The organism is Nonomuraea soli, assembly GCF_013761175.1.
GTDB classification, from domain to species: Bacteria; Actinomycetota; Actinomycetes; order Streptosporangiales; family Streptosporangiaceae; genus Nonomuraea; species Nonomuraea soli.
The window spans coordinates 497,780-555,450 of record NZ_JACDUR010000005.1; the positions used below are offsets into that span (position 1 = coordinate 497,780).

Below are 57,671 nucleotides of genomic sequence, written 5' to 3' on the forward strand. Positions count from 1 at the left end.
GGCGTCGTGGCCCTGCTCCATCAGGGCGCGGATCGACGGCTCCAGCTGGACCGTCTGGCGCAGGTTGGTGTACCAGTAGCCCGCGTCGAGCTCGGGGCCCTCGATCCAGGCCGCCGTCACGGTGGAGAAGAACGGGGTGTGGCTGATGCGGGGGGTGACCGGAGCCAGCAGGCCCGCCAGGTCGTCCTTGATCGCGGTCACGTGCGCCGAGTGCGAGGCGTAGTCCACCTCGATCCGCTTGGCCCGCTCGTTGGCGGCCAGCAGCTCCTCCAGGGCGTCGACGTCGCCGGAGACGACGGTCGAGGAGGGGCCGTTGATCGCGGCGATGGAGATGCGGCCCTGCCAGCGCTCCAGCTGCTCGGCCACCTGGGCGGCCGGCAGCGGCACCGACACCATGCCGCCCCGGCCCGCCAGCGCGATGATCGCCTGGCTGCGCAACGCCACGACCCGGGCGCCGTCGTCCAGGGACAGCGCCCCGGCCACGACGGCGGCGGCGATCTCGCCCTGCGAGTGCCCGATCACCGCGGCGGGTTTGACGCCGACCGACTGCCACACGGCGGCCAGGGAGATCATCATCGCCCACAGCACCGGCTGGACCACGTCCACCCGGTCGAAGCCCGGCTGGCCCTCCTCGCCGCGCAGTACGCCGGTCAGTGACCAGTCCACGAACGGCGCCAGAGCCGTCTCGCACTCGGTCATCCGCTGGGCGAACACCGGGGAGGAGTCCAGCAGTTCCACGCCCATGCCGAGCCACTGGGAGCCCTGGCCGGGGAAGACGAACACGGTCTTGCCGTCGCCCGCGGCCACGCCGGTGACGACCGCGCCGCTGACACCGCCCTCGGCCAGCGCCGCCGTAGCGGACAGCAGCTCGCCGCGGTCGGCGCCCACGACCACCGCACGATGATCGAACACCGAGCGGGTCACGACGAGGGAGTGCGCGACGTCCACGGGATCGGCCTCGGGCTCGGCGAGCACGAGACGCCCGGCCTGGTCGCGCAGGGCCTGCGCGGACCTGCCGGAGAGCAGCCACGGCACCGCGGGCAACCGCACAGGAGCATCGGCGCCGGACGCGGAGGCCTGGACACCGGAGGCGGCCGCCGGGACGCCGCGGCCCTGTGCCGGAGCGCCGGAGGCGTCCGCCGAAGCACTGGGAGCGCCCGTCACAGCCGCCGGAGTATCGGCGGCGTCCGCCGTGGCGCCGGGGGTCCCGCCAGGAGTCTCGGCCGGGGTCTCGGCCGGGGGCTCCTCCAGGACCACGTGCGCGTTGGTGCCGCTGATGCCGAACGACGAGACCGCGGCGCGGCGCTCGCGGCCGGTGTCCGGCCACGCGATCGGCTCGGTGAGCAGCTTGACCGCGCCCGCCGTCCAGTCGACGTGCGGGCTGGGCTCGTCCACGTGCAACGTCTGCGGCAGCACGCCGTGCCGCATCGCCATGACCATCTTGATCACACCCGCGACACCGGCGGCCGCCTGGGTGTGGCCGATGTTCGACTTGATCGACCCGAGCCAGAGCGGTAGCTCCCGGTCCTGGCCGTAGGTGGCGATAAGGGCCTGCGCCTCGATCGGGTCGCCGAGGGTGGTTCCGGTGCCGTGGGCTTCCACGGCGTCGACGTCGGCGGGCGTCAGGCCCGCGTTGGCCAGTGCCTGGCGGATCACCCGCTGCTGCGAGGGCCCGTTCGGCGCCGTCAGGCCGTTGCTCGCACCGTCCTGGTTGATGGCGCTTCCGCGCACGACGGCCAGGATTGGGTGCCCGTTGCGCCGCGCGTCCGACAGCCGTTCGACCAGGAGCATGCCCACGCCTTCCGACAGGCCGAAGCCGTCGGCCGCTCCGGCGAAGGCCTTGCAGCGGCCGTCGCGGGCGAGCGCGCCCTGCAGGCTGAAGCCGATGAAGCCGAGCGGGGTGCACATGACGGTGACGCCCCCGGCCAGGGCCAGGTCGCAATCGCCGTTGCGGAGCGCCTGCACCGCGAGGTGGAGGGCCACCAGCGACGAGGAGCAGGCCGTGTCGACGGTGACGGCGGGGCCCTCGAAGCCGAGCGCGTACGCGACACGGCCGGAGGCGATGCTGCTCAGCGTGCCGGTGACCAGGTGACCGATCGACTCCAGCGGCACCTGGTCGGAGTGGCGGCCGTACTCCTCGTAGGCCGCGCCCACGAAGACGCCGGTGCGGCTGCCGCGCAGCGAGCCGGGGTCGATCCGGCCGTGCTCGATGGCCTCCCAGGAGGCTTCGAGCAGCAGGCGCTGCTGCGGGTCCATGGCCAGGGCCTCGCGCGGGCTGATGCCGAAGAACTCGGGGTCGAACTCCCCCGCCCCGAGGACGAAGCCGCCGTCCTGGGTGTAGGAGGCGAACGGCGCCTCCGGGTCGGGGTCGTAGATGCCCTCGACGTCCCACCCGCGGTTGCCGGGCAGCCGGGAGATCGCGTCCCCGCCCTCGGCGACCAGGCGCCACAGGTCGTCGGGGCCGTTCACGTCGCCGGGGGTGCGGCAGCTCATGCCGACGATCACGATCGGGTCGTCGGTGAGTTCCCTGTGGGCAGGGCCGGCGCCGGCGCTCTCCTGCCGGACTCCGAGGATCTCGGTCCTGGCCAGCTCCGCGAGCGCCTTGACGTTCGGGTGGTCGAAGACCACGGTGGCCGGCAGGCGGATACCGAGGACCTGGTTGAGCCGTCCGCGCAGCTCGACGGCGGTGACGGAGTCGAAGCCCAGGTCGCGGAAGGCGCGCTCGACGCCGACCTCGGCCGGGTCGGCGTAGCCGAGCACGCCGGCCACCTCCTGGCGGACCTTGGCCACCAGGAGCCGCGCCTGCTCGCGCGGGTCGAGCAGCCGCAGCTCGGCGCCCAGCTCCGACACCTCCGGCGTGGCCTCGCCGTCCGACAGGGCCGCGACGGCCTCGGGGACGCCGTCCAGCAGGGGGCGCCGCCGGGCGGCGGTGAAGAGCGGGGCGAAGCGCGGCCAGTCGATGTCGGCGACCACCAGGGCGGTCTCGTCGTCGTCGAGCGCCTGCCAGAGTCCTTCGATCGCCATGAGCGGGTCCATGTAGGCGACGCCGCTCCTGCGGGCGTCGTCCTCGCCGAGCAGCGTCGTCATGCCGCCGCCCGCCGCGTCCCAGAAGCCCCAGGCGATCGCCGTACCGGGCAGGCCGCGGGCGCGGCGGTGGGCGGCGAGCGAGTCGAGGAAGGCGTTGCCTGCGGCGTAGGCGCCGTTGTGGGAGCCGCCCCAGACGCCGGCACCGGAGGAGAACAGCACGAAGGCGTCGAGCGGGCCGGGCAGCAGCTCGTCCAGGAGGCTCGCGCCGACGATCTTGGCGCTGGTGGCCTCGGCCAGCTCGTCGGCGCCGAGGGCGAGCAGCGGCTGGATGTGCGGGACGCCCGCGGTGTGGAAGACCGACCGGATCGGGTCGCCCGCCGCTTCCGCCTGGCTGATCACGCTCTGCAGGGCGGCGCGGTCGGCCACGTCGCACCTGGCCACGGTCACCCGCGCGCCCAGCTCCTCCAGCTCGGCCACGAGCTCGGCGGCGCCTGGCGCGTCCGTGCCCCGGCGGCTGGTGAGCAGCAGGTGCTCGGCGCCGCCCCTGGCCAGCCATCGGGCCACGTGCGCGCCCAGGCCCCCGGTGCCTCCGGTGATCAGGGCGGTGCCTTGCGCCCGCCACCGCTGGCCGGTGCCGGTGCTCTGGCGCGGCGCCCGTGTCAGGCGCCGGGCGAAGGTTCCCGAGGCGCGTACGGCCAGCTGGTCCTCGTGTCCCGCCGCGGCGAGCACGCTCACCAGGCGGCCCAGCACGCGGGTGTCGAGGGTTTCCGGCAGGTCGACGGTACCGCCGGGGCGCTGGGGGTGTTCCAGTCCGTGGACGCGCACCAGCCCGGCGACCGCGCCCTGGACGGGGTCGCGGACGAAGTCGACGCGGCTGACGCTCTGGCCGCCGTCCGTGCCGACCCACAGGGCCGCGTCGATGCCGTCGGCGGCTTGGATCAGCTGAAGGATCTGGGCCGGGTCGCAGTGCAGGGCGAGCACACCCGTAGCAGCCGTGGCGCCGTCCAGGGCCGGGCTGACGATCTTCGTGGTGGCTCCGTGCCGCTCCAGGGCCCGCGCGACCGCCGTCACCGGCTCGTCGGTGGCGCGCTCGTGCGGGACCGCGATCAGCCACGTGCCGCCGAGCGCCGAAGGACCGGCCTCCGGCAGGGCGACGGGCTCCCAGGTGACGCGGTAACGCCAGCTGTCCAGCACGTCCTGTTCGCGCCTGCGGCGCCGCCATGACGAGAGTGCGGGGAGCACGGCGGCCAGGGGCGAGCCGTCGTCGATGTTCAGTGTCGCGGCGAGCGCGTCCACGTCCTCCCGCTCGACCGCCGCCCAGAACTCGGGGTCGGCGGCCTCCGCGGCCTGCTGGGCGGCGAAGCTGCCCGGCATGAACCAGTAGCGCTTGCGCTGGAAGGCGTAGGTGGGCAGGTCGACACGGCGCGGGCAGGCGTCGGCGAAGTAGGCGTCCCAGCCGACGGTGACACCCCTGGCGTGCAGCCGGCCGAGGGCCTCGACGAAGCTTCGCGCCTCGTCCCTGTCCTTGCGTACGGCGGGCACGAAGGTGACGGCCTCGTCGCCGTCGAGGATCTGCCTGGCCAGTCCGGTCAGGACGGCGTCGGGGCCGATCTCCACGAAGACCGTGGCGCCGCCGGAGCGGGCGGAGGCGACGGCGTCACCGAAGCGGACCGCCTGCCGTACGTGGTCCACCCAGTAGCCGGCGTCGGTGAGCTGGCCGGGCTGCGCGCGCCGTCCGGTGACGTCGGAGATGATCGGCACGGACGGCTCGTGGTAGGTCAGCGACTGGGCGTAGCGCCGGAACTCCTGCATCATCGGCTCGATGAGCGGCGAGTGGAAGGCGTGCGAGACCCGTAGCCGGCGGGTGCGGGCGGTGACCAGCGCGGCGATCTCGTCGACGGCGGCGGCGTCACCGGAGACCACGACGGCGTCCGGGCCGTTGACGGCGGCGATGCCGATGTCGGAGCGGCCTTCCAGCAGCGGCAGGATGTCGGCCTCCGGCGCGGCGATGGCGAGCATGGCCCCGCCGGGCGGCAGCGCCTGCATGAGGCGGGCCCGGGTGGCGACGAGGCCGCACGCGTCGGCCAGGGACAGCACCCCGGCCACGTGCGCGGCGGCGATCTCGCCCACCGAGTGGCCCACCAGCACGTCAGGGGTGACGCCCAGCGAGGTCAGCAGCCGGTAGAGCGCCACTTCGAAGGCGAACAGCGCCGGCTGGGTCATGCCGGTCTCGTCCAGCACCTGCTCGGGGCCGGAGAACATGGCCTCGCGCACGGGGTGCGGCAGCAGGGGGTCCAGGACCTTGCAGACCTCCTCCAGGGCGTCGGCGAAGACCGGGAAGGACTCGGCGAGGGCGGCGCCCATGCCCAGGCGCTGGCTGCCCTGGCCCGCGAACAGGAAGGCCAGCTGGCCGCCCGTCCCGCTTCCTGTGAAGGTTCCCGGCGTGGGCGTGCCACCGGCGAGGGCTTCGAGCCCGGCGATCAGCTCGGCCCGGTCGGCTCCGACGATCACGGCCCGCTGGTCCAGGACGGACCTGCCGGTCGCCAGGGACCAGCCGACGTCGGCCACCGGCAGTTCCTCGTGCGCGAGCGCCCAGGCGTGCAGGCGGGCGGCCTGGGCCGCGAGCGCCGTCTCGTCCTTGGCCGAGACCACCCACGGCACCAGCGGCAGGGGAAGCCGCTCCGGCTCGTCCTCGTCGGGCTCGACCGGGGTCTCCTCGATGATCAGGTGGGCGTTGGTGCCGCTGAATCCGAAGGCCGAGACGGCGGCGCGCCGGGGTGCTTCGGCCCGCGGCCAGGGGCGGGAGCTCGTCAGGAGCTCGACCGCGCCCGCCGACCAGTCGACGTGCTCGGTCGGCTCGTCCACGTGCAGCGTCCGGGGCAGGACGCCGTGGCGCATGGCCATCACCATCTTGATCACGCCGCCGACCCCGGCGGCGGCCTGGGTGTGGCCGATGTTCGACTTCAGGGAGCCCAGCCACAGCGGGCGCTCGGCCTCCCGGTCCTGGCCGTAGGCGGCGAGGAGGGCCTGGGCTTCGATCGGGTCGCCCAGGGTGGTGCCGGTGCCGTGGCCTTCGACGGCGTCGACCTGGGAGGGCGACAGTCCCGCGTCGGCCAGCGCCTCCCTGATCACGCGGATCTGGGAGGGTCCGTTGGGCGCCGACAGCCCGTTGCTGGCGCCGTCCTGGTTGACCGCGCTGCCGCGGATGACGGCGAGCACGTTGTGGCCGTTGGCCCTGGCGTCCGAGAGGCGTTCGAGCAGCAGCACGCCGACGCCCTCCGACCATCCGGTGCCGTTGGCCGAGGTGGCGAAGGACTTGCAGCGTCCGTCGGAGGCCAGTCCGCGCTGCTGGGAGAACTCGATGAAGGTGTTCGGGGTGGCCATCACGGTGACTCCGCCGGCCAGCGCCATCGTGCACTCCCCCCGGCGCAGGGCGTGCACCGCCAGGTGCAACGCCACCAGCGACGAGGAGCAGGCCGTGTCGACCGAGACGGCCGGGCCCTCCAGGTCCAGGGCGTAGGCGACGCGGCCGGAGGTGACGCTGCCGAGCGCCTCGGCGCGGAAGTAGTCGTGGTACATGACCCCGGCGTAGACGCCGGTACGGCTGCCGCGCACGGACACCGGGTCGATCCCGGCCCGTTCGAAGGTCTCCCAGCAGGTCTCCAGGAAGAGCCGCTGCTGCGGGTCGGTGCCCATGGCCTCGCGCGGGGAGATGGCGAAGAAGCCGGCGTCGAACTCGGCGGCGTCGTAGAGGAATCCGCCGTGCCTGGCCGTGGTCGTGCCCGGGTTGTCGGGGTCGGGGTGGTAGAGGTCCTCCCGCCAGCCGCGGTCGGCGGGGAACTCGGAGATCCCGTCACCCCCGTCGGCGACGAGCTCCCACAGCTGCTCGGGCGAGGTTGCCCCGCCCGGGTAGCGGCAGCCCATGCCGACGATCGCGATGGGCTCGCGGTCGCGGCCCTCGATATCGCGCAACTGCCGACGGGTTTGCTGAAGGTCGGCGGTAACTCGCTTCAGGTAGTCCCTGAGCTTGTCTTCGTTTGCCATCTCGCGTTGTCCTTCTCAGCAGAAGCGCACAGGGGGTCAGGAGACTTCGAGCTCGTTGTCGATGAAGGCGAACATCTCGTCGTCGGTGGCCATCTCGAAGTGCTCTGCCGTACCTGGGCCGTTGAGCCCGGTCAGCAGGTCCTTGAGCCGTGCCACCAGGCGGTTTCGTGCGGTGCTCTCCTCGTCGAGGCCCGCCACCGTGCTCTCGATCTTGTCGATCTCGGCGAAGAGCCGCAGGATCTGCGCCTCCTCGTCGTGAGCGCCGTCGAAGTGGCTCATCAGGTACTCGATCAGTTCGATCGAGGTGGGGTAGTCGAAGACCAGCGTGGCCGGGAGCCGCAGTCCGGTGACGGCGGCCAGCCGGTTCCTGAACTCCACCGCGGTGAGGGAGTCGAAGCCCAGGCTCTGGAACTGGCGCTGCGGTTCGATGGCCGAGGCGTCGGAGAAGCCGAGCACCGTCGCGGCCTGGCCGCGGACCAGGTCGGACAGGGCCGCCTGGCGTTCGGCGGTGGTCATCTCGGCCAGCCGCTCGGCCAGCCCGTCGAGGGCGCCCGTGCGGGCCGTCGCCGTCCGCGACGCGGCCCTGGCCTGGACGAACCTGGCGGCGACCAGGGCCGGCAGCTCGTGGCGCAGTCCGGCGTCGAACAGTGCCAGGCCGTCGGCGACGGTGAGCGGCTTGAGGCCCATGCGCTCCATGCGGCGCAGGTCGGCCTCGTTCAGGTCGCCCGCCATGCCACCGGCCTCCCACAGGCCCCAGGCCAGCGAGGTGCCCGCCAGCCCCTGGGCCCTGCGCTGCTGGGCGAGGGCGTCCAGGAAGGCGTTGGCCGCGGCGTAGTTGGCCTGGCCGGCGCCGCCGAGGACGCCCGACAGGGAGGAGAAGACCACGAACGCGGACAGGTCGAGGTCCCGGGTGAGCTCGTGCAGGTGCCAGGCGGCCTCGGCCTTGGGCCTCAGCACCGCCTCCAGCCGCTCGGGCGTCAGCGCGGTGATCACACCGTCGTCCAGGACTCCCGCCGCGTGCACCACGCCCTGGAGCGGGAGGCCGGCCGGGATGCCCGCGATCAGCCCGGCCAGTGCTTCCCGGTCTCCGACGTCGCAGGCGGCGACGGTGACCGTGGTGCCGAGCTCGGTCAGCTCGGCGACGAGTTCGGCGACGCCTGGTGCCTGCTCGCCGCGCCTGCTGGCCAGCAGCAGGTGTCCGACGTGGTAGGTGCCGGCCAGGTGCTTGGCCACCAGGGCGCCGAGTCCGCTCGTGCCGCCGGTCACCAGCACCGTGACGTCGCGGCCGAAGTCCAGGAGCTCGTCGTCCGGCTTGGCCGCCCTGGTGAGGCGGGCCGTCCAGACCGTGCCGGAGCGGATCGCCACCTGGTTCTCGCCGGTGGCCAGGGCCCGGTCGACCGTCCTGGCGTCCAGCTCGCTGTCTTCGAGGTCGAGCAGGACGAACCGGTCGGGCTGCTCGGCCTGCGCCGCACGCACCAGACCCCACACCGCCGCCTGCGCCGGATCCGGCATCGCACCCGTCGCGTTCCTGGTGACCACCACCAGCCTCGACGAGCCGTACCGCTCATCGGCCAGCCACTCCTGCACCAGCCCCAGCGCCTCCCGCACACCACCAGGCACCTCGACCAGCACACACTCGGCCACCGACCCGTCCAGCGACTCCACCGCCACCCAGCTCGGGGCGAGCGCGGAGCCCGCGGGGATCTCGGACCATTCCAGCCGGTAGAGATTCTGCGCCGCGGTGCTGCCCAGGCTCGCCGTGCTCAGGGCGCGGAGTGTCAGCTCCCCGATGTCCGCCACCGGGGTTCCGCTGCCGTCCGCGACGGCCAGCGACAGGCCGACGTTTCCGGCGTTGGGGCTCTTGGTGGCCTTGACGCGGAGCGTGGTGGCTCCGGTCGCGTGGACACTCACGCCGTTCCAGGCGAAGGGCAGGTACGGCTTGCCGGGCTCGGGCTGCGGCAGCAGGTCGCCGAGCGCGCTGGCGTGCAGCGCCGCGTCCAGCAGCGCCGGGTGCACCCCGAACCGGCCCGCGTCCGCGTGCGCCTCCTCGGGAAGCACGATCTCGGCGAACACCTCACCCGGCCGTGTCCAGGCGCGGGCCAGCCCCTGGAAGGTCGGCCCGTACTCCAGGCCGATCACCGCCAGGTCGTCGTAGAGGGTGTCGACGGTCACCGGCTGCGCGTCAGCGGGCGGCCAGACTGCCACGTCGAAGCCCGGCTCGGTCACCTCCGAGGCCAGCTCGCCCTGCGCGTGCAACGTCCAGCCCTCGGCGTCCTGCGCGCGGGAGTGGATCGCCACCGCGCCGCCACCGGCGACCACCTGTACCTGGACGCTGCCGCCTTCCGGCAGCACGAGCGGTGCTTGCAGGGTCAGCTCCCGCACCTGCGGATTGCCCAGCTCCTCGCCCGCCCGCACCGCCAGCTCCACCAGGGCCGTCCCCGGGACGATCACCATCCCGTTGACCACGTGATCGGCCAGCCACGCGTGGGTGGCGGTCGACAACCGGCCGCTGAAGACCACCGACTCGCCACCCGCCACCTCGGTCACCGCGCTCAGCAGCGGGTGATCGATCGCGGCCAGACCCGCCGCGTCCATGTCACCGGCGCCGGTCTGACCCGCCACCCAGTAGCGCTCGCGCTGGAAGGCGTAGGTGGGCAGGTCCACGCGGATCGGCGCGGCCGGGGCGTAGAAGGTGTCCCAGTCGACCGCGATGCCGCGGACCTGCAGCAGGGCGAGGGCCTTGGCCAGCGCCTGCGGGCCGTCGCCGTCGCGGCGCGAAGCCGGGACGAAGACGCCGTCCTGAACACTCTGCTGGGCCAGGACGGTGAGCGTGGTGTCCGGGCCGATCTCCAGGAACACGTTCGCCTGGCTGGCCACGACCCCGTCCGCGAAGCGAACCGCGTCACGCACGTGCCGCACCCAGTAAGCGGGATCGGTCACCTCACCGCTGGACATGATCGGGATCGACGGCTCGTTGAAGGTCAGCCGCGAGACTACCTGCTCGAAGTCGGCCAGCATCGGGTCCATCAGCGGCGAATGGAAGGCGTGCGACACCTTCAGGCGCCGTGTCCTCACGTTCACCAGTCCCGCGATCTCCTCGATCGCGGTCTCGCTGCCGGAGACCACGACGGCCTGCGGGCCGTTGACCGCGGCGATGCCGATGTCCGGGCAACCGTCCAGCAGCGGCAGGATGTCGGCCTCCGAGGCGGCGACGGCCAGCATCGCGCCACCCTCGGGAAGCGCCTGCATCAACTGCGCACGGGCGGTGACCAGCGTGCACGCATCGGCCAGAGACAGCACCCCAGCCACGTGAGCGGCCGCGACCTCACCGACCGAGTGCCCGACGAGAACGTCCGGGGTCACGCCCAGCGAGGTGAGCAGTCGGTAGAGGGCCACCTCGAAGGCGAACAACGCCGGCTGCGTCATCCCCGTCTGGTTCAGCGCCTCGACCGGACCGGAGAACATCGTCTCCCGCAGCCCGGACGGGAGCAGCGCGCACACCTCTTCCAAGGCTTCGGCGAACACCGGGAACGCCTCGGCCAGTTCGCGGCCCATGCCTGCCCACTGGCTGCCCTGGCCGGCGAACAACATCGCCACCCTGGCGCGCCCGCGCACCAGCCCGGACTCCACGACCGACTCGTCCGGCTCGCCCTCGGCCAGCGCCGACAGGGCGCGCAGCAGGGAGGCGCGGTCGGAGCCGACCACGGCGGCCCGCTGTTCCAGGAGCGCCCTGCCGGTGGCCAGCGACCAGCCGACGTCGGCGGGCTCCAGTTCGGGGCGAGCCATCACCCATGACCTGAGCTGTCTCGCCTGGGCCCGCAGTGCCGCCACCGACTTGGCCGACAGCAGCCACGGCAGGGCGGGCAGTTCCGCGGCCTGCGCTCTCTCCGGCTCGGCGGGAGACTCCTCCAGGACGACATGCGCGTTGGTGCCGCTGATCCCGAAGGAGGAGACGGCGGCGCGCCGGGGGCGGTCGGCGGCCTCCCACGGGCGAGCCTCGGTGAGCAGTTCGACCGCGCCGGCCGACCAGTCGATGTGCTCGGAGCGGGTCTCGGCGTGCAGCGTCTGCGGCAGGATGCCGTTGCGCAGCGCCATCACCATCTTGATCACGCCGGCCGTACCGGCGGCCGCCTGCGCGTGGCCGATGTTCGACTTGATCGAGCCGAGCCACAGCGGCCGGTCCTCTGGCCGGTCCTGACCGTAGGTGGCGATGATCGCCTGGGCCTCGATCGGGTCGCCCAGCACGGTTCCGGTGCCGTGGGCCTCGACGGTGTCGACGTCGGCGGCCGAGAGCTTGGCGTTGGCCAGTGCCTGGCGGATCACCCGCTGCTGCGAGGGTCCGTTCGGCGCCGTCAGGCCGTTGCTCGCGCCGTCCTGGTTGACCGCGCTGCCGCGCACGACGGCGAGGATCTGGTGCCCGTTGCGCCGCGCGTCCGACAGCCGCTCGACCAGCAGCATGCCGACGCCCTCCGACAGTCCCACGCCGCCTTCCGCCTGGGCGAAGGCGCGGCAGCGGCCGTCGGGCGACAGGTTGCGCTGGCGGGCGAACTCGACGAACGTCCACGGCGTGGCCATGATCGTCACGCCGCCCGCGAGGGCCAGGTCGCAGTCGCCCGCCCGCAGCGCCTGCACCGCCAGGTGCAGCGCCACCAGCGACGACGAGCACGCGGTGTCCACGGTCATCGCGGGACCCTCGAACCCGAAGGTGTAGGAGACGCGGCCGGAGGCGACGCTGCCCGAGTTGCCGGTGCCGATCAGCCCTTCGAGCTCCTCGGGCACCGAGCCCAGCTGGGTGGCGTAGTCGTGGTACATCACTCCGGCGAAGACGCCCGTACGGCTGCCGCGCAGCGTGTGGGGGTCGATCCCGGCCCGCTCGATCGCCTGCCAGGAGCTCTCCAGCAGCAGCCGCTGCTGCGGGTCCATCGCCATGGCCTCACGCGGGCTGATGCCGAAGAAGCCGGGGTCGAAGTCGGCCGCTCCGTACAGGAAGCCGCCGTGCCTGGCGTAGGAGGTGCCACGGTTGGCGGGGTCGGGGTCGTAGAGCTTGGCCAGGTCCCAGCCTCGGTCGGTGGGGAACTCGCCGATCGCGTCGCCGGCCTGGGCCACGAGGCGCCACAGGTCCTCGGGCGACTCGACGCCGCCGGGGTAACGGCAGGCCATGCCCACGATGGCTATCGGCTCGTCGTCGCCCGCCGACAGGCGGGAGGCGACCGCGATCTCCCGCTTGCCGAGCAGCTCACCCGCCAGGAAGGGGACGAGCACGGCCTGGGTCGGGTAGTCGAAGATGAGCGTGGCGGGCAGCCGCATGCCGGTGACCGCGCTGAGCCGGTTGCGGAACTCGACCGCCATCAGCGAGTCGAAGCCCAGCTCCTGGAAGGAGATGCCCTCGTCGAGGGCGGAGGCGTCGGAGAAGCCGAGGACCACGGCCAGCTGGTCGCGGACCAGGTCTTCCAATACGGCCTGCTGTCCGGCCGGCGGGAGCGCCGCCAGCTGCTGCTTCAGGGTGGCGGCCGCTTCGGAGGCCGCCGTCACCACCCGCCGCGCGGGGGCCGAGATCAGGCCGCGCAGCAGGGGCGGAAGCGCGTCCGCGTGGGCTGCCAGGACCTTGAGGTTGAGCTGGGCGGGGACGAGCGTGGCCGCTCCGTTGCCGAGTGCGGCGTCGAAGAGGGTCAGGCCGTCGTCGGCCGTGAGCGGGTCGACTCCGGAGCGCGCCAGGCGCCGCAGGTCGGCCTCGTCGAGGTCGGCCAGGCCGCCCTCGCGCCACAGGCCCCAGGCCAGCGACGTGCCCGCCAGACCCAGCCCCCGGCGATGCTCGGCCAGCGCGTCCAAGAACGCGTTGGCCGCCGCGTAGTTGCCCTGACCCGGACCACCCAGCACACCCGCCAGCGACGAGAAAAGCACGAACGCCGACAGGTCGAGATCGCGGGTCAGCTCGTGCAGATGCCAGGCCGCCTCGGCCTTCGGCCTCAGCACCGCCTCCAACCGCTCGGCCGTCAACGCGGTGATCACACCGTCGTCCAGCACACCCGCCGCGTGCACCACACCCTTCAACCCCGGCACCGACGCCACCAGCGCCGCCACCGCCTCCTGATCACCCACATCACAGGCCGCCACCCTCACCGAGGCGCCCAGCCCGGACAACTCCGCCACCAGCTCGGCCGCACCCGGCGCCCCATCACCGCGCCGGCTCACCAGCACCAGCTCACGCACGCCGTACACCGACACCAGATGACGAGACACCAGCGCACCCAGGCCACTCAGGCCACCGGTCACCAGCACCACACCCTCCGGCCCGAACACCGGCTCCGGAGCGTCCTGGGGCGGGGTCGTGCGAGCCAGCCGCGGCACCAGGACCGCGCCGTCGCGCACCGCCACCTGCGCCTCGCCGGAAGCCAGCGCCCGGCCCACCAGGGACTCGTCGAGCTCCCCGGCCTCCAGGTCGAGCAGGACGAACCGGTCGGGCTGCTCGGCCTGCGCCGCACGCACCAGACCCCACACCGCCGCCTGCGCCGGATCCGGCATCGCACCCATCGCGTTCCTGGTGACCACCACCAGCCTCGACGAGCCGTACCGCTCATCGGCCAGCCACTCCTGCACCAGCCCCAGCGCCTCCCGCACACCACCAGGCACCTCGACCAGCACACACTCGGCCACCGACCCGTCCAGCGACTCCACCGCCACCCAGCCCGGCGCCTGCGCCTGACCGGCCGGAGCCGCGCTCCACTCGACCTGGAACAGCTTGTTCCTGAGGCCGGTAACGCGTGGGGTGTCGAGCTGTCCGATGGCGACCGGGCGTACGGCCAGCGAGGCGACCGTCGCGACAGGCAGGCCCGCGGTGTCCATCAGCTTGAGGGAGACCGCGCCCTGGGCCAGCAGCGAGATCCTGATGCGCAACCGCGTGGCGCCCGAGGCGTGCAGTGCCACGCCGTTCCAGGCGAAGGGCAGCGAGGGACGGCCAGGCTCGGAGTCGGCCACGAAACCGCCCAGGGCGGTGGCGTGCAGCGCGACGTCGAACAGCGCCGGGTGCAGCCCGAACCTGGCGGCGTCGCGCGCCATCGTCTCGGGCAGCGCCAGCTCGGCGAAGACCTCGTCGTCCTTGCGCCAGGCGGCCTGCAGCCCGCGGAAGGCGGGACCGTAGTTCAGGCCCATGGCCGCGAAGTCGTCGTAGAGGCCGTCCATGCTCACGGCCTGCGCGCCCTCCGGCGGCCAGACCTCCTCGGCCTCCGGTACGGCGGCGCCGGACCTGGCCAGGATGCCGGCGGCATGCTGGGTCCAGGGCTCGTCCTGCGCGTCCTGCGGCCGGGAGTAGATGGTCAGGTTCCTGCGCCCGTCGTCGTCGGGTCCGCCGACGGCCACCTGCAGCTGGATCGCCCCGCGCTCGGGCACGATGAGCGGCGCCTGCAGCGTCAGCTCCTCCAGCAGGTCGCAGCCGACCTCGTCACCCGCCCGTACGGCCAGCTCCACGAACCCGGTGCCGGGCAGCAGCACGGTGCCGTTGACGGCGTGGTCGGCCAGCCACGGGTGGGTGGCGACGGACACGCGTCCGGTGAGCACCGTCGCGCCGTTCTCGGCCAGTCCGGTGGAGGCCCGCAGCAGCGGGTGCCCGGTCGCCCAGAGCCCGAGGCTTTCGGCGTCGGCCGCTCCGCCGGTCTCCAGCAGCCAGTAGCGCTGGTGCTGGAAGGCGTAGGTGGGCAGGTCGACCCGTCCGGGCCGGGCGGGGGCGATGGCCAGGGTCCAGTCGACCTCGCCGCCGCGCACCCACAGTTCGGCCGCGCTGGTCCACATGCGGCGCAGCCCGCCGTCGTCGCGGCGCAGCGTGCCGACCACAGCGGCGTCGGAGGCTCCCTCCAGGCTCTCCTGGACGCCGATCTTGAGCACCGGGTGGGCACTGCACTCGACGAAGAAGCGGAAGTTCTCCTGCGCCAGGGTCTCGACGGCGGGGCCGAAGCCGACCGTCTCGCGCAGGTTCTCGTACCAGTAGGCGCCGTCGGCCTCGGTGCCCTCCAGCCAGGCACCCCTGACCGTCGAATACCACGGGGTGTGGCTGATGCGGGGAGCGACCGGAGCAAGCAGACCCGCCAGATCGTCCTTGATCGCGGTCACGTGCGCCGAGTGCGAGGCGTAGTCCACCTCGATCCGCTTGGCCCGCTCGTTGACGGCCAGCAACTCCTCCAGGGCGTCGACGTCGCCGGAGACGACGGTCGAGGAGGGGCCGTTGATCGCGGCGATGGAGATACGGCCCTGCCAGCGCTCCAGCTGCTCGGCCACCTGGGCGGCCGGCAGCGGCACCGACACCATGCCGCCCCGGCCCGCCAGCGCGATGATCGCCTGGCTGCGCAACGCCACGACCCGGGCGCCGTCGTCCAGGGACAGCGCCCCGGCCACGACGGCGGCGGCGATCTCGCCCTGCGAGTGCCCGATCACCGCGGCGGGTTTGACGCCGATCGACTGCCATACGGCGGCCAGGGAGATCATCATCGCCCACAGCACCGGCTGGACCACGTCCACCCGGTCGAAGCCCGGCTGGCCCTCCTCGCCGCGTAGCACGCCGGTCAGAGACCAGTCCACGAACGGGGCCAGGGCGGTCTCGCACTCGGTCATCCGCTGGGCGAACACCGGGGAGGAGTCCAGCAGTTCCACGCCCATGCCGAGCCATTGGGAGCCCTGGCCGGGGAAGACGAACACGGTCTTGCCGTCGCCCGCGGCCACGCCGGTGACGACCGCGCCGCTGACGCCACCCTCGGCCAGCGCCGCCGTAGCGGACAGCAGCTCGTCCCGGTCGGCGCCCACGACCACCGCACGATGGTCGAACACCGACCTGGAGGTCGCCAGCGAGTGGGCGACGTCGGCGTCGGCGGGGTTGTGCGCCTCCGCCCAGGCCGTCAGCCGCCCGGCCTGGTCGCGCAGCGCCTCTCCGCTCTTGGCCGACAGTGCCCACGGCACCACCGGCAACTCGGCGCCCGCTCCGGGCTTGGCGGGCTCCGGCGCGGGAGCCTCCTCCAGGACCACGTGCGCGTTGGTGCCGCTGACCCCGAAGGAGGAGACCGCGGCGCGGCGCGGACGCTCGCCCGCCTGCCACGTCCTGGGCTCCGTGAGGAGCTCGACCGCTCCGGCGGACCACTCGACGTGCGGGCTGGGCTCGTCCACGTGCAACGTCTGCGGCAGCACGCCGTGCCGCATCGCCATGACCATCTTGATCACACCCGCCGCACCGGCGGCCGCCTGGGTGTGGCCGAGGTTGGACTTGATCGAACCCAGCCAGACGGGCAGATCCCGGTCCTGGCCGTAGGTCGCGATCAGCGCCTGCGCCTCGATCGGGTCACCCAGCGGGGTGCCCGTGCCGTGCGCCTCGATGGCGTCCACCTCGGCGGGCGACAGGCCCGCGTTGGCCAGCGCCTGGCGGATCACCCGCTGCTGCGAAGGACCGTTCGGCGCCGTCAGGCCGTTGCTCGCACCGTCCTGGTTGACCGCGCTGCCACGCACGACCGCGAGGATCTGGTGGCCGTTGCGCTGAGCGTCCGACAGCCGCTCCACCAGGAGCATGCCCACGCCCTCGCTCCAGCCCGCGCCGTCGGCCGAGGCCGAGAAGGCCTTGCAGCGGCCGTCGACGGACAGGCCGCGCTGGCGGCAGAACTCGATGAACGTGCCGGGCGTCGCCATCACCGTGACGCCACCGGCCAGGGCCAGGTCGCACTCGCCGGCCCGCAGCGCCTGCACCGCCAGGTGCAGGGCCACCAGCGACGAGGAGCACGCCGTGTCGACGGTGACCGCCGGGCCTTCCAGCCCGAAGGTGTACGACACGCGTCCCGAGGCGACGCTGCCCGAGTTGCCGGTGCCGATCAGGCCTTCCAGCTCGTCAGGGATCACCGTCAGCTGGGAGGTGTAGTCGTGGTACATCACGCCCGTGAACACGCCGGTACGGCTGCCGCGCAGCTGGTTCAGGCGGATCCCGGCCCGCTCGATGGCCTCCCACGACGTCTCCAGCAACAACCGCTGCTGCGGATCCATCGCCAGAGCCTCACGTGGCGAGATCCCGAAGAAGCCGGGGTCGAACTCTGCCGCGTCGTAGAGGAAGCCGCCGTGCCGTACGTAGGAGGTGCCACGGGTGTCGGGATCGGGGTCGTAGAGCTTGTCCAGGTCCCAGCCTCGGTCGGTGGGGAACTCCCCGATGGCGTCCGTGCCGGACACGACGAGCTGCCACAGGTCCTCCGGCGACAACACGCCGCCGGGATAGCGGCAGGCCATGCCCACGATCGCGATCGGCTCATCGTCGGAGGCCGCCCGGGTGACGGCGACCGCACCGGCCGCCGCCTCGCCGCTGAGCTCCCCGGCGAGATACTCGGCCACGGCCCGCGCGTTCGGGTAGTCGAAGACCAGGGTCGCCGGCAGCCGCAGCCCGGCCACGGCGATCAGCTTGTTCCGCAGCTCGACGGCGGTCAGCGAGTCGAAGCCCAGCTCCTGGAAGGCCCGATCCGGCTGGATGGCCGAGGCCGACGCGTGCCCGAGCACGGTGGCGACCTCCTGCCGGACCGTCTCCAGCACGATCTCCAGCCGTCGTGTCTCGTCCGCTCCGGCCAGCCGCTGGGCCAGCGCGGAACTGCCTGCCCGTGCCGCCCGTCGTACGGGGGCGCGCACCAGGCCGCGCAGCAGCGCCGGGAGGCTCTCCGCGCGGGAGCGCATCGCCGCCGTGTCCACTCGCAACGGCACCAGCGTCGCCGCGCCGCTGGTCAGGCCGGCGTCGAAGGCCGCCAGGCCTTCCTCCACCGACAACGGCGGCAGCCCTTGGCGGCGCATCCGCTCCAGATCGGCCTCGCTCAGGAACCCGCTCAGCCCGGTCTCGGCATCCCACAGCCCGTAAGCCAGCGATGTGGCCGCCAGTCCTTGAGCTCGGCGGAACTGCGCCAGACCGTCCAGGAACACGTTCGCCGTGGCGTAACTACCCTGACCCGCCGCCAGGACCAGCCCACCGGCCGACGAGAACAGCACGAACGCCGACAGGTCGAGGCCCTGGGTCAGCTCGTGCAGATACCAGGCGGCATCGGCCTTCGGGCCCAGGACACCGTCGAACCGTTCGGGGGTGAGGGACGCGACCAAGCCGTTGTCCGCCACTCCGGCGGCGTGCACCACGGCCCTCAGCGGGCGATCGGCGGGAACGGAGCCGATGAGCGAGGCGAGCGCCTCCCGGTCTCCGACGTCGCAGGCGGCGACGGTGACCGTGGTGCCGAGCTCGGTCAGCTCGGCGACGAGTTCGGTGACGCCGGGTGCCTGCTCGCCGCGCCTGCTGGCCAGCAGAAGGTGTCCGACGTGGTAGGTGCCGGCCAGGTGCTTGGCCACCAGCGCGCCGAGCCCACCCGTGCCACCGGTCACCAGCACCGTGCCGTCGAGATCCAGAAGCGCCTCGTCCGGCCTGGCCGCCCGCGCCAGACGCGGCACCCACGCCTTGCCCTCCCGGACCGCCGCCTCAGGCTCACCCGAAGCCACCACCGCACCCAGCACCCGCCAGGTCTCGTCACTCTCATCCACATCCACCAGCACGAACCGGCCAGGATTCTCCGCCTCAGCCGCCCGCACCAAACCCCACACCCCAGCGACGCCGAGATCCACCTCACCGGCCTCATCCACCGCCACCGCGCTGTGCGTCACCACCACCAGCCGCGAACCGGCATACCGCTCCCCGGCCAGCCACTCCTGAACCACCGCCAGCACACCCGCCGACGACTCACGCACCGCACCCGGCACGTCCACCACCGGCGAACCCACCACGAACACCACCGACTCCGGCACCACCGCACCCGAAGCCCGCACCACCGACAGATCCACCAACTCCACCGGCTCGACCTGAGCAGTGGAGAACGACGTCCAGGTCAGCTCGTGGAGGGAGGTGAGGCCGGTGGCCGGATTCGCGATCGTCAGGGCGCGTACGGTCAGGTCCTCGATGTCCGCCACCGGGGTTCCGCTGCCGTCGGCGATGGCCAGCGTGACGCTGGTGCTCCCGGCTTCGGTGTTCTTGGTGGCCTTGACGCGGAGCGTGGTGGCTCCGGTCGCGTGGACACTCACGCCGTTCCAGGCGAAGGGCAAGTACGGCTTGCCGGGCTCGGGCTGCGGCAGCAGGTCGCCGAGCGCGCTGGCGTGCAGCGCCGCGTCCAGCAGCGCCGGGTGCACCCCGAACCGGCCCGCCTCGGTGTGCGCCTCCTCGGGAAGCACGATCTCGGCGAACACCTCACCCGGCCGTGTCCACGCGCGGGCCAGGCCCTGGAAGGTCGGCCCGTACTCCAGGCCGATCACCGCCAGGTCGTCGTAGAGAGTGTCGACGGTCACCGGCTGCGCGTCGGCAGGCGGCCACACCGCCACGTCGAAGCCCGGCTCCGTCACCTCCGAGGCCAGCTCGCCCTGCGCGTGCAACGTCCAGCCCTCGGCGTCCTGCGCGCGGGAGTGGATCGCCACCGCGCCGCCACCGGCCACCACCTGAACCTGGACGCTGCCGTTCTCGGGGAGCACGAGCGGCGCTTGCAGAGTCAGCTCCCGCACCTGCGGGCAGCCCAGCTCCTCGCCCGCCCGCACCGCCAGCTCCACCAGCGCGGTTCCGGGGACGATGACCATCCCGTTGACCACGTGATCGGCCAGCCACGCGTGGGTGGCGGTCGACAACCGGCCGCTGAAGACCACCGACTCGCCACCCGCCACCTCGGTCACCGCGCTCAGCAGCGGGTGATCGATCGCGGCCAGACCCGCCGCGTCCATGTCACCGGCGCCCATCTGCGCGCCCACCCAGTAGCGGTCGTGCTGGAAGGCATAGGTCGGCAGGTCGACGTGCTTGGTGGGGGTGAGGATCGTGGTCCAGTCGACCGTGGTGCCGTGGGTGTGGAGGGTGCCCAGGGCCTCGACCAGCGAGCGGACCTCGTCACGATCCTTGCGAGTCGTTGCGGCGAACACGCCCTCGTCGACGCACTGCTGCGCCAGGGCGGTGAGGGTGGTGTCGGGGCCGATCTCCAGGAACACGCTCGCCTGGCTGGCCGCGACTCCGTCGGCGAAGCGGACAGCGTCGCGCACATGCCGCACCCAGTAAGCGGGATCGGTGACCTCACCGCTGGACATGATCGGGATCGACGGCTCGTTGAACGTCAGCCGCGAGACAACCTGCGAGAAGTCGGCCAGCATCGGGTCCATGAGTGGCGAGTGGAAGGCGTGCGAGACGCGCAAGCGTCGCGTGCGCGCATCCACCAGGGCCGCGATCTCCTCCACAGCGGCCTCGCTGCCGGAGATCACCACCGACGCCGGGCCGTTGACCGCGGCGATGCTGACGTCGGAGCGGCCCTCCAGCAGGGGAAGGATCGCCACTTCGGGGGCAGCGATGGCCAGCATCGCGCCACCCTCGGGAAGCGCCTGCATCAGCTCGGCGCGAGCCGTGACCAGCGCACACGCATCGGCCAGGGAAAGCACCCCGGCCACGTGAGCGGCGGCGATCTCGCCCACGGAATGCCCGACCAGCACGTCCGGGGTGACACCTAGCGAGGTGAGGAGGCGGTAGAGCGCCACCTCGAAGGCGAACAGCGCCGGCTGGGTCATCCCGGTCTGGTTCAGCGCCTCGACCGGACCGGAGATCATGGTCTCGCGCAGCCCGGCCGGGAGCAGCGCGCACACCTCGTCCAAGGCTTCGGCGAACACCGGGAACGCCTCGGCCAGTTCGCGGCCCATGCCGACCCGCTGGCTGCCCTGACCGGCGAACAACATCGCCACCCGACCGCCACTCGACGCGCTCGCCGTACTGTTCTCGGCCAGCGCCCGCAGACCGGCCACCAGCTCGGACCGATCCGCACCCACCACCACCGCGCGATGCTCCAGCAACGCACGGCCAGTGGCCAGCGTCCAAGCCGGATCCACCTCCGGCCATTCCTGGGCCCACTCCGCCAACCGGGCGGCCTGCGCCCGCAGAGCCTCAGGCGTCTTCGCCGACAGCAGCCACGGCGACACCGCAGCCTCACCCGCGACCGTTCCCTCGGCCTCCGGACCCTGCTCGATGATCACGTGCGCGTTCGTGCCGCTGATCCCGAAGGAGGAGACCGCGGCGCGGCGGGGGTGACCGTTCTGCTGCCAGGCGACCGGCTCGGCCAGCAGCTCCACAGCCCCCGCCGACCAGTCGATGTGTCCCGATCGCTCCTCAGAGTGCAGGGTGCGGGGAAGGACGCCGTGCCGCATGGCCATGATCATCTTGATCACGCCACCGACTCCGGCGGCGGCCTGCGTGTGCCCGATGTTCGACTTCAGCGACCCCAGCCACAGCGGCCGGTCGCGGTCCTGCCCGTAGGTCGCGATCAGCGCCTGGGCCTCGATCGGGTCGCCCAGCACGGTCCCCGTGCCGTGCGCCTCGACCGCGTCCACCTCAGAGGTCGACAGCCCGGCGTTCGCCAGCGCCTGACGGATCACCCGCTGCTGCGAAGGCCCGTTCGGCGCCGTCAAACCGTTGCTCGCACCGTCCTGGTTGACCGCGCTGCCACGCACGACCGCAAGGATCTGGTGCCCGTTACGCTGCGCGTCGGACAACCGCTCCACGAGCAGCACACCGACGCCCTCGCCCCACGCCGTGCCGTCCGCCGAGGCGCCGAAGGACTTGCACCGGCCGTCGGGAGCCAGGCCACGCTGCCGGGAGAACTCGATGAAGGTGCCAGGCGTCGACATCACCGTGACGCCACCCGCCAGGGCAAGATCGCACTCGCCCGAGCGCAGGGCCTGGGCAGCCAGGTGCAACGCCACCAGCGACGACGAGCACGCGGTGTCCACCGTCATCGCGGGACCCTCGAACCCGAAGGTGTAGGAGACGCGGCCGGACACCAGGCTGCCACCGCTCGTCGACGCAGGGGCGCCGAGACCGTAGTCGTGGTACATCACGCCCGCGAAGACGCCGGTACGGCTACCGCGCAGCTCGACGGGACTGACTCCGGCCCGCTCCATCGCCTCCCACGACGCCTCCAGCAACAACCGCTGCTGCGGGTCCATGGTCAGCGCTTCGCGCGGGCTGATGCCGAAGAAGCCGGGGTCGAAGTCGGCGGCGTCGTACAGGAAGCCGCCGTGCTTCACGTAGGAGGTGTCCTTGCTGTCCGGATCCGGGTTGTAGATCCTCTCGATGTCCCAGCCGCGGTCGCCGGGGAACTCGGAGATGGCGTCCGTGCCGGAGGCCACCAGGTTCCACAGCCCTTCGGGGGTGAGCACTCCGCCGGGGTAGCGGCAGGCCATGCCCACGATCGCGATCGGCTCGTCGGCCGCGACGCCACGGGTGACCGCGTGCTCGACGGTTCCGCCCGACAGTTCGGCGGCGATGTGCTCCGCGACCGCCTGGGCGGTCGGGTAGTCGAAGATCAGCGTGGCGGGCAGCCGCATGCCGGTGACCGCGCTGAGCCGGTTGCGGAACTCGACCGCGGTGAGCGAGTCGAAACCGAGGTCCTGGAAGGCCCGATCAGCCGCGACCGCGTCCTTCGTGTCATGCCCGAGCACCGTCGCCACTTCCTGGCGGACCAGGTCGGACAGGACCGACCGCCGCTCGGCCGGTTCCATGGCGGCCACACGTGCCGCGAGGCCGGTGGCACCTGCCCTGGGCAGCGCCGGACGGTTGGTGGCCCGCGCCTGGGCGAACTTGGCCGCGATGAGCGCGGGGCTCTCGTGACTCAGCGCGGCGTCGAACAGCGCCAGGCCCTCCGATTCCGAGAGCGGCTTGAGACCCAGGCGTGCCATGCGGCGGACGTCGGACTCGGTGAGCTCCTCGGCCATGCCGCCGATCTCCCACAGCCCCCAGGCCAGTGACGTGCCCGCCAGCCCCAGCCCCCGGCGATGCTCGGCCAGCGCGTCCAAGAACGCGTTGGCCGCCGCATAGTTGCCCTGACCCGGACCACCCAGCACACCCGCCAGCGACGAGAACAACACGAACGCCGACAGATCGAGATCGCGGGTCAGCTCGTGCAGATGCCAGGCCGCCTCGGCCTTCGGCCTCAGCACCGCCTCCAACCGCTCGGGCGTCAACGCGGTGATCACACCGTCGTCCAGCACACCCGCCGCGTGCACCACACCCCTCAACCCCGGCACCGACGCCACCAGCGCCGCCACCGCCTCCCGATCACCCACATCACAGGCCGCCACCCTCACCGAGGCGCCCAGCCCGGACAACTCCGCCACCAGCTCGGCCGCACCCGGCGCCCCATCACCACGCCGGCTCACCAGCACCAGCTCACGCACGCCGTACGCCGACACCAGATGACGAGACACCAGCGCACCCAGGCCGCTCAGGCCACCGGTCACCAGCACCACACCCTCCGGCCCGAACACCGGCTCAGCGCCCACGTTCTCCAGCCGACCGTCCGCCGGCTCCCCGCCGTCGCCCGCCGCGTGGCCGTTCAACGACCCGTTACTCGCCGCCCGGCCGCTCACTGGCTGGCCACTCGCCGAGGCGCCGATCGTCGAAGGGGCACCCGCCGCGCGGGCGAGGCGTGGCGTCCACACGGCGCCGTCGCGTACCGCCACCTGCGTCTCGCCGGAAGCCAGCGCCCGGCCCACCAGGGAATCGTCGAGCTCCCCGGTCTCCAGGTCGAGCAGGACGAACCGGCCCGGCTGCTCGGCCTGCGCCGCGCGCACCAGACCCCACACCGCCGCCTGCGCCGGATCCGGCCCCTCGCCCGCGACCGAGACCGCGCCACGAGTCACCAGGACCAGCCGCGACGACGCGTACCGATCATCGGCGAGCCACTCCTGCACCAGCCCCAGCGCCTCCCGCACACCACCAGGCACCTCGACCAGCACACACTCGGCCACCGTTCCGTCCAGCGACTCCACCGCCACCCAGCCCGGCGCCTGCGCCGAACCGGCCGGAGCCACGCCCCACTCGAGGCGATGCAGCGAGGCGGATCGACGGCCGGCGGCCAACTGCTCGGCAGTGATCGGACGGACGGACAGCGCCTCCACCGACAACACCGGCGACCCGGCCTCATCGGCCACGACCAACGCCACCGCGTTGTCCCGCACCCGCGTCAACCGCACCCGAACCGACGCCGCACCCGAGGCGAACAACTTCACCCCGGCCCAGGAGAACGGCAGGACAAGCCGCCCATCCCCGGCCACCAGCTGAGCGTGCAAGGACGCATCGAGCAGCGCCGGATGCACTCCAAACCGGCCCGCCTCCGCGTGCGCCTCCTCCGGCAGCGCCACCTCGGCGAACACCTCGTCGCCCCGCTGCCACACCGCACGCAACCCCTGGAAGACCGGCCCGTACTCGTAACCCATCCCCAACAGCACGTCATACGCATCCGCGACCTCGACCACCCGCGCACCGGCCGGCGGCCACTGCACCAGATCGAACCCCGCCGACACACCCTCCGCCGCCAGGAACCCTTCGGCATGCCCCACCCACACCGCAGCCGGATCGTTCTCCTGGCGGGTGTGAATCGAGATCGGCCGGGTGCCCAAGTCCTCGGAACCGAGGACGACCTGCACCTGCAGGCCACCTTCGACCGGCAGCACCAGCGGCGCCTGCAAGGTCAGCTCCCGCACCTGCGGCCAGCCCACCTCCGCACCCGCCCGCAACGCCAGCTCCAGCAGGCCCGCGCCGGGAAGAAGCACCGTGCCGTTGACGGCGTGGTCGGCCAGCCACGGCTGCGCCTGGAGGGAGAGACGTCCGCTGAAGATCACTGCCTCGCCGCCCGCGACCTCCGTCACCGCACTGAGCAGGGGGTGGTCCAGGCCGCCCAGCCCGACGCCCAGCATGTCGCTGGTCTCGACCTTGGCGGGGACCCAGAAGCGCTGGTGCTGGAAGGCGTAGGTGGGCAGGTCGACGTTCCGGGTGGGGGTGAGGATCGCGGTCCAGTCGATCTCCACGTGGTGGGTGTGGAGGGTGCCCAGGGCCTCGACCAGCGACCGCACCTCGTCACGGTCCTTGCGGGCTGACGGCACGAACACGCCCTCGTCGACGCACTGCTGCGCCAGAGCGGTGAGGGTGGTGTCGGGACCGATCTCCAGGAAAATGCTCGCTTCCGAGGCGGCCACGCCATCAGCGAAGCGGACGGCGTCTCGCACGTGCCGCACCCAGTAGGTGGGGTCGGTGACCTCACCGCTGGACATGATCGGGATCGACGGCTCGTTGAACGTCAACCGCGAGACGACCTGCGAGAAGTCGTCCAGCATCGGGTCCATGAGCGGCGAGTGGAAGGCGTGCGACACCTTCAGGCGGCGTGTGCGCGCATCCACCAGGGCCGCGATCTCCTCCACCGCGGTCTCGCCGCCGGAGATGACCACCGACGCCGGACCGTTGACCGCCGCGATGCTGACGTCGGAGCGGCCCTCCAACAGGGGAAGGATCGCCGCTTCGGGGGCGGCGATGGCCAGCATCGCGCCGCCCTCGGGAAGCGCCTGCATCAACTGCGCGCGGGCGGTGACCAGCGTGCACGCATCGGCTAGGGAAAGCACCCCGGCCACATGGGCGGCGGCGATCTCACCGACCGAGTGCCCGACCAGCACGTCGGGGGTGACCCCCAGGGAGGTGAGGAGGCGGTAGAGCGCGACCTCGAAGGCGAACAGTGCCGGCTGGGTCATCCCCGTCTGGTTCAGCGCCTCGACCGGACCGGAGATCATCGTCTCCCGCAGCTCCGAGGGCAGCAGCGCGCAGACTTCGTCGAGCGCTTCGGCGAACACCGGGAACGCCGCCGCAAGCTCGGCACCCATACCGACCCGCTGGCTGCCCTGACCGGCGAACAACATCGCCAACCTGCCACCCGCAGACCCGCTTGCCGTACCGTTCTCGGCCAGCGCCCGCAGCCCGGCCACCAGCTCGGCCCGATCCGCACCCACCACCACAGCCCGCTGCTCCAGCAACGCACGGCCGGTGGCCAGCGTCCAAGCCGGATCCACCTCCGGCCACTCCTCCGCCCACGAAGCGAGCCGGGCAGCCTGCGCCCTCAACGCCTCAGGCGTCTTCGCGGACAGCAGCCACGGCGACACCGGCAGCTCAGCCTCGACGGGCTCGGGCTCCTCCGCCCGAACCTCCTCGATGATCACGTGCGCGTTCGTCCCGCTGATCCCGAACGACGAGACACCGGCACGACGCGGACGATCCTCGACATCCCAAGCCCGAGCCTCGGTCAGCAGCTCAACAGCCCCCGCCGACCAGTCGACGTGCTCCGAAGGGCTCTCGGCATGCAAGGTCCGCGGCATGACGCCGCTGCGCAGCGCCATCACCATCTTGATCACACCGCCGACACCGGCAGCCGCCTGCGCGTGCCCGATGTTGGACTTGATGGAACCGAGCCACAGCGGCCGGTCCTCGGGCCGGTCCTGGCCGTAGGTGGCGATGATCGCCTGGGCCTCGATCGGGTCGCCGAGAACGGTGCCGGTGCCGTGCGCCTCGACCACATCGACGTCAGCGGTCGACAGTCCGGCGCTGGCGAGCGCCTGACGGATCACCCGCTGCTGCGAAGGCCCGTTCGGCGCGGTCAAACCGTTGCTGGCACCGTCCTGGTTGATCGCACTGCCCCGGAGCACGGCGAGCACGTGGTGCCCGTTGCGCCGCGCGTCCGACAGCCGCTCCACCAGCAGCACGCCGACGCCCTCGGCCCAGCCGGCCCCGTCAGCGGAGGCGCCGAAGGACTTGCACCGGCCGTCGGGAGCCAGGCCGCGCTGGCGCGAGAACTCGATGAACATGCCAGGCGTCGACATCACCGTCACGCCACCGGCCAGCGCCAGGTCACACTCGCCCGAACGCAGGGCCTGGGCCGCCCAGTGCAGCGCCACCAGCGACGACGAGCACGCCGTGTCGACGGTGACCGCAGGGCCTTCCAGCCCCAGCGTGTACGAAACCCGGCCCGACACCAGGCTGCCGCCGCTGGTGCTCGCCGGAGTGCCGAGATCGTAGTCGTGGTACATCACGCCCGCGAACACGCCCGTACGGCTACCGCGCAGTCCCACCGGATCCAGCCCGGCCCGCTCGATCGCCTCCCACGACGTCTCCAGCAACAGCCGCTGCTGCGGATCCATCGCCAGCGCCTCACGCGGCGAGATCCCGAAGAACCCGGGATCGAACCCGGCCGCGTCGTAGAGGAAGCCGCCGCGCCGCGTGTAGGAGGTGCCCTGACTGCTCGGGTCGGGGTTGTAGATCCTCTCCATGTCCCAGCCGCGGTCGGTGGGGAATTCTCCGACGGCGTCCGTGCCGGACATCACCAGTTGCCACAGGTCCTCCGGCGACAACACTCCGCCCGGGTACCGGCAGGCCATGCCCACGATCGCGATCGGCTCGTCGTCGGTGACCGTCCTGGCGACCGCGACCGCCTGGGACGAAGTCTCACCGCTGTACTGCTCGGCCAGATACTCGGCCACGACCCGCGCGTTCGGGTAGTCGAAGACCAGCGTCGCCGGCAGCCGCAGCCCCGACACCGCGATCAGCCTGTTGCGCAACTCGACGGCGGTCAGCGAGTCGAAGCCCAGCTCCTGGAAGGCCCGATCCGGCTGGATCGCCGACGCCGACGCGTGCCCCAGCACGGAGGCGACCTCCTGCCGGACCGTCTCCAGCACGATCTCCAGCCGCCGAGTCTCGTCCGCTCCGGCCAGCCGCTGCGCCAGCGCGGAACCGCCGGCGCGCGCCACTCGTCGTGCCGGGCTGCGCACCAGGCCACGCAGGAGCGCCGGCAATTCGCCTCCGCGAGAACGCATCGCCGCCGCGTCCACCCGCAACGGCACCAGCGTCGCCGTACCGCTGGTCAGGCCGGCGTCGAAGGCCGCCAGGCCCTCCTCCACCGACAACGGCGGCAGCCCTTGGCGGCGCATCCGCTCCAGATCGGCCTCGCTCAGGAACCCGCTCAGCCCGGTCTCGGCATCCCACAGCCCGTAAGCCAGCGACGTCGCCGCCAGCCCTTGAGCCCTGCGGAACTGCGCCAGACCGTCCAGGAACACGTTCGCCGTGGCGTAACTACCCTGACCCGCCGCCAGGACCAGCCCACCGGCCGACGAGAACAGCACGAACGCCGACAGGTCGAGGTCCTGGGTCAGCTCGTGCAGATGCCAGGCCGCGTCCACCTTCGGAGCCAGCACCATGTCGAACCGCTCGGGAGTCAGCGAGGCGACCAGGCCGTTGTCCGCCACTCCGGCGGCGTGCACCACGGCCTTCAACGGGCGATCAGCCGGAACGGAGCCGATGAGCTCGGCCAAGGCATCGCGGTCGCCGACGTCGCAGGCCGCGATGGTCACCTGGGCACCCAGCTGCCACAGCTCGGCGACGAGCTCGGCGACACCGGGTGCCTGCTCGCCGCGCCTGCTGGCCAGCAACAGATGGCTCACCCCGTAAGAACCGGCCAGGTGCTTGGCCACCAGCGCGCCGAGCCCGCTCGTGCCACCGGTCACCAGGACGGTGCCGTCGAAATCCAGAAGCGCCGCGTCCGGCCCGGCCGCCCGCGCCAGACGCGGCACCCACGCCTTGCCCTCCCGGACCGCCGCCTCCGGCTCACCCGAAGCCACCACCGCACCCAGCACCCGCCAGGTCTCATCACTCTCATCCACATCCACCAGCACGAACCGGCCAGGATTCTCCGCCTCAGCCGCCCGCACCAAACCCCACACCCCAGCGACGCCGAGATCCACCTCACCGGCCTCATCCACCGCCACCGCGCTGTGCGTCACCACCACCAGCCGCGAACCGGCATACCGCTCCCCGGCCAGCCACTCCTGAACCACCGCCAGCACACCCGCCGCCGACTCACGCACCGCACCCGGCACGTCCACCACCGGCGAACCCACCACGAACACCACCGACTCCGGCACCACCGCACCCGAAGCCCGCACCACCGACAGATCCACCAGCTCCACCGGCTCGACCTGAGCAGTGGAGAGAGTCGACCACTCGATGTGCTGGAGCGAATCGGATCGGCGGCCGGCGGCCAACTGCTCGGCAGTGATCGGACGGACGGACAACGCCTCCACCGACAACACCGGCGACCCAGCCTCATCGGCCACGACCAACGACACCGCGTTGTCCCGCACCCGCGTCAACCGCACCCGAACCGACGCCGCGCCCGAAGCGAACAACTCCACCCCGGCCCACGAGAACGGCACAACCAGCCGCTCGCCCCCAGCCACCAGCTGGGCGTGCAAGGACGCATCCAGCAGCGCCGGATGCACTCCGAACCGGCCCGCCTCCGCATGCGCCTCCTCCGGCAGCGCCACTTCGGCGAACACCTCGTCGCCCCGCTGCCACACCGCACGCAGGCCCTGGAAGACCGGCCCGTACTCGTAGCCCATCCCCAACAGCACGTCATACGCGTCCGCGACCTCGACCACCCGCGCACCGGCCGGCGGCCACTGCACCAGATCGAACCCCGCCGACACACCCTCCGCCGACAGGAAACCCTCCGCGTGGCCCACCCACGCCGCATCCGCATCGCCCTCGGGACGCGTGTGCACCGACACGGTCCGCCCACCCGGCTCCTCGGCGCCGACCACGACCTGAACCTGCAGGCCGCCCTCCGCCGGCAGCACCAGCGGCGCCTGCAAGGTCAGCTCCCGCACCTGCGGCCAGCCCACCTCCGCACCCGCCCGCAACGCCAGCTCCAGCAGCCCCGTCCCCGGAACCAGCACCGTGCCGTTGACGGCGTGGTCGGCCAGCCACGGCTGCGCCTGCAGAGACAGCCGTCCGCTGAAGATCGACACCTCGCCGCCCGCGACCTCGGTCACCGCGCTCAGCAGCGGGTGGTCGATCGCGCCGAGCCCGGCGTCCGCCACATCGCCTGAACCGGGCTGCGCGGTGATCCAGAACCGCTGGTGCTCGAAGGCGTAGGTCGGCAGATCAACCTGCCGTGCCGGGGTGACGATCGCGGTCCAGTCGATGTCCACGTGGTGGGTGTGAAGAGTGCCCAGGGCCTCGACCAGCGAGCGGACCTCGTTGCGGGCTGCCGGGATGAAGACGCCCTCATCAACGCACTGCTGCGCCAGAGTGGTGAGGGTGGTGTCGGGACCGATCTCCACGAACAGGTTCGCTTCCGCAGCAGCCACACCATCGGCGAAACGGACCGCGTCGCGCACATGCCGCACCCAGTAGGCGGGATCGGTCACCGAACCACTGGACATGATCGGGATCGACGGCTCGTTGAACGTCAGCCGCGAGACGACCCGCGAGAACTCGTCCAGCATCGGGTCCATGAGTGGCGAGTGGAACGCGTGCGACACCTTCAGACGTCGGGTGCGCGCATCCACCAGACCGGCGATCTCCTCCACGGCGGCCTCGCTGCCGGAGATCACCACCGACGCCGGGCCGTTGACCGCGGCGATGCTGACGTCAGCGCGGCCTTCCAGCAGCGGCGCCACCGACGCTTCCGGGGCGGCGATGGCCAACATCGCACCACCCTCGGGAAGCGCCTGCATCAACTGCGCACGGGCGGTGACCAGCGTGCAGGCATCGGCCAGAGACAGCACCCCGGCCACGTGCGCGGCGGCAATCTCGCCCACGGAATGCCCGACCAGCACGTCCGGGGTGACACCCAGCGAGGTGAGCAACCGATACAGCGCCACCTCGAAGGCGAACAACGCCGGCTGGGTCATGCCCGTCTGGTTCAGCGCCTCGACCGGACCGGAGAACATCGTCTCCCGCAGCCCGGACGGGAGCAGGGCACACACCTCGTCGAGGGCGTCCGCGAACACCGGGAACGCCTCGGCCAGCTCGGCACCCATACCGACCCGCTGACTTCCCTGACCGGCGAACAACATCGCCACCCGGCCGCCAGCCGTACCCTCGGCCAGCGCCCGCAGACCCGCGACAAGCTCGGCCCGATCCGCGCCCACCACGGCAGCCCGCTGCTCCAGCGTCGAGCGAGTGGTCAGCAACGACCAGGCGACGTCGCCCGCCTCCAGCTCGGGCCGCTCCTCCACCCACGACGCGAGCCGGGCGGCCTGCGCACGCAGAGCCTCGGGCGTGCGGGCGGACAGCACCCACGGCGACACCGCGAGCCCGCCCTCGACCGGCTCCGGCTCGTCGGCCGCCGGCCCCTGCTCGATGATCACGTGCGCGTTCGTGCCGCTGACGCCGAAGGACGAGACCCCGGCGCGGCGCGGACGGTCGTCCACGTCCCAGGCCCGAGCCTCGGTCAGCAGCTCGACAGCCCCCGCCGACCAGTCGACGTGCGGAGAGGGGGCATCGACGTGCAAGGTGCGCGGGAGAACTCCGTGCCGCATCGCCATGACCATCTTGATCACGCCGGCCACACCGGCGGCGGCCTGCGAGTGCCCGATGTTGGACTTCAGCGACCCCAGCCACAGGGGCCGGTCGCGGTCCTGGCCGTAGGTCGCGATCAGCGCCTGGGCCTCGATCGGGTCACCGAGCGTGGTGCCGGTGCCGTGCGCCTCGACCACGTCCACGTCCGACGGTGCCAGCCTGGCGTTCGCCAGCGCCTGACGGATCACCCGCTGCTGCGAAGGCCCGTTCGGCGCGGTCAAACCGTTGCTCGCACCGTCCTGGTTGACCGCGCTGCCCCGGAGCACGGCGAGCACCCGGTGCCCCTTGCGCCGCGCGTCCGACAACCGCTCCACCAGGAGCATGCCCACGCCCTCGGCCCAGCCGGTGCCGTCGGCCGAGGCCGAGAAGGCCTTGCACCGCCCGTCCACGGACAGGCCACGCTGCCGCGAGAACTCCACGAAGGTCCCGGGGGTCGCCATGACGGTCGCCCCGCCGGCGAGCGCCAGGTCGCACTCCCCGGAGCGCAGCGACTGCGCGGCCAGGTGCAGCGCCACCAACGATGAGGAGCAGGCGGTGTCGACCGTGACCGCGGGGCCCTCGAACCCGAAGGTGTACGACACCCGCCCGGAGGCGATGCTGCCCGAGGTGCCGGTGCCGATCAGCCCTTCCAGCTCGGCGGGCGTGGAGGCCGAGGCGTAGTCGTGGTACATCACGCCCGCGAACACGCCGGTACGGCTGCCGCGCAACGCGTCGGGGTCGAGGCCGGCCCGCTCGATCGCCTCCCACGACGTCTCCAGCAGCAGGCGCTGCTGCGGATCCATCGCCAGAGCCTCACGCGGCGAGATCCCGAAGAACCCGGGATCGAACCCGGCCGCGTCGTAGAGGAAGCCGCCGTGCCGCGAGTAGGTGGTGCCCCGGCTGTTCGGGTCGGGGTCGTAGAGCCGCTCCAGATCCCAGCCTCGGTTGGTGGGCAGTTCTCCGATGGCGTCCGTGCCGGAGGCCACCAGGTCCCACAGGCTTTCCGGCGAGAGCACGCCACCGGGATAGCGGCAGGCCATCCCCACGATCGCGATCGGCTCGTGCGCCGCGTCGGTGAGGGAACGGTTCTGCGCGCGCAGCCGTTCCGTCTCCTTCAGGGAGGAACGCAGGGCCTCGATGAGCTTGGTGTCGTTCGCAGTCATTCTCGCCTCGTACTCTTCGCGCTGCCGGTTGAGGGATCTACGCGCTGGTGATGCGTTCGGTGATGATGTTCATCACCGCAAGGGCGTGGTTGTTCAGGTAGAAGTGGCCGCCACCGAACACCTGCATGTCGAAGGCGCCGCTGGTGTGTTCCTTCCAGCGGATCGCCTCGTCCAGGGAGACGTGGGGGTCGTTGTCGCCCACCAACGCGACGATGGGCGCGTCGATCTTGATGCCGGGCGAGCATCGGTACGTCATGATCGCGGTGTAGTCGCCGCGGAGCGACGGCAGGATCATGCTCACGACCTCCGGGTCGTTGAGCATGCGCAGGTCGGTTCCGCCGAGCCGTCGCACCTCGGCCAGGAGTGCCTGGTCGCCTTCCTTGTGCACGGTCTCGTTGCGCGTGCAGGAGGGGGCGCGGCGGCCGGAGGCGAAGAGCGTCACCGGGGAGACGCCGTGGGTCAGCAGCCTCCTCGACACCTCGAACGCGACCACGGCGCCCATGCTGTGGCCGAAGAAGGCCATCGGCAGGTCGGCGAGCGGGAGGAGTTCGTCGGTGAGCTGGTCGGCCAGGGTCGCGATGTCGTCGATGCACCGTTCGTGGCGGCGTTCCTGCCGGCCGGGGTACTGCACGGCCAGCACGTCCATGACGGCCGACAGCTGCCTGGCGACGGGGTGGAAGTAGGACGCCGAGCCTCCCGCGTGCGGGAAGCAGATCAGTCGGGTGGAGGACGGCGGTGCGCTCTGGAACCTGCGCAGCCACATCCCGGTATCGGTGATCACTTGTACTCCTTCTGCCGATTCACCGTGAGGACCATGAATTCGGCGCTTCGAAGGCTCTCGGCTCGTCCCAGGCGGGCAGTCGAGCTGGAGCGTCGTCGTCCTGGCCGGCCTTCGCCGCCAGGGTCCTGGCCAGCGCCGCCATGACCGCGGCGATCTCTTCCGGGGCGGGGTCCCCGCCGACGAACCGCACCTTGACCTGCTCGTCGCCGGGCATCACAGCGGCAGGTTCCCGTGCTTGCGGTAGGGCACCTTGGCGCTCTTGGCGCGCAGCATGGCCAGCGAGCGGGCCAGGACGGACCGGGTCTCGGCGGGGTCGATGACGTCGTCCACCAGGCCGCGCTCGGCGGCGTAGTAGGCGTGCATGAGCTCCTGCCGGTAGCGGCTGATCATCTCGGCGCGCATGGCCTCCGGGTCGTCGGCTGCGGCGATCTCCTTGCGGAACACGACGTTGGCCGCGCCCTCCGCGCCCATCACCGCGATCTCGTTGGTCGGCCAGGCGAAGGACAGGTCCGCGCCGATGGAGCGGGAGTCCATGACGATGTAGGCGCCGCCGTACGCCTTGCGCAGGATGACCTGGATGCGGGGGACGGTGGCGTTGCAGTAGGCGTAGAGCAGCTTGGCGCCGTGCCGGATGATGCCGGCGTGCTCCTGGTCCTTGCCGGGCAGGAAGCCCGGCACGTCGACGAGGGTGACCAGCGGGATGCTGAAGGCGTCGCAGAACTGGACGAACCTGGCGGCCTTCTCGGAGGCGTCGATGTCGAGCGCGCCGGCCAGGGAGGACGGCTGGTTGGCCACGACGCCGACCACGTGGCCGTCGATCCTGGCCAGGGCGCAGATGACGTTGGTGGCCCACAGGGTGTGCACCTCGAAGAAGTCGCCCAGGTCGACGATCTCCCTGATCACCTCGCGGATGTCGTAGGAGCGGTTCAGCTCGACGGGCACGATGTCGAGGAGCGCGTCGCATCGGCGGTCGGCCGGGTCGCCCGCCGGGACGTACGGCGCGGCCTCGCGGTTGTTGGCCGGCAGCAGCGACAGCAGGTAGCGGACCGCGTCCAGGCAGTCCGCCTCGTCGGCGTAGACGAACCCGGCGGCTCCGGAGACCGTGCCGTGCACCTGGGCGCCGCCCAGCCCGTCGTGGCTGATCTTCTCGCCGGTCACCGCCTCGACCACGCTCGGGCCGGTGATGTACATCTGCGAGATCCCGTCGACCATGAACGTGAAGTCGGTGAGCGCCGGGGAGTAGGTGGCGCCGCCGGCGCAGGGGCCGAGCATCACGCTGATCTGGGGGATGACCCCTGAGGCCCGGACGTTGCGCTGGAAGATCCCGCCGTAGCCGGCCAGGGCGGTCACACCCTCCTGGATGCGCGCGCCGGCGCCGTCGCTGAGGCTGACGAGCGGGGCTCCGGTGGCCGCCGCGAGGTCCATCAGCTTGTGGATCTTCTGGGCGTGGGCCTCGCCGAGCGAGCCGCCGAAGATCCGGAAGTCGTGGGCGTAGGCGAAGACCGTACGGCCGTGCACCGTGCCCCAGCCTGCCACCACGCCGTCGCTGTACGGCCTGCGGTTCTCCAGGCCGAAGCCGCTGGCCCGGTGCCTGCGCAGCTGCTCGATCTCGGTGAAGCTACCCGGGTCGAAAAGGAGGTCCAGCCGTTCGTCGACGGTGAGTTTGCCTTTGGCTTGTTGCTGTTTCGTCGCCGATTGCAGGTCACCGCCGCGCGCCTGGTCTTTGAGCATGCCGAGCTCGGAGACTCTCTCCCGCATCGAGAGAGGCGTTTCAAGACCGCGTTCTGTAGTCAGCGTCACGTCAATATTTCCTCTCGGCTAACAAGCGGGCGGATTCGAAAGCCACGTGTGCCGATGCCCCACTCAGTCAAGGCTCATTTCAACCCGGTGGGCGGCGGCGCAGCTACCGGGGACCGCCCCTTAACCTGCGGCTGAATGGCCCCTACGGGTGGCTCTCCCGCGCCGGAGAGCTGCCTATGATCAGTGCATGAGCCTGCTGGCCATCAGCGATCTGCACGTGCGCCATCCGGAGAACCGGCGGTTAGTCGCGGAGCTGCGCCCGGGTTCCGGCGACGACTGGCTGCTCGTGGCCGGCGACGTGGGCGAGTTCATGGCTGATGTGCTGTGGGCGTTGCGCCTGCTCAGTGAGCGTTTCGCCAAGGTGGTGTGGGTGCCGGGCAACCACGAGTTGTGGACTCCGGCCGACGATCCGGTGCGGCTGCGTGGCGAGGCCCGTTACCGCCATCTGGTGGACCGCTGCCGCGACCTGGGCGTCGTCACTCCTGAGGACCCCTATCCGGTCTGGCGGGGCGAGGGCGGGCCGGTGACGATCGCGCCGCTGTTCCTGCTGTACGACTACAGCTTCCGCATGCCCGGCGTCGCGACCAAGGACGAGGCGCTGGAGCAGGCCTACGAGGCCGGTGTCGTCTGCACCGACGAGTTCCTCCTGCACCCCGACCCCTACCCCACCCGTGACGCCTGGTGCGAGGCCCGGGTCGCGGAGACGGCCGCCCGGCTGGCCGCCCTGCCCGCGGACCTGCCGACGGTCCTGGTCAACCACTATCCGCTGGTGCGCGAACCCACCCGCGTGCTGAGGCATCCCGAGTTCGCGCTGTGGTGCGGCACCGAACGGACCGCTGACTGGCACGTGAGGTACGGCGCCGCCGCCATGGTCTACGGTCACCTGCACATTCCGCGCAGCACGGTTTACGACGGGGTGCGTTTCGAGGAGGTCTCCGTCGGCTATCCGCGGGAATGGAAGCCCCGGGCCAGGGGCCCCGCGCTCCGCACCATTCTGCCTGGGTAGTGGATTCTAGGGGTTACTCGCTCTCTCCGATCGGGCGAACAATGGAGCCGCTCGTCCATATTTCGAGCAGCACGTGAGGAGAGACCGTTGGACTTTGGCCTTTTCTATTTCGCTGACGAGGCAAGAGCCGGGACCGACCCGTACCGGCTGCTGCTGGAAGGTGCCCGTTTCGCCGACACCCACGGTTTCTCTGCGGTGTGGACGCCGGAACGGCATTTCCATGAATTCGGCGGCCGTTATCCCAATCCCGCCGTCACCGCCGCGGCCATCGCCGCCGTCACCCGCAATGTCGCGATCCGCGCCGGCAGCGTCGTGGCTCCCCTGCACCACCCGGCGCGTATCGCCGAGGAGTGGGCGGTGGTGGACAACCTGTCGGGTGGCCGCGCCGGCATCTCCTTCGCCCCCGGCTGGCACGCGGTCGACTTCGCCCTGCGGCCCGAGAACTACGCCGACCGCCGGCAGGTGACGGCCGACACGATCGACACCGTGCGCCGCCTGTGGCGCCAGGAGTCGGTCGAGCTCGCCGACGGCACCGGCGAGGCGGTCAAGATCCGGACCCATCCGGCGCCGATCCAGCCCGAGCTGCCGACCTGGCTGACGAGTTCGGGCAGTCCCGAGACGTTCCGGCAGGCGGGCGAGCTCGGTGTGGGCATCCTGACCCACCTGCTCGGCCAGAGCCTGGACGATCTGGCGGGCAAGGTGGCCGACTATCGTGCGCGCTTCGCCGCCGGGCACGGCGGCACCGGTCATGTCGTGCTGATGCTGCACACCTTCATCGGCGAGGACCGGGCCCGCGTGCGGGAGATCGTTCACGGCCCGTTCACCGACTACCTCCGCAGCTCGATCGGGCTGGTGTTGAAGGCCGCCCAGGAGCTGATGCCGGGGCTGGACGCCGAGTCGATGGATCCCGAGGACCTGGAGTTCCTCCTGGAGGTCTCCTTCGACCGCTACTTCGACACCGGCGGCCTGTTCGGCACCGTCGAGGACGGGCTATCCGTGCTGGAGTCCCTGGAGCGTGTCGGCGTCGACGAGATCGGCTGCCTGATCGACTTCGTTCCCGACACCGATCTCGTGCTGGACGGCCTGCGGCACCTCGACCGGCTCAAGCGTGCGTGGGAGAGCCGGTGAGAGATGATCGATAACCTGACGATGCGCAGGGTGCTGGGCCACTACCCGACCGGGGTGGTCGTGATCGCCGCGATGTCGGGCGGCGAGCCGTACGGGTTCACGGTCAACTCCTTCACCTCCGTGTCCCTCGACCCGCCCATCGTGTCCTTCTGCGCCGCGCACACCTCCTCCACCTGGCCGCACATCCGCGAGGCGGGCGCCTTCACGATCAGTCTGCTGAGTGTGGGGCAGGCGGAGGTCTGCCGGTCGTTCGCCACCAAGGGCGCCGACCGTTTCGCCGGGGTCGACTGGTCGCTCAAGGCCGGCGGGCATCCCGCGATCACCGGTGCGCTGGCGTGGATCGACTGCGTCCTGGAGGCCAGCCATCTCGTCGGTGACCACGAGCTCGCCCTGGCGCGCGTCACCGCGCTGACCACCGGCGAGGGCGACTCCGGTCCCCTGGTCTTCCACCGGGGAAGCCTCCATCGTGTCTGCGCCGACGCGCTGCACGCCCCCTGCCGCACTCTGCAGCCGGTCTCCTGATCCTTCTTTCCCCACCCCGGAAGGCCCGGGCCCACCCCCCGGGCCCGGGCCTTCCCCTTTTCCTGGTGGCAGGTGACATGAGCCTTCGACATGCCGTACTCGGACTCCTCGCGCGCGATCCTGGCAGCGGCTACGACCTGATGAAGTTGTTCGACACCTCGCTGCGCACCGTCTGGCCCGCCACGCGGAGCCAGCTGTACGGCGAGCTGTCCAGGCTCGCCGACGCGGGGCTCGTCCACGTCAGCGCCCCCGGCGGCCGAGGCCGCAAGGAGTACTCCATCACCGACGCCGGCCGTGCCGAGTTGCACGCCTGGCTGCTGTCCGGGCCGTCGCGCGGCGCCCGGAGCGAGATGTTGCTCCGGCTGTGCTTCCTCGGCCAGGTGGAGCCGTCCGACGCCCGCGCGTACCTGCGGCATCAGGCCGAGCTGGCCGCCAAGGAGCTGGCCGAGCTGGAGGCCGTCGAGCGGCTCGTGCCGGAGCGCGGCCGGCTGGCCTTCGAGCTCGGCCTGCGCCACCTGCGGGTGCAGCAGGAGTGGGCGGCATGGGCCGAGGGGCGGCTGGCCGAATCGGGGGCCACAATGACAGAATAAGATTCGGTTTGCTACCGACCTCAAGGAGCGTGGATGTTCAACTCGCCCGCCGACGTGAGCGAGCGCCTGAGCGCCGCCGGCTACCTCTCCGACGACGCGATAGCCACGAGCGTCTTCCTGGCGGCCGCCCTGGGCAAGCCGCTGCTGACGGAAGGCCCGGCGGGTGTGGGCAAGACCCAGCTGGCCAAGGCCGTGGCGCAGGCCACGGGCGCACGGCTGATCAGGCTCCAGTGCTACGAGGGCCTCGACGAGGCCAGGGCCCTGTACGAGTGGAACTACAAGAAGCAGCTCCTGCGCATCCAGGCCACCAGCGCCGACGACGACATCTTCACCGAGGAGTTCCTGCTCGAGAGGCCGCTGCTCAAGGCCATCAGGAGCACCGAGCCCACGGTCCTGCTCATCGACGAGACCGACAAGGCCGACGTCGAGGTGGAGGGGCTGCTGCTGGAGCTGCTGTCGGACTTCCAGGTGACGATTCCGGAGCTGGGCACGATCGAGGCGGTGCGCAGGCCGTACGTCATCCTCACCTCCAACGCGACCCGCGAGCTGTCGGAGGCGCTCAAGCGGCGCTGCCTGTACCTCCACATCGAGTACCCGACGCCGGAGCGCGAGCGCGACATCGTGCTCAGCCAGGTGCCCACGATCCGCCAGGACCTGGCCGAGCAGCTGGCCAGGACGGTGGCGACGTTGCGGGCGATGGAGCTGAAGAAGGCGCCGTCGGTGGCCGAGACGATCGACTGGGCCAGGACCCTGCTCGCGCTGGGCAAGGACGACCTCGACGAGGAGACCATCGGGCAGACGCTCGGCGTCGTGCTCAAGCACGCCTCCGACCAGGACCGGGCGATCAAGGAACTGGGGCTCAAGTGAGAGAGAGCCTGGTCGACCGGCATGTGGGATTCCTGCACGCGTTGCGTGGCGCGGGCATCCCGGTGTCGGTGGCCGAAGGGCTCGACGCGGCGGCGGCGCTGCGCGTCATCGAGATGGGCGACCGCGACCTGCTGAAGTCCGCCTACGCGGCGACGCTGGTCAAGAAGCCGTCGTACCGGCCCGGCTTCGACGTGCTGTTCGATCTGTGGTTCCCGCCGTCGACCAGCGGGCTGTACAGCGCGCCGCGCGACGACCTGCAGGAGGCGACTCCCCAGCAGTTGCGCGACGAGCTGGCCAGGCTGCTGGCCAACGGCGGCGACGAGGAGATGCGGCAGTTCGCCAGGGCGATGGTCGAGCGCTTCGGACGCCAGCCGGCCGGTCCCGGCCGGCAGAACTGGTTCTCCTACAGCGTGATGCGCGCCCTGTCGCCCGAGACGCTCATCGCCAGGCTGCTGGAGGGGATCGAGCGCGGCACCCTGCACGAGAAGCGGGCACGCACGCACATCTCGGCCAAGATCCGGCAGTTCGAGTCGGAGGTCGCCTCCGACGTGCGACGCAGGATCGCCGAGGACTCCGGCATCGAGAAGATCGCCAAGTCGGCGGTGCGCCCCCCGCTCGACCAGATCGACTTCCTCAGGGCCACCAAGCAGGATCTCACCGACCTGCGGCGGGAGGTCTACCCCCTGGCCAGGCGCCTGGCCACCAGGCTGGCGATCAAGCACCGCCACGACAAGCAGGGCCGCCTCGACTTCAGGCGGACCGTGCGCGCCTCCCTGCAGACCGGAGGGGTCCCGCTCACCACCCACTTCAAGCCGCCCCGCCCCCACAAGCCCGAGCTCGTCGTGCTCTGCGACACCAGCGACTCGGTCTCCAGCTTCGCCCACTTCACCCTGCTGCTCACCTACGCGCTCAAGGAGCAGTTCACCAAGGTGCGGGCGTTCGGCTTCGTCGACACGGTCGACGAGATCACCCGCTTCTTCGCACCGGGGGCCGACTTCCTCGACGCGGTCACCCGCCTGGCGAGCGAGGCCGACATGACCCGCTTCGGCAGGACCAACTACGGCCACGCCTTCGAGCGTTTCGCGGAGAAGTACGGCGACGCGATCGGGCCCAGGACCTCGCTGCTCATCCTGGGCGACGCCCGCTCCAACTACCAGCCGCCCGCCGCCGACACGCTCAGGCGGCTGGCGGGCAAGGCGCGCCACGCCCACTGGCTCAACCCCGAGCCGCGTGCCCAGTGGGACACGGGCGACTCCGTCGCCTCCGGCTACGGCGCGATCGTGCCGATGCGGGAGTGCCGCAACGTGGCCCAGCTGGCGGAGTTCATCGAAGATCTAAACTGATCCCATGTGGTGGTTACGCCGGCCAGGACCTGATCCGGCCCAGCTCAGGCAGGCCCAGGCCGTGGCCTACGGCTCCCAGTTGCTCAGCGAGGCGCGCGAGGAGCTGAACAAGGCCGACTCCAAGGCCCAGGTGCTGCTCGGCGTGGTCGGCATCGGCCTGGGCGCGATCGCCGGTGGCCTGCTGGCGGGCAGTTGGAAGCCCCAGGACCTCTCCGACGCCGTCGAGTGGTTGTGGTGGGCCGGGGTGGTGGCCGCGCTCGCCTCGGTCGGCGTGCTGTCGGGTGCCGTCTATCCCCGCCTCGACCGGCGCAACGGCAGCGGCAGGATCATGTACTTCCACGACGTGTCGCACTTCAGGACCGTCGACGACGTGACCACCGCGCTGCGCCAGTCGGCCGAACTCGACCTCGAGCGCGTCACCCACCAGCTCCTGCGGCTCAGCCGGATCGCCACGCGAAAGTACCGGCTGATCCGCTGGGGGTTCTGGCTGGCGGTGACGGCCGCGCTGACGAGCATCAGCGCGGTGGTCATCAACCTGCCGCTCAGTCCCTAGCCGACCCGCTGCAGCTCCCGTGCCGCCGTGCGGGCCAGCACCTCGATCTGCTGCGGGGTCAGCACCTGGGTGACCGTGCGGCGCACGAGGGAGGACACGCGTCCCGGCCTGGTGACCGTCACGCCCTCGGCGGCGACCAGGCCGCCGCGTGGCAGCTGACCGCAGTGCACGGCCAGGATCGGGCTGATCGCGACCTTGATCCCGGTCTCGCGGGTGAGCAGGTCGGCAAAGGCGTTGGCCGTCTCGACCAGTGGCCTGGCCACGCTGGTGCCGTACTTCTCGCCGAAGAACAGCCGCCCGCCGTACGTGGCGATCTCGGTGTCCGGCGACCACGACTCGTTGTCGACGATCCACAGGCCGCCCGGCCCGATCACGAGGTGGTCGATGGAGGCCATCCCGCGGATGGCGCGTCCGTCGAGCACCCTGTGCCCGGTACGGCGCAGCGCGCGCCGTAGCAGTTTGCCGGTGATCGACTCTCCTCTGCGGCGGCCCCTCCACACCGCCGTGGAGCGGAAGGAGCGCCAGGACAGGTACCAGTCGACGGCCGCGACGACGCCCGCGAGGGCGAAGCCGTACAGAGCCGCCAGACCGAGGTCGAAGCGGAGCGCCAGCAGGAAGCCGGCGACGAAGCCCGCCGCCGCCTTCGCGACGCGGGCGCGCTGTCTGGTCTTGGCGTCCTCGTGCCAGTACTTCTCGTAGTACCACTGGGCTGAGGAGCCCGTGAACTTCTCGTCCCGCTGCACGTAGATCGAGCCACCGGGCATGCCAAACTCCCCGAATGAGTAGGTAATGCCTGGATCTACCACGCCGGAGATCCCTCGCCGGTCCAAGGGGTACCCGCTCCCGGGCTCCGACGTGCAGGGGGTTACGGAAATAGCACCAACCCGATTCCATTCAACCGACCAGTCGGTATGCTCGGGAGGCGTGAAGGAAGAACCGGTACGCCAGAGACTGCTCAGCGAGGCCACCCGCCTGTTCGCGAAGCAGGGATTCGAGAGCACCTCGGTCCAGGAGATCGTGGTCGCGGCCGGCGTCACCAAGGGCGCCATGTACCACTACTTCGATTCCAAGGACGACCTGCTGCACGAAGTCTACGCCCGCCTGCTTCGCATGCAGATGGGCAGGCTCACCCAGATCGCCGACGAGCCGGGACCCGTCGCCGAGCGCCTCCACAGAGCCGCCGCCGACGTGGTCGAGACCACCACGGAGTACCTGGACGACTCGAAGATCTTCTTCCGGTCCATGCACCTGCTCGCGCCGCAGACCCAGAAGACCGTGCGCGCCGAGCGCCGCCGCTACCACGAACGTTTCCGCGCGCTCGTGACCGAGGGGCAGCGCGAGGGCGTCTTCCGCGACGACATCCCCGCCGAGATCGTCGTCGACTACTTCTTCGGCTCGGTGCACCACCTGGGCACGTGGTACCACGCGGACGGGCCGCTGACCGGCGCCCAGGTGGGTGCTCACTTCGCCGACCTGCTGCTCACATCTCTAGCCCCACGAGACTAGCCAGCGCCTCGCGGTGGTCGCCGGGCGTGCCCAGGGCGATCTGGGTGGCCTTGGCGCGCTTGAGGTAGAGATGCACGGGGTGCTCCCAGGTCATCCCGATGCCGCCGTGCAGCTGGACCGCGTCCTCGGCCACATGCACGGCCACGTCCGCGTTCCACGCCTGCGCCGTGGCCGTCGCGATCGGCGACAGCTCCGACACCGCGTTCCTGGCCGCGGCGCGCGCCCGCACCACGTCGAGCCAGAGGTCGGCCAGCCGGTGCTTGATCGCCTGGAAGGAGCCGACCGGGCGGGCGAACTGGTAACGCGTCTTGACGTAGTCGAGCGTCGTCTGCAGGCACCACTCGGCCACGCCCAGCTGCTCGGAGGCCAGCAGCGCGGCGCCGAAACCGAGCACGCCCGGCAGGTCGACCTCGCCGAGCCTGACCTTGTCGCCCGAGCCGTACGACACGGTCCCGACCGGCCTGGTCATGTCGAGGGACGACACGAGCTCCACGCGGGCGCCGGGCACCTGGTAGAGCACGCCGTCCTCGACCACGAGCACGATGTCGGCCACGTCCGCGCCCGCCACGTTCGCCGTGCCGGAGGGGATCCGGTACGGCGAGGCGCTGAACGGCACCGCGAGCGCCGCCGTCGCCTCGCCGCCGGCCAGCCGCTCCAGCAGCTCACCGGCGCCCACCTCCAGCAGCGCCTTGGTGGCCAGCACCGAGCTGGTGAAGAAGGGCACGGGCGCGACGAACCGGCCCAGCTCCTCCAGCACCACGCCCGCCTCACGCGGCGTCGCGCCGGCGCCGCCGTACTCCTCGGGGATCAGCAGGCCCGCGACCCCGATCTCGCGCGAGAGCGTCTTCCACAGGTCCAGGTCGTAGGGCTGGGCCGTCTCGACACGCGCCAGGACGTCGGTGCACCGGTCCTTCAGCAGGTCACGTACGGCAGAGCGCAGGTCTTCCTCGTCCGGGCTGTAGAGCAGGGTCATCGGGGCAGGTCCTTCCACGGCACGTCCTTGTCGACACGGGGCTCGCTCGGCAGCCCGAGCACCCGCTCGGAGACGATGTTGCGCAGGATCTCCGAGGTGCCGCCCTCGATGGAGTTGCCCTTGGCGCGCAGGTAGCGGTAGCCGGGACCACGCCCGAAGAAGTCGACGCTCTCGGAACGGCGGAAGCTCCAGTCGTCGTAGCCCAGGTCGCGGTTGAGCTCGACCTCGATGCCCGACAGCTCCTGGTTCAGCTTGGCGAAGCTCAGCTTCATGCCCGAGCCCTCGGGGCCCGGTTGGCCGACCGCGAGCTGCTCGCGCAGCCGTACGCCCGACAGCCTCGTGACCTCGGCCTCCACCCAGATCTTGAGCAGGCGCTGCTGCAGGTCGTGGCTGCGGTGCTCGGGGTGCTCGCGCCAGGCGTCGAGCACGGGGCCCATCATGCCGCCGCCGCGCCGTACCGGATTGCCGCCGATCGCGACGCGCTCGTTCATCAGCGTGGTCTGCGCGACCCGCCAGCCGTCGCCGACCTGGCCCAGGCGCAGGTCGTCGCCGAGCCGCACACCGGTCAGGAAGACCTCGTTGAACTCGGCCTCGCCGGTGATCTGGCGCAGCGGGCGCACCTCGACACCGGGGGCGTGCATGTCGCACACGAAGTAGGTCAGGCCGCGGTGCTTGGGGACGTCGGGATCGGTCCTGGCGACCAGGATGGCCCAGCGAGCGTGGTGGGCGCCCGAGGTCCAGACCTTCTGGCCGTCGACGACCCACTCGTCGCCGTCCCTGACCGCCCTGGTGGCCAGGGTGGCCAGGTCGGAGCCGGCGCCGGGCTCGCTGAACAGCTGGCACCAGATCTCCTCGCCGGTCCACAGCGGCCTGAGGAACCGGCGCTTCTGCTCCTCGGTGCCGAAGGCGAGGATCGTGGGAGCGGCCATGCCCAGGCCGATCGCCTGCACGCCGAAGTCGAGCTGCGGCGTGCCCTTGAAGGCCTCGTCGACCTCCTGCTGCAGGTCGCGCGACCAGCCCCGGCCGCCCAGCCCCTCGGGGAAGTGCACCCAGGCCAGCCCGGCGTCGAAGCGGGCGCGGAGGAACTCCAGCCGGTCGTCCGCGGGGTGATCTCTCAGGAAATCGTCGACTACATCCACTTCTTCAGCTCCCGGTAGGCGAGTGACCTCTTGTGCACCTCGTCGGGCCCGTCGGCCAGGCGCAGCGTGCGCGCGTGAGCCCAGAGCCCGGCCAGCGGGAAGTCCTGGGACACGCCGCCCGCGCCGTGCACCTGGACGGCCTTGTCGAGGATCCACTCCACCGTCAGCGGAGCGGCGATCTTGATGGCCTGGATCTCGGTGTGGGCGCCGCGGTTGCCGACGGTGTCCATGAGCCAGGCGGCCTTGAGGGTGAGCAGGCGCAGCTGCTCGACCCTGACCCGGGACTCGGCGATCCAGTCCTGCACGACGCCCTGCTGGGCGACGGGCTTGCCGAACGTCGTACGGCTCAGCGCGCGCTTGCACATCATCTCGATGGCGCGCTCGGCCATGCCGATGAGGCGCATGCAGTGGTGGATGCGGCCGGGACCGAGGCGGGCCTGGGCGATGGCGAAGCCGCCGCCTTCCTCGCCGATCAGGTTGTCGGCCGGGACCCGCACGTCCTCGAAGATCACCTCGGCGTGCCCGCCGTGGTCGCCGTCGGTGTAGCCGAAGACCGTCATGCCGCGCTTGATCGTCATCCCGGGCGTGTCGCGCGGCACCAGGATCATGCTCTGCTGCCGGTGGCTCGGGGCCTCGGGATCGGTCTTGCCCATGACGATGAAGATCTTGCAGCTGGGGTTCATGGCGCCGGAGATGAACCACTTGCGGCCGTTGATCACGTACTCGTCGCCGTCGCGGGCGATCGAGGTGGCGATGTTGGTGGCGTCGGAGGAGGCCACGTCGGGCTCGGTCATCGCGAAGGCCGAGCGGATCTCGCCGTCGAGCAGCGGCGCGAGCCACTCCTTGCGCTGCCACTCGCTGCCGAACATGGAGAGCACCTCCATGTTGCCGGTGTCGGGCGCGGCGCAGTTGGTCGCGGCCGGGGCGATGCTCGGCGAGCGGCCCATGATCTCGGCCAGCGGCGCGTACTGCAGGTTCGTCAGGCCCGCGCCGTGGTCACCCGGCAGGAACAGGTTCCACAGGCCCCGCTTCCTCGCCTCGTCCTTGAGATCCTCCAGCAGCGGCGGCGGGCTCCACCCGCTCTCGTCCGCCTGCTCGTGGAAGGCTGCCTCGGCTGGGTAGACGCACTCGTCCATGAAGCGCAGCAGGCGCTCGCGCAGGTCCTCGGTGACGCTGTCGAAGGCGAAGTCCATGCCGCGAGACTACCGACCGGTCGGTATGCCTGTCGACTCTGTCAAATACCGACATACATAGATAAAGGGGGGCGCCACTAGGCTCCGCGCATGACCGCAACACTCCCCCGCGCCACGGTTCTCGCGGACGGTGTCGTACGACTGGAGCCGCTCTCCGAGAACCACGTGCCCGACCTCTTCGAGGCCGGTGGCGGGGACGACGAGGTGTGGCGCTGGCTCAGGCCCACACCGCACACCAAGGAAGACCTCACCACCCTGGCCCGGCGCCTCGTCGACGGCCCCGAGTACACGCCCTTCGCCGTCGTCCACGACGGCCGCGCCATCGGCTGGACCTCGTATGTGAACGTTCCCGGATACGCGCTGAGCGTCGAGATCGGCTTCACCTGGTACGGCAGGGCCTACTGGCGCACAGCCGTCAACACCGCCTGCAAGATCCTGCTCATCGACCACGCCTTCGACGCCCACGACTACAACCGGGTCGTCCTGAAGACCGACCACCTCAACACCCGCTCCCAGCAGGCCATCGCCCGCCTCGGAGCCGTGCACGAGGGCACTCTGCGACGCCACCGCGTCCGCCCCGACGGCACCTGGCGCGACTCGGTCTACTTCGGCATCCTGCGCGAGGAGTGGCCCGCCCACCGCGCCCGGCTTGTCGGAGGCCGCCGGTAAGGTCACGCGCCATGGACTGGCAGACATGGCACGCCGACTACGACCGTCCCGGCTCCCCCCTGGCCCAGCGCCTGCACGTCGTGCAGGAGCGCATCCGCCAGACGCTCGACACCGCCCCGCCCGGCCCGCTGACGATCATCAGCCTCTGCGCCGGGCAGGGCCGCGACCTGCTGCCCGTCCTGGCCCACCACCCCCGCCGCGCCGACACCCGCGCCCGGCTCGTCGAGCTCGACCCCGCCAACGCCGACGCCGCCCGCGCCTTCGGCCTGCCCGAGGTCGAGATCGTCACCGCCGACGCCGCCCTCACCGACCACTACCTCGACCTGGCGCCCGCCGACCTGGTGCTGCTGTGCGGCATCTTCGGCAACATCCCCGACGCCGACGTCGAACGCACCGTCGCCTACTCCAGCCACCTGACCGCCACCGGCGGCACGGTCATCTGGACCCGCCACCGCCGCTCCCCCGACCTCGTGCCGTCGATCCGCTCCTGGTTCGAGCAGCAGGGCTTCGAGGAGTGGTGGATGTCGCCGCCCGACGCGCCCTACGGCGTGGGCGCGCACCGCTTCACCGGCACCCCTCGCCCTCTCGCCGCTGGTGAGCGCATGTTCGCCTTCGTGTAGTGGTCCCTGGGAAACGACCGCTTGTGGCCATGCTCGGCAGGCCACCCCGCCACTACCCTCGTGGCCATGACCGCGACCATGCCCTCACCCACCGTGCTCACCGACACGGTGGTCCGCCTCGAGCCCCTCACCGGGGACCACGTCCCCGACCTCTTCGCCGCCAGCGGCAAGGACGACGAGGTGTGGCGCTGGATGCCCGTCCCCACCCCGCAGAGCGAGGAGCAGGTCGCCCACATCGTCACCGGCCTGCTCGCCAACCCCGAGTGCGTCTCCTTCGCGGTCGTGCACGACGGGCGCGCCGTCGGCTCCACCTCCTACTGGAACGTCCCCGGATGGGACCTGAGCGTCGAGATCGGCTTCACCTGGTACGGCAGGGCCGTGTGGCGGAGCGCCGTCAACACCTCGTGCAAGATCCTGCTCGTCGACCACGCCTTCGACGCCCACGACTACAACCGCGTGATGTTCAAGACCGACCACCTCAACACGCGCTCCCAGCAGGCCATCGCCCGCATCGGCGGCCTGCACGAAGGCACCCTGCGCCGCCACCGTCTCCGGCCCGACGGCACCTGGCGCGACTCGGCCTGCTTCGGCATCCTGCGCGAGGAATGGCCCGCCCACCGCGCCCGCCTCGTCGACCGGGGTCAGTCATGACCCTCGCCCTGCCCACACCCGCCGTCCTCACCGACGCCGTCGTCCGGCTCGAACCTCTCACGCCCGCACACGTCGCCGACCTGTTCTTCGCCAGCGGCAAGGACGACGAGCTGTGGCAGTGGATGCCCGCCGCCACCCCTCGCACCGAGGACGACATGGCGCGCATCGTGCGCTCGCTCGTCGACAACCCCGCGCGCGTGCCGTACGCCGTGATCCACGAAGGGCGGGCCATCGGGTCGACGTCGTTCTGCGACGTGCCCGGGTTCGATCTGAGCGTCGAGATCGGGTGGACGTGGTACGGCAGGGCGTACTGGCGGACGGCGGTGAACACGTCGTGCAAGGTGCTGCTGATCGACCACGTCTTCGGGGGGCATGAGCACAACAGGGTGCTGTTGAAGACCGATGACCGCAACACGCGGTCGCAGCGGGCGATCGCGCGGATCGGCGGGGTGCACGAGGCGACCCTGCGACGCCACCGGCCCCGGCCGGACGGCACCTGGCGCGACACGGTGTGCTTCGGCATCCTGCGCGAGGAGTGGCCCGCCCACCGCGCCCGCCTCACGGGCAGGTAGGAGGACGGGGGCCGGAAGCCCCAGGCTCACGGCCGAGGGCCGAGAGCCGAGGACCGAGAGCCGAGGACCGGGCACCGAGGACCGGGCACCGAGGACCGGGCACCGAGGCTGAGGGCCAGGGCCGAGCCGCGGGCCGAGCCGAGCCGCGGGCCGGGGGCCGGGGGCCAGGGCCGGGGGAAGGCTCTCGACGCGGGGGCCTGGGGTCAGCCTTGGGCGAGCATGCCCGCGATCAGCTCCTCGATCCCGTCCCGCAGTTCCTCGAACGACGGCTCGGACCCCGCCCCCACCAGCGTGTCGAACATCAGCCCCTCCCCGAAGGCCACCAGCTGGCGTGCGTGCCGCGCCGGGTCCGCCGATCCCATCGCAGTCAGCATCACCACCCCCGGGTCCCGGAACCGCGCCCCCACCCGGTTGTAGACGGCCCGCAGTTCGGGCCGCCGGTTGGCCTCCAGTGCCAGCTCGTAGCGAGCCAGCGTGCGCCGCCGATCCCTGATCTGCACCAGCAGCGCCGCGGCCATGAGCTCCGGCAGCTCCGAGCCACCGGCACCGAGCGCCTCGGCGAGCGCCTGCTCCTCCAGCGCGGTCAGATGCTCGAGTGCGAGCTCCAGGAGCGCCGCCCGGCTGCGGGCCAGGTTGGAGGTGGAGCCGGCGGGGAGTCCCGCGGCCTCGTCGACGGCGCGGTGGGTGAGCCCGCGCATGCCGTGATCGGCCAGGACGGTGATGGCCGCGTCCGCGATGACTTCCGAGCGCTTCACGGCGGCATACTACAGGTGTAGTCTCAAACTACAGATGTAGTTTCCCTGAGGAGCGGGCATGCGTGCGGTAGTGATCGGAGCGGGCATCGGCGGTCTCACCGCCGCCATCGCGTTGCACAGGAAGGGCTGGGAGGTCGAGGTCCTCGAGCGGGCGCCGCAGCTGGAGCCGGTCGGCTCAGGGCTGGCGATCGCCGCCAACGCGCTGAAGGCCCTCGACGTGATCGGCGTCGGCGACGAGGTGCGCAAGCTCTCGGCGATCCAGGGCACCGCCGGGCTGCGCAGCTCCGACGGGAAGTGGCTGATGCGCACCACGAATGACAGGGCGGTGGCGACGTTCGGCGACTCGATCGTGCTCCTCAGGCGGGCGACGCTGACGGAGCTCCTGGTGGAACGGCTGCCCAAGGGCGCACTGCGCCTGGGGGTCGAGGCAGGCTTCGGCGCGGGGACCGAACTCGGGGCAGGTCCGGTGTCCGAGGTTGGTGTGGACGATCTCGCCGACCGCTTTGGCGCTGACCTGGTGGTCGCCGCCGACGGCATCCACTCGGCCGCCCGCAGGGCCCTCTTCCCCGGCCACCCCGCCCCGATCTACGCGGGCGTCACGGCGTGGCGGGCGATCGTCCCCAAGCCCGAGGGCGTCGTGCAGACCCACGAGACCTGGGGCAGGGGCCTCGTCTTCGGCGTCATGCCCCTGGCCGGCTCCGAGGTCTACGTCTACGCCACCGACGTCGTCCCCGCGGGCAGCACGTTCGCCGACGAGAGGGCCGAGCTGGTCAGACGTTTCGGCTCCTGGCACGACCCCATCCCCGAGCTGCTCCAGGGTGCGGAGAAGGTGCTCAGGAACGACGTCTACTACCTGGACAAGCCCTTGCCCGCGATGCACCGCGGCAGGGTCGCCCTGCTGGGCGACGCCGCGCACCCGATGACGCCCAATCTCGGCCAGGGTGCCTGCCAGGCGATCGAGGACGCGGTCACCCTGGCCGCGACGGCGCCCGACCTGGAGGCCTACACGCGGGCCAGGCTGGAGCGCACCGCGATGATCGTGGCCAGGTCGGCGGCGATCAACCGGGCGGTCACCCTGACCCATCCGCTGGCCGTACGCCTGAGGAACCTGGGCGTACGGCTGGGCGGGAAGCTCAGTCCAGATCTGCTGTTGCGGTCGCAGGCACCGGTGCTGGGATGGGAGCCGCCGGCGGCTTCTTGGAGTGGTCGGGAGCCAGGCGCCCGAGTGTGATCGTGCCGGCGATCGTGAGCGCGGCGGCGGCGATCGCGGGGATGGCGGTGCCGGGGCTGGTCGGCAGGGGCTCGCCGAGCATGATGGCTCCGGCGAGCACGCTGGTGATCGGGTCGACGACCTGTACGCCCGCGTAGGCGATGCCGAAGTAGCCGACCGCGTAGGAGTGCTGCAGCAGCATGACGGCGCAGATGAGCAGCACCGGAATGGCCAGCGTGAACCAGTGGAGCAGCTTGCCGAAGTCGCCGTCCATGCCGCCGCCGACGACGCGGACGAAGGTGGAGACGCTGGCCGTCGTGGCGCCCGCGCCGATCGACAGCAGCAGCGCCTTGGCCGGGCCGCTCGCCCGCTTGGAGGCCAGGTGGGTGATGAGCACGATCGTGCCGATGACGGCGATGAACACGAGTGCGGCGGGGGTCGACAGGCTCGGCTTCACGTTGTGCTCGGGCACCAGCAGCATGAGCCAGAGCAGGCCGACGGCCACGGCGATGGAGCCGAAGATCTCCGCCTTGTACGGCTTGCGGCCGTACATGAAGGCGGCCAGGGGGACGGCGAACACCAGGGTGGCCACGCTGATGGGCTGCACCGCGACGAGCGGTGCGAAGCTGAGCGCCACCGCGTGCAGGCACGCGCCGGTGAAGCCGATGATGCCGCCGATCCACCAGCGCGGGCGCTTCATCAGCGAGAACGAAGCGCCCTCCGCCACGGCTTCGTACTGTTGCAATGCCGCGCCGAGCGCGTATCCGAGGGCCCCGAGCAGGGCGATCACCAGGCCTACCCAGGTCATGGGCGCCCGCAGAGGTCCAAGAGCATTGATACAGACTATTCGCCCAGCAAGGTCGTTAGATCAGACTTTAGGCTGATCTCTCGGGGCAGACGCAGAAAAGGTGGCCCTGCGGGTCCTGCATCACGACCCATTTTCCCTCACCGGGCTGGAAGTCGGGCCTGGTTGCGCCCAGATCGATGAATTCCTGGACGGCCCGCTCCACGTCCGGCACCCGGAGATCGATGTGGAATTGCTTGTCCGGACTTGGCCACTCGACCGGCTTCCGGTCGGCCACCCGGCCGAAGTAGATGCTGGTCGTCCCATCGCCGATGGCCGCGTACTCCTCCTCGGCGTAGGTCACCTCCCAGCCCAGGACCTTGGCGTAGAAGTCAGCGAGCTTACTGGGCTCGGAGCAGTCGATGGTGAAGGCGAGAAGCGTTGCTGTCATGGATGTCATCGTGCCCGGCATACCTGTCAGCCGATGTCAGGTACGTTCCTCGCTATTCTGATCCGGTGCCGTATTACCTGATCTCTCCCCCGCCCGCCGTCTAGCGGGCGCCCCTCGTAGCGGACCTCGGGTCCGTGAGTGGTTGCCGCCTGCCTTCGTTCAGGCCCTTCTCCAACCACTCCCTTCGGAGAGATCTCCTTGTCATCCCTTACCGCGCGCCGTGGCGCGCTGTTCATCTGTGTCGCCGCCGCCGCCTGGGGCACCGGCGGCGCCGCGGGAAAGCTGCTGTTCGAGCACGGCGGCCTCGACGCCGTCGGCGCCTCGTTCTGGCGTTACCTGCTGGGCGCGGGCTTCCTGCTCCTGGTCACCCGCACCACCAGGAGAAGCGGCACAGGTGCCGCTCCGGCAAGCGGCACGCTCCGGCACACCCTTGTCGTCGGCGCCGGAATGGCGATCTACCAGACGGCCTACTTCGGCGCGATCGCCGAGTCGGGCGTCGCGGTCGCCACCGTCGTCACCATGGGCGCGACCACGCTGTTCGCCGCCGCGGGCAGCCGCGTGTTCCTCGGCGAGCGCCTCGGCGGGGCGGGGCTGATCGCCCTGCCCGCCGCCCTGTCGGGGCTGGTCATGCTGACGGCCGAGCAGACCGGGTCGAGCACCCCGCTGGGCATCGCCCTGGCGTTGTTGTCGGCGGCCGGGTACGCGGCGGTCACCCTGTACACGAAGTCCGCGGGCCATCACAACGATCCGGCCACAACCACCGCCGGCGCCTTCGCCGTCGGGGCGTTGTGCCTGGCGCCGTTCGCGACCCTGCCCCACGTCTCCCTGGAGACGGTCGCGTTGCTGCTCTACCTGGGCGCGATCCCGACGGCTCTCGCCTACGCGCTGTTCTTCAGGGCGCTGACCACCGTCAGAGCGTCGACGGCCGCGATCCTGTCCCTGGGCGAGGCGGTCGGCGCGGCCGCGCTGGGAACGCTGCTGCTGGGCGAGCCGCTGACGCTCCTGTCCGCGATGGGAGGTGCCGTGCTGCTCGCCTCCGTCGTGGTGTTGACCGTTCAGGGTCAAAGGTGAGCTAGTGTCCGGTACGGCGGCGCCTGCCGTACCGGACCTGTGCCGGTCCCAAGAGGAACAGGCTCGGCGTAGTTGTCGTTGGAGGGACTGTGACCGGCAAAAGGGCCTTGATCTCCGGGCTATTCCGCAACCTTCTGGATCGCCCGGGAGGGGTGAACCTCTCCGCCTACAAGAAGGTCGTGCACGCGGCCGACAAGCGGGAGGTCTCACCGGACGACAAGCCCGACATGTCAGACCTGGCGGGCTTTTGTGCCATCGCCCGGGAGGCCGCCGACCGCACCCTCGGCCTCAGGCCGTACGACGTGCAGCTGATCGGCACCCTGGCCCTGCTCGACGGCCACGTCGCCGAGATGGTCACCGGCGAGGGCAAGACCCTGTCCGGCGCCATGGCCGCCGCCGGCTACGCCCTGCAGGGCAAGCGCGTCCACGTGATCTCGGTCAACGACTACCTGGCCAAGCGCGACGCCGAGTGGATGGCTCCGCTGTACGAAGCCCTCGGCGTCACGGTCGGCCACATCGACCAGAACACCCCGCACGAGGAGCGCAGGTCGGCCTACGCGTGCGACGTGCTCTACGGCTCGGTCAGCGAGATCGGCTTCGACGTCCTGCGCGACCGCCTGGCCACCGGCCCGGCCCAGATCATCGTCCCCGCGCCGGAGGTGGCGCTCGTCGACGAGGCCGACTCCGTGCTCGTCGACGAGGCCCGCGTCCCGCTCGTGCTCGCCGGCGCCGCCGACCCCGGCAGCACCATCCCCGAACTCGCCGCCCTGGTCCGCACCCTCGTACGCGGCTACCACTACGAGATCGACGAGCAGGGCCGCAACGCCTACCTGACCACCAAGGGCGCGGCCAGCGTCGAGAACATCCTCGGCATCGACCTCTACGACGAGAACGAGCCTGGCACCCTGATCGAGGTCAACCTCGCCCTGCACGCCCACGCCCTGCTCACCCGCGACGTCGACTACATCGTCCGCGACGGCAGGGTCCAGCTGATCAACCCCTCGCGTGGCCGCGTCGCCCTGCTGCAGCGCTGGCCCGACGGGCTCCAGGCCGCGGTCGAGGCCAAGGAGGCGCTCGACCCCACCGAGAAGGGCGAGATCCTCGACCAGATCAGCGTCCAGGGGCTGATCAAGCGTTACCCGCAGGTCTGCGGCATGACGGGTACGGCTGTCGCGGTCAGCGAGCAGCTCGGCGAGTTCTACGGCCTCAAGGTCGCCGTCATCCCGCCCAACCGGCCCTGCGTCCGCGACGACTTCGCCGACCGCATTTACCCGACCGGGCCCGACAAGATCGCCGCCCTGGTCGAGGAGATCCAGGCGGTCCACGAGAGCGGCCGCCCCATCCTCATCGGCACCCTCGACGTCGCCGAGTCCGAGCACCTGGCCCACCTGCTGCAGCGCCGCAAGCTCGAACCCGTCGTCCTCAACGCCAAGAACGACGCGGAGGAGGCCTCGATCATCGCCAGGGCGGGCGAGCGCGGTGCGATCACCGTCTCGACGCAGATGGCCGGCCGCGGCACCGACATCCGCCTCGGCGACGGCGTCGCCGAACTCGGCGGCCTCTACGTGATCGGCTCAGGACGCCACTCCTCCAGCCGCCTCGACGACCAGCTGCGCGGCCGGGCCGGCCGCCAGGGCGACCCCGGCGGCTCGGTCTTCTTCGTCAGCATGGAAGACGAGCTGCTCACCCAGTTCGTCCCCGACGAGCGCCCGCCGGCCGCCGACCCCGACGGCCTCGTACGGCACCGCCGCGGCGCCTACCTCGTCGGCCACGCCCAGCGTGTCGCCGAAGGGGTCAACCTCGAGATCCACCGCAACACCTGGCGCTACACCCGGCTGCTGGAGCACCAGCGCGAGCTGGTGATGGAGTGGCGCGACAAGGTCCTGCACGGCGACTCGGCCTCCGTGGCCCTGTCCGAGGCCGACCCGGAGCGCTGGGCGGCCCTGCCCGAGTCCACCCGCGACGAGACGGCCAGGCAGATCGTGCTGTACCACCTCGACCGGTGCTGGACCGAGCATCTGGCCTTCCTCACCGACCTGCGCGAGGGCATCCACCTGCGGGCGCTCGGGCGCATGAGTCCCCTGGACGAGTTCCACCGGGAGGCCGTGGCGGAGTACAAGCAGCTGATGGCGGAGATCGAGCGCCGCTCGCTCGACTCCTTCGAGGCGCCCGCGCCGGAGCTCAAGCGGCCCAGCGCCACGTGGACCTACATGATCAACGACAACCCCTTCGGGACGGAGTGGGAGCGGGCGCTCAAGCGGGTGACCTCCACCAGCAAGAGGTAGCCCTCAGCTCAGGGGAAACTCCGCGGCGACCACGAAACCGCCGTGGGTGTGCGGCCGGGCGGTGAGCGATCCGCGCAGGCGTTGCACGCGGTCGGCCAGATGCGTGAGGCCGCGCTGGCCGGACGGCAGCGCGATCGGCGCGCGGCGGGCCGGGCCGTTGTCCACCGCCACCGTGAGCCGCTCCGCCGTGCCGTCCAGGGTGACGGTCACGGGGGCGCCGGGGGCGTACTTGACGGCGTTGGTGAGGCTCTCCTGGATGACCCGGTAGGCGAGCCGCCCCACCTCCGGCGGCAGCACGACGTCCGCGTCCAGCCGGTCGTCGAGCCGGACCGGTGTCCCGGTGGTGTCCTCGACGCGGGCGATCAGCGCCGGCAGTGTCCGGAGGCTGAACAGTTCCCCCGCCTGCCCGGACGCCTCGTCGCCGAGGATGGCGACGATCTGCCGGAGCTCGGCAAGGCCGTTGCGGGCCAGCGACGCGATCTGGTCGGCCGTACGCTGGTCTCCGCCCGTCAGCGGCAGCGTCGCCGACAGGACCGCGATGAGGCTCAGCTCGTGGCCGATCGCGTCGTGCAGTTCCTCCGACAGGCGCGCCCTGTCCTCCACGCGGGCGCGGGCCTCGCGCTCCTTGTGCTCGCGCACCATGAGGCGCCTGCGTGACCGCATGGCCCGCTGCAGGAACCCGAACGAGCTGACCGCCGCGGCCAGCATCACGCAATACAGCGTGCGGTAGACCGGATCCACGGCGTACCACTCCAGGTCCCACGGCTGGGCATAGCTGATCACCACTGCCGCCAGGGCCACCCACAACAGCGGGCCGATCCGCCGGCGTGAGGTCAGCGCGGGCACCACGAACACGTAGGCCACGGTCTGCGCGGTCAGCGGATCACCCACCCGGGTGTAGAACAGGGTGGCGCTCAGGAGGAACGCGGCGAACACCGGGTTCGCCCGCCGCACCGCGACCGCCGCCACGCACAGCAGGTTGACGGTCCTGACCTGCCACGTGATGTCCCCTGGCAGGAGCACCGTCCAGATCGTCAACGACAGAACCAGCGCGACCTCGAAGCCCGGCCTCAGCCATCGGCTGTCGACCTGGCGGCCGCTCCGTGCTCCTGTCCTCACCCTGACCATGATCAGCCCGGAGGCGGCGTATCCCCCGCCCGCCACGCCCGCGCATCCGGCGCCTCAGGGAGGTCGCCGGCGAGGTCCGCGAGATGATCCTCTCATGACGGACGTGATCTTCTTCGATCTTGACGGCACCCTCGTCGACCATCGCGGCGCGGTCTGGGAGACGATCGCCCAGATCATCCGGACCGCCCCCGGCCCCGCAGCCTCCCCTGACGAGCTGGCGACGGCGTGGTGGGCGCTGGAGGCGCGCCACATGCGCGAATACCTGGCCGGCGAGTGCTCCTTCGCCGAGCACCACCGGCGCAGGGCGCGCTCCTTCCTGCCGATGCTGGGCGAGCCTGTCCCCGAAGGTCCCGAGCTGCTCGACGCCTGGATCGCCGAGCGTTACCTCGCCGCGTTCGAGCAGGCCTGGCAGTGCTATCCCGACGTACGGCCCTGCCTCGAAGACCTGAGGGACCGTGGAGTACGGCTGGCCGTCCTCACCAACGGCGACCCCGGGCAGCAGCGTGCCAAGCTCGCCCGCTTCGACCTGCTCGGCCACTTCGAGGCGGTCCTGACCCCGACCGAGCTCGGCGCCGCCAAGCCCGCCGCGTACACCGCCGCCTGCCGCTGGATGGGGACCGACCCCTCGCGGGCGGTCAACGTGGGCGACATGCTGGAGAGCGATGTGAACGCGGCCTCCCGCGCCGGGCTCACGGGTGTCTGGCTGGACCGCGGCATCGATTTCGTCACCGGCGGGCCCTCCCCGGCGGCCGACGACACGGTGATCCGCATCGAACGCCTCACCGACCTGCCCGGCCGCCTGCTCGCCGAGCTCGGCGGAAGCGACGATCGATCGGGCCTCAGCCGTACCTGAGCAGTTCCGGAACCCGCGCCGCGAGCACGACCAAGGCGGCGACCAGCACCAGGCCGGCGCTCAGCGTCGTGATCCCCACGCCCACCGCGTGCGCGGCGGCGCCGAGGGCGAGGGCGGCCAGGGGCATGACGCCGATCGCGAGTTCCTGCGCCCCCAGCGCCCGCCCGTGCAGGGCGGGCTCGGTGGTCATGAGCAGCAGCGTGGTCTGCAGCACGCCGAAGCACGCGCTGGCCAGCCCGATCACGGCCATGAGCACGTACGCGACCGTGGTGGTGTGGGTAAGCGAGAACGCCGCCCACAACGCCCCGAGTGCGGCGGTGCCGCCGACGAACAGGGCGCCCTTGAAGCGGAAGTCGCCCAGTCCGGCGATGATCAGCGAGCCGGTGAGGCCACCGGCTCCGCAGCACGTGAGCAGGATGCCGAGTCCCGCCGCGTCGAGGCCGAGAGACTCCCGGGCGAAGACCGGCATGAACGACTGGTAGATGGGCCAGATCAGGATGTTGGCCGCGAGCGTGACGAGGAGGACGGCGACCGCCAGGCGGTTGCGTCCGATGGCGCGGAAGCCGCTGGCGATCATCGCGAACACCGGTTCCGTGACCGTGCGCTCGACCTTGCCCCGGCCGCGCAACGGCAGCAGCAGGAACAGCGAGAAGGCGAACCAGCTGGTCGAGATCCAGAGCGCGGCGGGCGCTCCGACGGCGGCGATCAGGGCGCCTCCGGCGGCGGGGCCGACCACCTGGGTGACGTTCATGGCCATGGAGTTCAGGGCGTTGGCGTTGCTG

At 71.5% G+C, this 57,671-nt stretch carries 30 protein-coding genes (2 of these 30 running past the window's edge); 16 read left to right on the plus strand and 14 right to left on the minus strand.

The annotated features are described in order from the left end of the window. The 5 genes in view from HNR30_RS48130 to HNR30_RS25690 are tightly spaced (at most 37 nt apart) and all read right to left on the minus strand, a layout consistent with a single transcriptional unit that may run on beyond the window. Positions 1–7,071 carry the 5' portion of a type I polyketide synthase gene (locus HNR30_RS48130; protein WP_181612566.1) on the minus strand. Its footprint begins 3,999 nt before the window's first position, so only the first 7,071 of its 11,070 coding nucleotides appear in the window; it begins with the start codon at positions 7,069–7,071; the stop codon falls past the left edge of the window. A 36-nt stretch (positions 7,072–7,107) separates the two neighbouring features. Beyond that, a complete protein-coding gene (locus HNR30_RS46930) occupies positions 7,108–32,439 on the minus strand; it encodes a type I polyketide synthase (RefSeq protein ID WP_220133985.1) in 25,332 nt (8,443 codons plus the stop codon). A gap of 37 nt (positions 32,440–32,476) precedes the next feature. Further along, positions 32,477–33,220: a thioesterase II family protein gene (locus HNR30_RS25680; protein WP_312894636.1), complete on the minus strand. Its 744-nt coding sequence runs from the start codon at positions 33,218–33,220 to the stop codon at positions 32,477–32,479. A gap of 19 nt (positions 33,221–33,239) precedes the next feature. After that, positions 33,240–33,437 carry an acyl-CoA carboxylase epsilon subunit gene (locus HNR30_RS25685; RefSeq protein WP_181612567.1) on the minus strand — a complete coding sequence of 66 codons (198 nt, stop codon included), beginning with the start codon at positions 33,435–33,437 and terminating at the stop codon, positions 33,240–33,242. After that, positions 33,434–34,978 carry an acyl-CoA carboxylase subunit beta gene (locus HNR30_RS25690; protein ID WP_181612568.1) on the minus strand — a complete coding sequence of 515 codons (1,545 nt, stop codon included), beginning with the start codon at positions 34,976–34,978 and terminating at the stop codon, positions 33,434–33,436. Before HNR30_RS25690 ends, HNR30_RS25685 begins: the two co-directional genes overlap by 4 nt. Before the next feature lie 229 nt (positions 34,979–35,207). On the opposite strand from HNR30_RS25690, the gene HNR30_RS25695 reads away from it, so the two are divergent. From HNR30_RS25695 to HNR30_RS25725, 7 genes are all read left to right on the plus strand, one after another. Continuing rightward, positions 35,208–36,026 (plus strand): metallophosphoesterase family protein, encoded by an 819-nt coding sequence (locus HNR30_RS25695; protein ID WP_181612569.1) that lies wholly within the window; start codon positions 35,208–35,210, stop codon positions 36,024–36,026. A gap of 87 nt (positions 36,027–36,113) precedes the next feature. Next, entirely contained in the window at positions 36,114–37,154 is a 1,041-nt protein-coding gene (locus HNR30_RS25700) for a MupA/Atu3671 family FMN-dependent luciferase-like monooxygenase (RefSeq protein ID WP_181612570.1), read from the plus strand. 3 nt (positions 37,155–37,157) lie between these two features. Beyond that, the gene (locus HNR30_RS25705) at positions 37,158–37,676 is read left to right on the plus strand and encodes a flavin reductase family protein (RefSeq protein ID WP_181612571.1); all 519 of its coding nucleotides are present in this window, start codon (positions 37,158–37,160) and stop codon (positions 37,674–37,676) included. 77 nt (positions 37,677–37,753) lie between these two features. After that, positions 37,754–38,266, plus strand: a complete 513-nt coding sequence (locus tag HNR30_RS25710; protein WP_181612572.1) for a PadR family transcriptional regulator — start codon at positions 37,754–37,756, stop codon at positions 38,264–38,266. A 33-nt stretch (positions 38,267–38,299) separates the two neighbouring features. Next, complete coding sequence (locus tag HNR30_RS25715; RefSeq protein ID WP_181612573.1) at positions 38,300–39,133, plus strand: AAA family ATPase; 834 nt, start codon at positions 38,300–38,302, stop codon at positions 39,131–39,133. Further along, positions 39,130–40,476 (plus strand): vWA domain-containing protein, encoded by a 1,347-nt coding sequence (locus HNR30_RS25720; RefSeq protein WP_181612574.1) that lies wholly within the window; start codon positions 39,130–39,132, stop codon positions 40,474–40,476. The genes HNR30_RS25715 and HNR30_RS25720 overlap by 4 nt, the downstream gene beginning before the upstream one ends. Before the next feature lie 4 nt (positions 40,477–40,480). Beyond that, positions 40,481–41,029: a Pycsar system effector family protein gene (locus HNR30_RS25725; protein ID WP_181612575.1), complete on the plus strand. Its 549-nt coding sequence runs from the start codon at positions 40,481–40,483 to the stop codon at positions 41,027–41,029. Here HNR30_RS25725 and HNR30_RS25730 read toward each other — a convergent pair. Further along, on the minus strand, positions 41,026–41,793 hold the full coding sequence (locus tag HNR30_RS25730; protein WP_181612576.1) for a nuclease-related domain-containing protein: 768 nt from the start codon (positions 41,791–41,793) through the stop codon (positions 41,026–41,028). The genes HNR30_RS25725 and HNR30_RS25730 overlap by 4 nt on opposite strands. A gap of 160 nt (positions 41,794–41,953) precedes the next feature. On the opposite strand from HNR30_RS25730, the gene HNR30_RS25735 reads away from it, so the two are divergent. Next, positions 41,954–42,535, plus strand: a complete 582-nt coding sequence (locus HNR30_RS25735) for a TetR/AcrR family transcriptional regulator (RefSeq protein ID WP_312894637.1) — start codon at positions 41,954–41,956, stop codon at positions 42,533–42,535. On the opposite strand, the gene HNR30_RS25740 is transcribed toward HNR30_RS25735, so the two are convergent. The 3 genes from HNR30_RS25740 to HNR30_RS25750 are packed head-to-tail and all read right to left on the minus strand — an operon-like array spanning position 42,510 to position 45,840. Next, on the minus strand, positions 42,510–43,508 hold the full coding sequence (locus HNR30_RS25740) for an acyl-CoA dehydrogenase family protein (RefSeq protein WP_181612578.1): 999 nt from the start codon (positions 43,506–43,508) through the stop codon (positions 42,510–42,512). The genes HNR30_RS25735 and HNR30_RS25740 overlap by 26 nt on opposite strands. After that, positions 43,505–44,647: an acyl-CoA dehydrogenase family protein gene (locus HNR30_RS25745; protein WP_312894638.1), complete on the minus strand. Its 1,143-nt coding sequence runs from the start codon at positions 44,645–44,647 to the stop codon at positions 43,505–43,507. Before HNR30_RS25745 ends, HNR30_RS25740 begins: the two co-directional genes overlap by 4 nt. Further along, entirely contained in the window at positions 44,638–45,840 is a 1,203-nt protein-coding gene (locus tag HNR30_RS25750; RefSeq protein ID WP_181612579.1) for an acyl-CoA dehydrogenase family protein, read from the minus strand. Before HNR30_RS25750 ends, HNR30_RS25745 begins: the two co-directional genes overlap by 10 nt. Before the next feature lie 90 nt (positions 45,841–45,930). On the opposite strand from HNR30_RS25750, the gene HNR30_RS25755 reads away from it, so the two are divergent. From HNR30_RS25755 to HNR30_RS25770, 4 genes are all read left to right on the plus strand, one after another. Beyond that, positions 45,931–46,509 (plus strand): GNAT family N-acetyltransferase, encoded by a 579-nt coding sequence (locus HNR30_RS25755; protein ID WP_181612580.1) that lies wholly within the window; start codon positions 45,931–45,933, stop codon positions 46,507–46,509. An 11-nt stretch (positions 46,510–46,520) separates the two neighbouring features. After that, positions 46,521–47,129 (plus strand): class I SAM-dependent methyltransferase, encoded by a 609-nt coding sequence (locus HNR30_RS25760; RefSeq protein ID WP_181612581.1) that lies wholly within the window; start codon positions 46,521–46,523, stop codon positions 47,127–47,129. 66 nt (positions 47,130–47,195) lie between these two features. Further along, on the plus strand, positions 47,196–47,780 hold the full coding sequence (locus tag HNR30_RS25765) for a GNAT family N-acetyltransferase (protein ID WP_181612582.1): 585 nt from the start codon (positions 47,196–47,198) through the stop codon (positions 47,778–47,780). Beyond that, positions 47,777–48,352, plus strand: a complete 576-nt coding sequence (locus HNR30_RS25770; protein WP_181612583.1) for a GNAT family N-acetyltransferase — start codon at positions 47,777–47,779, stop codon at positions 48,350–48,352. Before HNR30_RS25765 ends, HNR30_RS25770 begins: the two co-directional genes overlap by 4 nt. A 203-nt stretch (positions 48,353–48,555) precedes the next feature. Here HNR30_RS25770 and HNR30_RS25775 read toward each other — a convergent pair whose 3' ends face one another. Then, on the minus strand, positions 48,556–49,107 hold the full coding sequence (locus tag HNR30_RS25775; protein WP_312894639.1) for a TetR/AcrR family transcriptional regulator: 552 nt from the start codon (positions 49,105–49,107) through the stop codon (positions 48,556–48,558). Positions 49,108–49,165: 58 nt separating this feature from the next. On the opposite strand from HNR30_RS25775, the gene HNR30_RS25780 reads away from it, so the two are divergent. Continuing rightward, positions 49,166–50,338, plus strand: a complete 1,173-nt coding sequence (locus HNR30_RS25780; RefSeq protein WP_181612584.1) for an FAD-dependent monooxygenase — start codon at positions 49,166–49,168, stop codon at positions 50,336–50,338. On the opposite strand, the gene HNR30_RS25785 is transcribed toward HNR30_RS25780, so the two are convergent. Together HNR30_RS25785 and HNR30_RS25790 are read right to left on the minus strand one after the other, a co-directional pair. Continuing rightward, positions 50,241–51,125: a DMT family transporter gene (locus HNR30_RS25785; RefSeq protein ID WP_181612585.1), complete on the minus strand. Its 885-nt coding sequence runs from the start codon at positions 51,123–51,125 to the stop codon at positions 50,241–50,243. The two genes, HNR30_RS25780 and HNR30_RS25785, sit on opposite strands and share 98 nt — an antisense overlap. 67 nt (positions 51,126–51,192) lie before the next feature. After that, positions 51,193–51,552 (minus strand): VOC family protein, encoded by a 360-nt coding sequence (locus HNR30_RS25790; RefSeq protein WP_246379175.1) that lies wholly within the window; start codon positions 51,550–51,552, stop codon positions 51,193–51,195. A gap of 198 nt (positions 51,553–51,750) precedes the next feature. On the opposite strand from HNR30_RS25790, the gene HNR30_RS25795 reads away from it, so the two are divergent. Both HNR30_RS25795 and secA2 read left to right on the plus strand, forming a co-directional pair. Beyond that, positions 51,751–52,623, plus strand: coding sequence for a DMT family transporter (locus HNR30_RS25795; RefSeq protein WP_181612587.1), 873 nt, complete (start codon positions 51,751–51,753; stop codon positions 52,621–52,623). 152 nt (positions 52,624–52,775) lie between these two features. Then, positions 52,776–54,908 carry an accessory Sec system translocase SecA2 gene (secA2, locus tag HNR30_RS25800; RefSeq protein ID WP_312894640.1) on the plus strand — a complete coding sequence of 711 codons (2,133 nt, stop codon included), beginning with the start codon at positions 52,776–52,778 and terminating at the stop codon, positions 54,906–54,908. Between the two features lie 3 nt (positions 54,909–54,911). Here the strand turns inward: secA2 and HNR30_RS50285 are convergent, their stop codons facing one another. Further along, positions 54,912–56,027: a sensor histidine kinase gene (locus tag HNR30_RS50285; protein ID WP_181612589.1), complete on the minus strand. Its 1,116-nt coding sequence runs from the start codon at positions 56,025–56,027 to the stop codon at positions 54,912–54,914. 103 nt (positions 56,028–56,130) lie between these two features. On the opposite strand from HNR30_RS50285, the gene HNR30_RS25810 reads away from it, so the two are divergent. Continuing rightward, positions 56,131–56,889 (plus strand): HAD family hydrolase, encoded by a 759-nt coding sequence (locus tag HNR30_RS25810; protein ID WP_181612590.1) that lies wholly within the window; start codon positions 56,131–56,133, stop codon positions 56,887–56,889. Here the strand turns inward: HNR30_RS25810 and HNR30_RS25815 are convergent. Next, positions 56,876–57,671 carry the 3' portion of an MFS transporter gene (locus tag HNR30_RS25815; protein ID WP_220133986.1) on the minus strand. The gene runs 440 nt beyond the window's last position, so the window shows 796 of its 1,236 coding nt (coding positions 441–1,236); its start codon lies beyond the right edge, outside the window — the gene reads right to left on this strand; it ends in the stop codon at positions 56,876–56,878. The genes HNR30_RS25810 and HNR30_RS25815 overlap by 14 nt on opposite strands.

Bases quoted from the DNA above. Each gene is read 5' to 3' on its own strand.
- HNR30_RS25715 (WP_181612573.1), top strand. From the start codon at position 38,300: ATGTTCAACTCGCCCGCCGACGTGAGCGAGCGCCTGAGCGCCGCCGGC.
- HNR30_RS25730 (WP_181612576.1), bottom strand. From the start codon at position 41,793: ATGCCCGGTGGCTCGATCTACGTGCAGCGGGACGAGAAGTTCACGGGC.
- HNR30_RS25740 (WP_181612578.1), bottom strand. From the start codon at position 43,508: ATGACCCTGCTCTACAGCCCGGACGAGGAAGACCTGCGCTCTGCCGTA.
- HNR30_RS25725 (WP_181612575.1), top strand. From the start codon at position 40,481: ATGTGGTGGTTACGCCGGCCAGGACCTGATCCGGCCCAGCTCAGGCAG.
- HNR30_RS25770 (WP_181612583.1), top strand. From the start codon at position 47,777: ATGACCCTCGCCCTGCCCACACCCGCCGTCCTCACCGACGCCGTCGTC.
- HNR30_RS25755 (WP_181612580.1), top strand. From the start codon at position 45,931: ATGACCGCAACACTCCCCCGCGCCACGGTTCTCGCGGACGGTGTCGTA.
- HNR30_RS25695 (WP_181612569.1), top strand. From the start codon at position 35,208: ATGAGCCTGCTGGCCATCAGCGATCTGCACGTGCGCCATCCGGAGAAC.
- HNR30_RS25780 (WP_181612584.1), top strand. From the start codon at position 49,166: ATGCGTGCGGTAGTGATCGGAGCGGGCATCGGCGGTCTCACCGCCGCC.
- HNR30_RS46930 (WP_220133985.1), bottom strand. From the start codon at position 32,439: ATGACTGCGAACGACACCAAGCTCATCGAGGCCCTGCGTTCCTCCCTG.
- HNR30_RS25810 (WP_181612590.1), top strand. From the start codon at position 56,131: ATGACGGACGTGATCTTCTTCGATCTTGACGGCACCCTCGTCGACCAT.
- HNR30_RS25705 (WP_181612571.1), top strand. From the start codon at position 37,158: ATGATCGATAACCTGACGATGCGCAGGGTGCTGGGCCACTACCCGACC.
- HNR30_RS25690 (WP_181612568.1), bottom strand. From the start codon at position 34,978: ATGCGGGAGAGAGTCTCCGAGCTCGGCATGCTCAAAGACCAGGCGCGC.
- HNR30_RS25785 (WP_181612585.1), bottom strand. From the start codon at position 51,125: ATGACCTGGGTAGGCCTGGTGATCGCCCTGCTCGGGGCCCTCGGATAC.
- HNR30_RS25760 (WP_181612581.1), top strand. From the start codon at position 46,521: ATGGACTGGCAGACATGGCACGCCGACTACGACCGTCCCGGCTCCCCC.
- HNR30_RS25710 (WP_181612572.1), top strand. From the start codon at position 37,754: ATGAGCCTTCGACATGCCGTACTCGGACTCCTCGCGCGCGATCCTGGC.
- HNR30_RS25765 (WP_181612582.1), top strand. From the start codon at position 47,196: ATGACCGCGACCATGCCCTCACCCACCGTGCTCACCGACACGGTGGTC.
- HNR30_RS25750 (WP_181612579.1), bottom strand. From the start codon at position 45,840: ATGGACTTCGCCTTCGACAGCGTCACCGAGGACCTGCGCGAGCGCCTG.
- HNR30_RS25790 (WP_246379175.1), bottom strand. From the start codon at position 51,552: ATGACAGCAACGCTTCTCGCCTTCACCATCGACTGCTCCGAGCCCAGT.